This is a genomic window from Roseovarius sp. CAU 1744 (genome assembly GCF_039839345.1).
GTDB lineage: Bacteria > Pseudomonadota > Alphaproteobacteria > Rhodobacterales > Rhodobacteraceae > Roseovarius.
Genome location: NZ_JBDOQV010000007.1, coordinates 1 through 56,076, shown reverse-complemented (window position 1 = coordinate 56,076; position 56,076 = coordinate 1). Strand labels below are relative to the sequence as shown.

Sequence of the window (56,076 nt, the reverse complement as noted above, 5' to 3'; positions counted from 1 at the left end):
CCCGCCCAACGGGCGGCGACAAACCCTCATGCGCGATCGGTCGGTCCAGTACCTGTCACGCGCAAGCGCCCAGTTGCCACAGTCGCCGCCTCCAAACCCCGCGCCAATGCTGCCATCCCGCTAAGCTTCACAAGTCTTGAGGCTCCGCGCGACAACACGCCCGTCTCGGACATCTATGCGCGCTACCGTCCGCAGCGGATCGAGATCCCGGGTGCGCAGGAGCATCCAACGCCGCTTGTCGAAAGTATCGCCATGGCCTCTGTCGCGCCGCCCATGCCCTCTGGCGCGGCCAGTTCAGAATTGCGCCTGCCTGCCAGGCTGATCGAGGATGGGCATCTCTCCGAGGCACAGCTTGAGACCATCATCATGGCACATGATGCCCATGGGCGCGACCTGCCAGGACGATTCACCATCGACGACGACCAGACCAAGCTGACGCGCGCCGATGATAACCCGGATGCACGGGCCTATCGCCTCGGCTATTTCCTCGGCGACGGCACCGGGTGCGGCAAGGGGCGCGAATGTGCGGGGCTGATCCTCGCGGGATGGCTCGCCGGACGCCGTAAGGCCGTCTGGGTCTCCAAATCCGCCACGCTTATCGAGGACGCGATCCGCGACTGGACTGATCTCGGTGGCTCGCCCGCCGACATCCAGCCGCTCTCGAAATGGAAACCGGATCAGCCCATCCCCATGGGCGACGGCATCCTATTCGTCACCTACGCCACGCTGCGTTCGGCGGGCAAATGCGGCACCTCGCGGCTGAGCCAGGTCCTCGACTGGATGGGCGCGGGGTTCGATGGTGTTCTGGCTTTCGACGAAGCCCATGCCATGCAGAACGCGGCCGGGTCCGAGCAGGGCAGGGGGGGCAAACCCTCCCAGCAGGGCCTTGCTGGCCTGCGGCTGCAACTGGCGGCACCCCGGGCTCGCGTCTTTTACATCTCGGCCACGGGTGCCACGAGCGTGCACAACCTCGCCTATGCCGCGCGGCTGGGGCTCTGGGGGCAGGGTCCCGAATACCCCTTCCCAAGCCGCGAGAGCTTCGTTTCTGCGATGGAAGCCGGCGGTGTCGCCGCCATGGAGGTGGTCGCGCGCGATCTCAAGACGCTCGGCCTCTACACGGCCCGTGCCCTCAGCTTCGATGGGGTGGAATATGATGTTCTAGAACACGCGCTGACCCCGGCGCAGATCGAGATCTACGACGCCTATGCGGGCGCATTTCGGACGATTCACCACAATCTCGAGGCGGCACTGACGGCAACCGGTGTCAACGATGCCTCGGGGGAGACCAATGCCTCGGCCGCACGCGCCTCGGCCAAGTCCCGGTTTGAAAGCACCAAGCAGCGCTTCTTCAACCATCTCCTGATGGGCATGAAAGCCCCGACCATCATCGGCGCCATCGAGGATGACCTCGCGGCGGGCAACGCCTGCATCATCCAGGTGGTCTCGACGGGTGAGAGCCTGTTGAAGCGTCGGCTTGAAGCGATGGAGCCCGAGGACGAGCTGGTAGAGGGTGCGCTGACGCCGCGCGACTATGTTCTGGGCTACCTCGAACAGGCCTTCCCGACCCATGCGCAAAAGCTCGTGGAAATCGACGGCAACATGGTGGCCGAGCCGCTCAGGGACGAGACCGGTGCGCTGGTGGTCTCGCGGGAGGCGCTCGCCCTGCGCGATGCGGCCATGATGGAGTTGATGACGCTCGCTCCGATCCCCTCGGCGCTCGATCAGATCCTCTGGGCCTTTGGCGACGAGGCTGTCGCCGAGGTCACGGGGCGGTCCATCCGGCCCCTCAAGGCCGCGGATGGTCATCTCTTCATCGAAAAGCGCAGCCCCAGCAGCAATTCCTCCGAGACCCAAGCCTTCATGGATGGTGAGAAGAATATCCTGATCTTCTCCGATGCAGGCGGCACGGGCCGATCCTACCATGCGGCGCAAACCGCGAAGAACCAGAAACGGCGGCGGCACTACCTGCTGGAGCCCGGTTGGCGCGCCGATGCGGCCATCCAGGGGCTGGGCCGCACGCATCGCTCGGCCCAGGTCAGCGCACCGTTCTTTCGGGTCTGCACTTCGGACGTGCATGGCGAGAAGCGCTTCACCTCGACGATTGCCAAGCGCCTCGACCAGCTGGGGGCCCTGACCAAGGGCCAGCGCGAAACCGGCTCGCAGGGCATGTTCCGGGAGGAGGACAATCTCGAAAGCCCGATCGCGCGGGCGGCGCTGCGCGGGTATTTCGCCGATCTTGCCGCCGGGCGCGCCGAGGCGATGAGCTACGAGAGTTTCACCGACTGGACAGCCCTGCGGCTGATCGACAAGGACGGGGTGCTTCTCGAGGAGCTTCCCCCGATCCAGCGGTTTCTGAATCGGGTGCTTGCCCTTCCCATCCACATGCAGAACGCGCTCTTTGGCGAGTTCATGCGCCGGATCGCTGATCAGACCGAACGCGCGCGGGCGGCGGGCACGCTCGATCTCGGCGTCGAAACCCTGCGCGGCGAAAAGATCGAGCAGGTCTCCACCGAGGATCTCTGGACCTGCCCGAAATCCGGCGCCGTGACGCGGATCATCGGGCTGGAGGTCACCGACCCGGTCCACGTTCTTGGGGCCGAAGAGGCCATATCGCGCAATCCGGATAAGCTGCCGATGGTTAATCGCGCCTCCGGCCGCGCGGCGCTCATCTCGGCGCGCCCCATGCAGATGTATGACGAGGACATTGTCACGCTGATGCGCAAGGCGGTGCGGCCCAATGGCTCCAGCTACCTCGAAGAGACGCGCTTCGAGTCCTCGGCCTGGGAAGACATCGGAAGGCCCGAGTTTGCAGGAATTTGGGATGCCGAGGCTGCGTCCCTGCCAAAAACCACCACGACCAAGCTCTACCTGCTGACCGGGCTGCTGCTGCCGATCTGGAAGGATATTCCGACCACGAATGAACGCATCTACAGGGTCACGCCCGATGGGGCGACCGCCATGATCGGGCGCACGCTGAGCGAAGAAGGGGCGGCCGCGCTGCGCGCCCGCTTCCTCGTCTCCAATCCGCAAACACCGCAGGAGATTTTGAACGTTGCCCTTGGCACCACGGCGCCGGTCGATCTGGGCCGGGGTCTGACCCTGACCCGTCGCCGGGTCGCAGGCGAGATGCGCCTTGAGTTGGGCGGCGCCGACAAGGGCATGATCGACGGCCTCAAGGCCCTCGGCTGCTTCACCGAGATCATCGCCTTCCAGTTGCGGGTGTTCCTGCCGCATGGGGACGGGATCGACGCGGGAAGCATTCTGGCCCGGATCGTTGGGCAGGGAGCCGCTAGAGCTGCAGAACAAGCCGCCTGAAAAGTGAAAGAGGGCTTTGGGTCGGGCGGCGTGGATCGGGATTTGACCGGTCTGCGCTTTCCGGGCGCTGGCAGACCAATGCCAAGCCCGGCCCCCCAACTCCAGACAAGAGGACAGGCCCATGACCAATCCCCAGATCGATTATGCCGCACTGGCGGCTCAGTGGCGTGCAGAGCGCGAAACCACCTTGAAGGCATCCCGAGCGGAGCTGATCGCGCAATTGCGCGCGCTTGGCATCAGCGAGGTCACTGCCGAATACGAAGGTTATGGCGACTCCGGCAATGTTGAGAATGTGACTGTGCAGCCTGCGGAGGTCAAACTGCCGGAGGCGCTTGTCACAGAAGTTGGCGATTTTGCCTGGTCGCTCGCCTATCACCATCACCCGGGGTTCGAGAACAATGAGGGCGGCTATGGCACGCTGACCTGGGACATCGCAGCCGACAGCATCACGCTAGATCACGCGGACCGCTATGTCGAATGCGCGCACAGCTATGACGAGGGGCTTTGATATGGCGCATCCGCTTCATCATGCCGAAAGCTCTGCCCGGAAATTCGGCGGGGTGCCATCTGACTATCAGTCTGTGCACGATTGGTTTGACGCCTCGAAAGAGCATCTCGCGCTCTTCACGCACCGAGCCATGCGCCACCACGCTCAAGGCCTTTTTGAGGCCGAACGTGTCTTCGGCTTGACCCTGACCAATAGCGCAGGTCGGGACATTCCCGTGCGCTGGATCGGCGAGCAGCATGTCCGCGAAGACTGTCAGGGCCGCATCCCGAGCATGGCGGACTGGCTGCGACGGATTCAACCCGAGCCATGGATGGCCAATGGCCATATCAACCGGCATGTCGGCTCCGAGCCCTCCGGCGACCCAAGGGTTGCCTGGGCCTCCGAGGTCGCCGCCGGAAGAACGGTTCTTGGCCTGAAGGATTGGATGGCGGCGCACGCGACGCAAGCCACGCAAGGTGCCTGACAGCACTCGGCCGTTTGCCGAACAAATGCTGCATGGAAGCCCGGTTGGACGACCGGGTTTCTTGCGTCGTTTCCCCACCATTCTTCGTAAGGAGGTTCGCATGACACTCGATGAAATCAAGGCCGCCGTCGATGCCGGCCAGACCGTGCATTGGGCCAATACCGGCTACGTTGTCCACAAGGACCGGCTTGGTCAGTACCTCATCACCTATGTGCCGAACGGTAGCTGCATCGGTCTGACCGACCGGGGCGGGCACGGGTTGAACGGAAAAGAGGCGGAGTTCTTCATCGCGCGATCGGAGGACTGCGCGGAAAATCCGGGCAGCCAATCAAGACCAGACGGGCAGGGGAGGTGCGTGGCACCCGGAGGCGCGGGGGCATTCCCACTCGGACGGCAGCTCTGACCCGTGGGCAGGGCTGAAAGGAAAGCGAGCTTTCTGATTTGTGATCCCAAGAGGGGTCGAGAAAGCAATCCCGGATGCGTTGGCAAGAACGTCAGGCACCGGCTAATCCAAAAGGAACCATCCCATGTTCGCAGGAACCCTCACCCGCAATGTCGAGACCGCAGCCGCTCAGTACACCGGCATGATCCACTCGACGCGCTTTGACATCGCCATCCAGTTGGAGGCGCGGGCCAAGATGTCCGAACGCAGCCCGGATTTTGACGTGACGGCAGTCAACAAATCAGGCCGCAAGGTGCGCATCGGCACGGCCTGGAACGAGACCGGCAATACCAGCGGCAACCCCTACATCTCGATGCAGATCGATGTCGGCTTGGGCCCCTTCCGGGTCAACGCGGTGCAGACGAAAGAAGCGCGCGCGACCCAAAGCGGCGAATTCGAGATCATCCCGCTGGTCTCGAACGGCCTGATGAAATCCGGCTCGATCTCGGGTGAGCTGACCGCCATGGACGCTGACAACGCCTTCACCGGTTATATCGCCAACATGATGTTCGATCTGGAGTTCATGTTGATCGAGAACAGCTACAAATCCGAGGAGACCCACCCGGATTACCGGATCGAGGTCAGCTCGCCCCGGGGCACGCCGATCCGCGTCGGTTCGGCGTGGATGGCGAAAAGCAGCCGCACGGGCAATGACTACCTGTCGCTGCTGATCAACACGCCCGATGGCGACCTGCGCGTCAACGCCGTGCAGAACGAAGAACAGCGCGGCGGGCAGACCTTCTCGATCATCCCGTTCATCGACAGCGGTGATCAGCCGCAGGACGCCGGCGCGGGGCTCTCGCTGGTCGCCTAATTGGCGCGCGAGGGGAGGACGATCTGAACACAAAGGGGAACCGTGGGATCACGGTTCCCCTTTTGGCGTGTTTGTTTGGGTATATGATTGCTCTACCCGTTAGGCAGGGTTTTTGTGGCGTTGGAAGGCATGCCAAAATAAATATTAACTCTACGGCTACTATTTGGTCAGCCAATCTCCATAGGCATCGATATCAATCATTGGTACGGTGCCGCTGAACTGGAGGCGTGAGATCAGCGCAAACAAGAAGGCTGTTGCCGGTTTCGACCCCTCGACAAGGTCATATTCGCCCTCTTGGTCGAAAAGGAAATGCCCGTGGGACGCTACACACCCGATGTCCAACCGTCTATCGCCAGCGCCTTCGTTGAGTACCTTCTCGAAAGATGCTCCCAAAGGAGGCTTCCACTCGCTCTCGAAGGTCAGAAGACCACCAATAATAGGAATGAGTTGTTTTGGTGGATAGACCCCACCAGCGTGTGGGATCGGTAGACTGGTCCGATGCAAGCTTCTGACTGATGCGACCTTGTCTTGAGCATATTTGACAAGATTTGCGTCTGCCGTCTGCTTGGCCTCGAAAACGGCATAAACACTCTCAGCCGGGACAATGAGTTGCTTCTCGTACGTGAAAATAAAAGGCGAGTACTGGCGGTCAAAAACGACAGCATCAATCTGGTCGCTGAAATTCCCAGTGCTATCGACGACGTGCGCGCTCGCAACCTGATATCTTTCGGGCAGGTACTGGGCGAGCAAATCAATCCAAATGGCTTCGCTTGCATCGCCTTTTGTACCCGGATGCTTGAAGGACTTCCGCGCTGTCGACAGCCGATGCTGAATATCCTCGTGCAACGACGATAGAAGCAGTGATAGAGACCACTCAGCCATTGGTTTTTCCTTCTAAGACAGCGGGAATTTTGGCCCGAAGAAAGAGCGCCACGCTTTCAGAGCGTCCCCGTTCTTGCCCTGGCGCGCCAAGTGGATTGCGGCAGCGATGTCGCGGTTCGCTTGATCCAGAATTGTCTGGGCGCGTGTTACCATCGCCGCGTCCATTCGATCGCTGACAGAAGACCCGAGCCCGGCCGGATCTGGCCAATCCTCGTGAATTCGGTCGCGCAACGTAGCGAAGAATGCTTGGATTTCGCGATCGTGTGAGCCGCCCCACCCGCCATGTAGACACTCCATCGCCATGACCTCGATCAGAAAGGATGGCTTGATAGGTTTTTCTCCATGGCGGACGTTTTGGTTCCAGTACTTCACCATGCGCACTAGGCCTTTCCACTCATTGCCATAGGCTTGGTGGGCCGCAACAGCCTTCTGTGCATGGATTTCGGGATTTGTTCCCATCCACTTCCCGGTTGTGTTGTTGGGGATCTCGTAGTCGTCTCCGTTTGCGAATGCGGGCACGGCATCCACGCTTACAACCCGGTAGTCTGTGTTGTCGTCTGAATCGACAACAACACCGAAATCTACACCTACGGAGCGTCCCTGTTTCTTGACGGCGCTGCTTCCATAAACGTCAACCAACTTATCGTAGAACGCGGTCAGTATCTTGTCAGGGTGTTTGTCTCGATAGTGGTCCTCGTCCTTTCCAAGAACGAAGAAGATATCGACATCCTTGAGTGGTTTGGACTTGGTCCAGCGGGCATAGCTTCCAGTCAAAAAGCTACGGTCGATCTGAAAGGCTTTATCCAGGTGCTCGCGAACTTCCTTCTGCCGCTTGGATGCGTTCTGCCGCTCACTCTCGTTCAACTCCAGTCGGCTTTTGAACTTCTTGAATGCGTCCGGGAGTGAAATCATGATGCCTGCCTCCAATACGATGCAGTCGCTCCCAGACCATTGTGTTCGATGGTGGAGCCAAGGCTTTGACGAACCATACCGTCCGTAGAGCGAGCAGTGGTTCGGTACCAACCAGGGACATCAGGTCGTCCAGGCTTTGTACGTAGAAGGAGGTCATACTTGGCGCTTGCCGGTGCCACGCCCGCTTTGCGAATTGCCCAACGGAGTTGATCGGTGTCCGTCCAGAAGTTTCCATCTCCAGCAGACCAACTGTAGGCCACGTCAATGTCCCAACGCAGGATCAAATTATTGGATGCCGGATCGTATATCTCCAGTGTGATCTTCTCGAGGTCTTCGCTCTCCAACCATACCTTAATGCCGCGCATGTTGATTTCCGTGTCATTCACGAAATTCGTCGGGTCCATGCCACTCAGACGGATAATGTCTTTGAGGCTCTTGAGGATGTTATCAGCCACATAGGTGACAGACTGGGTGCGGGAATATGTGATGACCGATGTCATGGTTTCAACAACCCCTCAAGATCAATTTCGAGCGTAGCACCCTGCGAATTGTTGGCGGTATCTTGCTTTTTGGTTTCGTTTTTGTCGCGGGCTGTGATGCGCTCACTTTTCTGTTTCAAACTCGATTGAACCCAACCGAGGTCATCGGGCTCACAGGGCAGCGAAATCGACCAATCACCTTTTAACGGGTCAAACCCGAGAACGTCTTCGTTCACGTCCGACCCATCGATCGCATCGTCATCGTATAGACAGTAAATGCGCGTCTGCGGTCCCTCACAGCTGACAATGATTGGCGAGTTTTCGCAGGCTTTGTCCGCAATTATGCTGCTTGCAATACCAGCGACACTGCCGAGTTCTTGCTGCGCTCCGGTATTTGTCCGGGTGAGCAAGGCGCTGATGGCGGCCCATGTCGCGAAGGCGTCGCGATGCGGAGAGCTCCGGAATGTTCGGCGGGTTACGGTCGGCATCACTTCCCCCGATTTGCTTTTTTGTTGGTTTGGGCTGATTTCGCGGCTGCTGCCAACTGCGACAGTGTTAACGAACCAGGATTCAGGGCCACCTGAGTGTTCGAGGCGAGCGCGTTTGCAACGGTTTTTCGGATCGCCCTTCCGTCAAGGCCGACGAATTCGCCGGCACAGGTATCGAAGCTACGGTCTCTGGTAAGCTCTTCTACCTCAGGATACGTGCTGCCTAGCCCCAACAGACATTCCCGCAAAATGGTCTTGCAGGCTTCCTTTGCAGGAAGGGGGACTTCAAGAACCAGATCGCATCGGGAAACGAAGGCATCGTCCACCGCTTCCGGGTAGTTACTGGTCGCCACAAACAGCAGGTTTTTGTGGGATTCTGCCAGCAGGTCAAGCTGAACCAGAACGGCGTCCGTGGCTCGATGAATGTCGACTGGGTTGGCATCGAGACTGAGCCTGGACCGGTCGACCGCAAGTGTTTCCACCTCATCTAGCAGCACAATCGTTGGGCCTGCATTGGCAAGCTCTGAAAGGGTCTGCGCGAAGAGGTCGGAAACCGCCCGCTGCGTTTTCCCCATTGCGGAACTCGTCAGGCCATGCGCTTCAACCTCGACCAGTTGGAAGTTGCCTCCCTTGAAAGCCGCTGCTGTCCGGTTGGCCAAGCCTCTTGCAAGTGACGTTTTGCCTGTCCCTGGCGCGCCAACTAAGAGGATAACGCCATGGAGCGGCAACACGGCTCGGCTCATCTTTGGTCGCATAGTGAAATTCAGAACCGCCTGAGAGAGCAGGTGCTCCTTCATCTCGGCTTCGACGATGATTGAGTCCCAAAGTTCTGCCAGGCCGGGGTCCGGCAGCGCCGTGATCTTCTGAATTCCTTTTGGCAAGTCGCCCGCAAATGGCGCGTTCATGACTGCTTCCTCGCTTCTTTGCCTCTCTAGCGCCTCTTGGGGCGATTGGGCGGTTTACAAATTTGCCTTCCGTTTGGCCTCGTGTTACAGAATAGGGACAAAAAGCCGCGCTTTCAAGCGTTGTAGTTTACAAAATATCAATCATATGGGTGAAATGTAAACCACCCACTGGGAGGACGCTATGATTGGCAAGAGACTCAAAGGAGCCCGGGCGGCATCTGGCCTTTCGCTCCGTGCACTTTCCGATGCCATGGATAACAAGGTGTCCGCTCAAGCCATAGGCAAGTACGAGCGCAATGAAGACATGCCCGGATCGGGCGTGCTGCTGAGTCTTGCCCGAGCACTCGAGGTCTCTGTGGATTTCCTACTGAGCGATGACGAGCTTGAGTTGGAGGGCGTAGAGTTTCGCAAGTCAGCCAGCTCGTCGGCCAAGGAGATCGCGACGATCGAAGCCAAGACGCTCAATATGGTTGAAAAGTACCTGGCTGTCGAAAGCTTGCTGAATCTTTCGAGCCAGGAGTGGGATGCCCCGCACGAAGCGCCCTACTGGGTGACCGATGTTCGTGATGCAGAGGACGCGGCTCGAAACATGCGTGCCTCTTGGCAGCTTGGTCATGACCCGATTCCAATGCTTGCCGAACTCCTCGAGGAGCACGGGATCAAGGTGTTGTCTCTGGACGTTGATCGTATCGATGGCCTTGCGGCCAAAGTCCGTCGAAAAGAGCATCACTCCGCGCGGGTGATCATGATCAAGAAGAAGACCTGGTCTGAACGGAAGCGCTTCAGTTTAGCTCACGAACTGGGCCACATGGTTCTTAAGGTCGCCGAAGGGTGCGATTCAGAACGCGCCGCAAATCGATTTGCTGGTGCGTTCCTCGTTCCGGCAGAAGTGCTACGGCAGGAGATTGGTGCCCGCAGAACGGACATAAGCATTGGTGAGCTCATTAGTCTGAAGGATCGGTTTGGCGTCAGCATTCAAGCGCTGACGTATCGATGCAAGGATTTGGAGATCATCAACCAGGCAACATTTGCGCGCCTTTTCAAGGTCTATAAGCAACGAGGTTGGCGGGATGAGCCGTTCGAGGAGCCGAATTCCATTCCTTGGGACCGAGAAGAACCGGACCGCTTTCAAAGGTTGTGTTTTCGTGCCCTCTCCGAGGGGTTGATTGGGTTGTCTCGTGCGGCTGAGCTTCTCGAAATACGAGTAAAAGAACTGGAAGAACGTTTGGACCACATGGCATAGTCGCTGTGTGCAAGTTCTTGTTTCTGATACCTCCGTCCTGATCGACATCGAGAGAGCCTCGCTGACAGCGAGGCTCTTTGACCTCCCCTATGATTTTGTTGTTCCAGATATTCTTTATGAAGCGGAACTTCTCGACTGGATGGGCCCTGATCTGATCGATCTGGGACTAAGAGTGGAAGAGCTCACGCCGGAAGAAACTGCACGCGCGACTGAGCTTAAGCGGGCGAAAGCTATGCTATCGACGCCAGATGTCTTTGCATTTTGCCTCGCGGCTGAGAGGGGTTGGGTTCTCCTTACCGGAGACGGAGCACTCAGGGTTGAGGCGGAGCGCCAAGAAATCGCGATGCACGGCGTCCTGTGGGTCTTCGATGAAATGGAACGTCACGAGGTTTGTTCGACCGTCCTCCTCAAGTCGGGCCTCGAGGCGGTTCGTGATCACCCGAGATGCAGACTTCCCATTAGGGAAATCAATAGGCGCCTTGCGAGATACTAGCTTGTTTATTCAGCTTGCTGGAAGGAAAATGTTGCGAAGCTCTTCTTCGCTTTAGCCTTGCGGCCTCCCCTGCTCGGCTTCGCGTGTCGCAGGGGAGAACGGCCCTTCGGTCCGTCGCGCATTCGGCCATGCGGCCTCACCGCGGCGTTGCGCTTGGCGTCCCGGTTTGCCCGCCTCGCGAGCACGTCCCTCCCCGGCCGCTCCGCCGGATTGCGCTCTGGTCTGTTTTGGCCCGAGGCCAAAACGATCCCGCCGCTTCATCCGTCTCCCGCGTCCGGTCTGGCCGTTTGCCTGCTCGGGTCGGGCAAACCTACCGTCAAAACACACACACATGAGCGCGGAAGCATATCCTCCGGATGGCCCCCAAATCAGCCCGCGTCAAGGATCGCAAAACTTTTTGGCGAGGGCAGAGTTTGTGGCATTGGGCAGTCCCGTCCGTGAGGGTGCGCGTGTCTCGGGTGTTGTGCACGGAAAACTTTTGCGCCCGGCAAGCCGGCGGCTGCGCCGTCCCTGACCCGGGCAGATTCGGAAACCAGGCATTCGGCCATGCCCCCACACTCACGTGGTGGCCTTGCAACCGAACACTGGAGAACAGACATGGCTTACGACACCGCAAACACCTACGAGACCATCGAGCTTTTCGGACTGACCGAGAAGGACGCGCAGCTGCCGATCCCGGAAGATCACGTCCTGACCGACCGCATCATCCGCGAAAGCTTCGAGGCTTTGCTCGGGCAGCTGCGCGGGACCGGGCTCGAAGCCGAAATCGAACCGCTGGCCCATGGGCTCGCCACGATCCTGCAGCGGCGCAAGGTGGCACTCGGCAAGGAGGTCGACCGCACCGCCGACAAGATCGGCGCGCTGGCAAAATCCCACGACGGATCGGAGATCGCCGAGACCGCGCTCGAAGAGGCGCAGGCGCGCTTTGTGCAGCTGCGCGAGATCGTCGGCGCCATCGAGGTGATGAGCGAGGCGGCGGCGGAATGCTACGAGATCGAGGCGGGCCACGCCTTCATCCCGGCAGCCGGGTCGCGCGCAAGCGTCCGGGCGCAAGAGACCGGGGCGGTCTTCGAGGCGCGGCAACTGCTGGAGCAGCACGACCGTGAAACCGCCGAGAAGTCGAAAGTCGAGGGGGTGCCCTTGATCGTCTCAGGCGCCACCGACTGGACCGATGTCGATGTGATCTTCAACACGCTCGACAAGGTTCGCGACCGCATCAAGCAGAACCGCAATCAGGACATCTTCATCTGCCACAAAGGCGGCAAGCATGGAGCCGAGATGATCGCAGCTCGCTGGGCCCGAGCACGCGGGATAGCACAGGCGCGCTTCGATCCGCGCTGGTCCGCGCACGGGCGGGCGGCACCGTTCAAGTGCAACGACGAAATGCTGGACGACAAGTTCGCGGCGACTGGGGTTGTGCTCTTCGGTGGCAACGGGGTCGCATTGAACCTCGGGCAAAAGGCGGAAGCGAAAGGTCTGACGGTCATGCGGGTTGCGGACCCGGCGAAGAAGACTGCCGAGACGTGAATTGAGAGGGTCGCCTTCGGGCGGCCCTTTCGTCATGTCTCATGGTGCGTGCGATCGGTCACGCGTGATCGGCAGTCTGCGGCGTCCAGTACCGTTATCCCTCTACCCGGTCCGTCAGAGTGCGGTCCATCCGCATCGGTATGGGCTCGGGATGGTGCGCACCTCACGCACATCCTTAGCAACACAAGACGCGAGAGATCGAGATGTCGCACTTGAGGCTGAAGACCTGCACGTCCCTCGGGGCGTCTTTCGGAACATCGCACCCACGCGGGCGGGCTTCGTCAGCACCCCGGCCAGGCTTGGCGGGACGAAGACGCGGATGGTGGCGTCGACGTGATGGCAAGGGTCATCCGGATCACTCCTTTTTGCTCATAGATGTGGATCGCACGGGGTCGGCCCAATCGTGCCCTGCGCTTGCGCTCCGGCAAGCACAAATACGGCTTCCACGGCGGAGCCGCGGACCCTCCGCATTTGCGCTTGCGACCGGGCCTCTTGCCCCCGTGCCGGGTGATCCCCATCGCAACAAGGAGTAACCCAAATGACCAACCACTACGTCGCCACCGTCCCCGTCAAGTTCACCGATACCGATGGCCAGGAGCGCACCCGCTTCCAACGTGTCGGCGCGATGTTCCGCAACACCCGCAACGGGGACGGCTCGGAGTTCTTCAGCCTCAAGCTCGACTTCCCGGTCGCGGTCTCGGAGTTGGTGATGTTCCCACCGAGCGCGAAAGATCCCCAGGACTAAATCCTCTGACGAGGATGGGCCGCCCCAGGACGATCTTGGGGCGGCCCGATCCCTGTTCCAGGGATGCCGGTCCCTGCGCGTTCAACGGACGCACTCCGCCCGAAATGATCAGGCCGCGACAGACCGGCCAGTCAGCCTCAAGGGGGCCATCCACAAAAACCGGCAGGCCAGGGCCTCTCGGTTTTTGCGGCAGAGATTTGGCAAGCCAAATCTGGCCCTCCTTGACCCTGCCTGTCCGCCCTGTCGGTGGGGTTTGCGCCCGCCCGCGGTTCCGTCCGAACACATGCGTGTTCGGCCAGACCCTCGGGCGGGGCTGGTGGACGGGACCCCTAGGACAGGTGGGTCGCCCGGTGGTGAAGGCGGCAGAGCCGCGTCCCTGCGGGCCGCGGCGTGAAGCGGACACCAAGGCTGCCTGAGATTGAAGGCGACGTAAGTATATAATTGACAGCTAGGTATATTATCGTAAGGTAGGGGCAGCCTTGGTGGAAGGTGGCAGGAAATAGGGGGTCTTTCTTCCGCATGTCCCGAACAAAACGCCTGACAGAGATCGAGAAGATGCAGATCGTCCGCGAGGCCGCGGAGGGTGTGTCGACGGCCGAGCTGGCCGAGCGTTTCGAGGTCACATCGCGGGCCGTGCGCTACGTCTTGAAAGCCGATGCCGAGCGCCAGACCGATGCTGCGATCCCGGTTTCCGCCGTCAGTGTGAAGGTGACGGCCGCGGAGCTTGAAGCCCTCGACGCGGTGTTGGCGAAGGTGGGGATCGAGAGCCGGGCCGAGGGGCTGCGGCGGCTCATTCAGGCGGCAGGCGGGGTGTTCGTTCCGGACGCGCAGATGGCGGCAGAGATGGCGCGCTACCGCGCTTCACTGCACGAGGTCGGCAATGGGGTCGCGCAGATCGCCAAGCAGATGACGCGGGCCAACCGGATGGGGAAGGGGGCCGCGGGGGGCACGCGTGCCGAGTTCACCGAATTGCGCCTTGCCCAGATGCGCGGGTTGGCGCGGTTCATCCTGGATTCTGCGGACGAGATCGATCTGCTTCTGCGCCGCCGTCGGGACGCGATACAACTGCAGGCCACGGCCGCGCTGAGGGAGTTTGCCCATGCGGCTGAATGATGCCGTCCACGCCGTCACGGGCGAGGTCTTCCGGGACGGCTGGAGCCGCGTCCGGGGCTCGATGCAAGGGCTGCACGTGGCCAAGCAGAGCCAGCTTGTGCGCGCGGCGGCCGGGCACCGTCCGGCGGTCTTCAAGGCGATCCGGGGCGGGGGTACGCATACCAAATCGCAGCTCTCAAACCAGCTCGATTACCTCACCACGAAGTCGACCCATATCGTGGACAGCAGTGGGTTTCTGGATGGCAAGACGAAGCTCGAGGCGGGTGACATCAAGGACCTGACCGAGCGCTTTGCCAAACGGTGGGATGCGGGCTTCAAGCCCAAGCTGGGCCAGACCACACACATGCTCATGTCCTTCCCCATCGGCACGCGCGGGGAGGATGTGCGCGACATCGCGACGGACGTGGCCGAGCGGTTCTTCCAGACCGATGAGGGGCATTTCGACTACATCATCGCGGTGCATGAGGACCGCGATCACCCGCATGCGCATCTGGTGCTGAACCGCCGCTCGCAGGAAGGCGAGTTCTTTTTTCTGGGGCGCAACCATCGCTTCAACTATGACGACTTCCGCCTCGCCATGGTCGAGGAGGCCGAGAAGTACGGTGTGCGCCTGGAAGCCACGCGGCGGGTGGATCGCGGGGTTGTGCATTACCCGGCCCGCACAAGCGAGGTCTACGCTGCGAAAGAAGAGGGCCGCGCGCCTGTTGAGCGGGAGCGTGTGGGGCAGGACCTGACGCGGACGCTGGCGGAGATCGCCAACACCAGAACTGTCTATCACTCGCTTGCCGCGGAGGCTTCGCGTGAAGCCCGCGAGGATATTGCCGCAGCCCTCTTCCGCGCGGGCGAAGTGCTGGCGCGCGGCGGGCAGGTGGACCGAACAGGAGATGTGTATATGGCCGAGGATCAAAGTTTCGAGGATCTGAGAAGCCTCTATGCCGAGAAGCTCGCGCGGGTGCAGGGCATGATCGCTGAGAAGTCTGACGCGGAACGTCCCGTGCTGGAAAAACGCCTCATCGAGATCCAGACGCAGGTCCAGCACATGCAGCCACTTGGTTTGCGATCATCCACGCTGTCAGAGGCCCCCTCGGAGGGCGGGATCTATTCCGAGGCGAACATCGACACCAGCCGGCTGGACCGTCTGGCCGAGCCGGACTTGCGGTCGCGCATAGACACCGCACTACGGGGCACCGGGATCAGCACATCGGAAGTGGTGGCCCGGATCGAGACCGGGGCCTCGAGCGCCGCGCTCGAGCATCAATGGATCGCCAATGATCTCTCCAAGGTGGCCGAGGCGCGCGATCTGAACCTCGAACGCCGCGCCGATCTGGAACAGGCGCGCGACATACTCAATGATGTGCATGTGGAACTTGGCACGCTCTTGGAGCGCGAGAACGTGCTGCGCCGGGATGGCGTCATGGAAGCGGAACCGGTCAGCGAGCGGTTCCATTATCATGAGGGCGCGGTGCGGGAGATGGAAGGGACAATCCGTCAGGAGATGCGCGCAGGTGGCCTGACAGCGCAGCAGATCGAGGACCGGGATTGGGAGGTTGTCTCGCGGGCGGAGCGTCGGATCGAGACGGAGCAGCGTGCCTATCTCGAGGCACATCCGGAGCTGCTCGCACGTCCTGGCGATGTGATCGACCGGTCTGAGCCCTACAGGGAGACCATCACCGATGCGGCCCGCGCCAGCGAAATCACCCGCGAGGTCGACCGGATCATGGAGGGTCGCGATGTCCGCACCCCAGTTGCGGATGCTGTCACCAAGGACTTAAGGGAGCGCTATCCGGACATTCCGTCCCACCTCGCCCGTGGGCTCGGCGCGACCTATGCGGCCGTTGTGGAGATACGCGACACTGACGCCATCAATCAGGTTCGCCGCGACAACGAGTTGCGCGAGGGGCTTGGGGTTGGCACGCGCGAGGAGACCCTCGCTACATGGGATGAAACGACGGCGCAGTTTGACCGGTCCGACCGTCTTGCAGACGAGATCGCGCGCGTCCTGGACCACGAGCGGGCGGGGGAGTTGTCCGCGCCCTTCGAGACCGAGGCGGAGCGGGACGCCTTCCGCGAGGAGATCGCGCGGGTGCTGGATGACCGCCAATTGGGCCGCCTCACATCCGGGGATGCCGATGCGCTGGAGAAGGTTCTCGAGGACCGCCTCGACCGGCTCTATGTCGCAAAGGTCTACCTGCAATCGGATGCCGCGACGGCCAACACGGAGGCCTTGCGCCAGGTGGTCGATGATCTTGCCGACACCGAATATGAAAAACACCGCACCGCTGACGTGGATGGCGAGACCGAGCGGGGTCAGGTCCATTGAGCGCGCCCATGGGAAAAGCGCGGATCGCCACGGGGGTCTTTTTGGTAACGCTGGTGACCGGGGCCATGGGCTATACCATCGCCTCGGCGGTGCTGACCTACCAGGATCTTGGGTTTGGGGCCGGGATCGACTTTGCCTATATCGCGCAGAACTATCTCGCGATCCTCGATCGCCGCCCGGAGGATGCCCAACTCATCCACCTGATCATCGGCAGCTTTGCCGCCGCTGGCCTGATGCTGAGCCTCGCCCTGTCGGGATCCGCTCTGACACGCTTTGGCCAGACCCATTGGCAGACCGCGCGCGAGATGAAGGCCAATGGCTTCTTCGGGGCGCCCGGGACCGGGTTCGTCCTCGGCAAGTTGGGGCCGCCGGGCTCCCGCGCCAATTACATTTGCTCCAAGGTCTTCCCGCATGCGCTGATCGTGGCGCCGACGGGCCGCGGCAAGACCACGGGCTTTGTCATTCCGAACCTGCTGACCTGGCAAGGCTCCGCCGTGACGCTCGATGTGAAGGGCGAGTGTTTCGAGGCCACGGCCCGTCACCGCGCAGCCCAAGGCGACAATGTCTATCGTTTTGCCCCCACCGATTGGGAGGGCAAGCGCACGCATCGCTACAACCCGCTCTTGCGCATCTATCAACTGAAAGATCCCGCGCGCCAGCAGATGGAACTGCAGCTCCTGGCGACGCTGTTCCTGCAGAGCGATAATGACCGGGTGCAGGGCCTCCTCAAGGGCGGGATCGATCTCTTCGTGGCGGCAGGGCTGCTGGCCTTCCAGCGCAAGCGCCCGACCTTGGGCGAGATCTATCGCATCGCGGCCTCGGGCGGGAACAAGCAGAAGGAGTATTTCGCGCGGGGCCACGAAGTCGACAACCGGGCGGCCAAACTGATCTTCACGCGGCTGGCCTCGACCAACAACGATACGCTGACTTCCTATGTCTCGCTCCTGATGACCTCGGGACTGGATCAATGGCAGAACCCGGCCATCGATGAAGCGACGGCGGTCTCGGATTTTGATTTCCGGACGATCCGCAAGAAGCCCTTTTCGGTCTATCTCGTGGTCCAGCCGCTGATGGTCAAACCCCTCGCGCCGCTGATCCGGCTCTTCTTCTCCGATCTTCTCTCGGCCATGCAGGAAAAGGATCCCGGGCCAGATGAGCCGTGGCCCGTGATGATCATGCTCGACGAGTTCAACCGTCTCGGCAAGATGCCCATCGTGGTCGAAAGCATCGAGACCCTGCGCACCTATCGTGGTCACCTCGCCGTGGTCACCCAAACCATCCCCGCCCTCGATGAAATCTACGGCGAGAACACCCGCCGCGCCCTGCAAGGCAATGCCGGTGTGAAGCTCTATTTGACGCCCTCGGATGAAAAAACCGTCGAAGAGCTGAGCAAGGCGGTGGGCAAGACCACGAAGACCGTCATCACGCGGTCCCAGTCCATCGGCAAGAACCCCTTTGAAGGGCGCAGCCAATCCACGCGGACCGAAGAAAGTTCCTTGCTGCCCGAAGATGAGGCGCGCCGCCTACCGCTCGACGAGATCGTCATGGTGATCGATGCGCAAATGCCGGTCCGCGCGAAGCGGATCCAGTATTTTGACGACCGGCTCTTCAAGGCGATCCACGCGGCGCAATCAGGCGAGTTGCCGTTTCCGAAGCCGGGGGGAGGGGGATCGCAAGGCACGCTGCCGCTGAGTGTGCGCGCCATGCCGATGACGCCGCCTGCGGACGGTTCAGGCGGATCCGAGGCCGACGTTGAGGCCGCGCGCCAGGCTGCTGATGGCCAATCGTCAGAGCAAACCCATCTCGCCCCAAAGAAGACCGCGCCCGTCGTTCAAGCCGTCATCGCCGAGGAACAGCGCCAGATGGAGATGGATTTTGCGGTGCTGGTGCCTTCTGATGATCTGGCGAACGAGGAGGGAGACGAGCAGTTAAGGACCGCTTTGGCTGGCTTGGGCGAACTGGAGTCAGCCATGAATGAGAGGCATTAAGAAGTTCTGGTACCTTTCAGATTCGAGGATTTCTGGAGGTAGCGCGGAGACTTTGACATCGTTGAGGACGAGATTGGCAGCACGTTAAACTTGCCACATTGGGAAAAAAGTTCACTCTACCTTCAATCGATTTTGAAGTTCTGTCACAAAAGGCGACGGGCGTAAGTTAGAATGCATGATATGTACTTCTGATTTTGCCCGCGTAAATCCCACGTAGAAGAGACGCCGAGCTTCCGACTTCTGTGACGCAGTGGAGTTGTTTCTTGGAATGCTCCCCTGATCCATGCCAAACATGATGACGATCGGAAACTCTCGACCTTTGGCACTGTGAAGTGTCGAAAGATGTAGGCTTTCGTTCCCCTCGCTTTGGCCGGCGAACTGGGCGACAGTCATATCTGCACAATCCTTGCCTGCTTGGGTGCGCGCGATGAATGTGTCCAGAGTTTCTCCCTCGTCTTTCATCGTGCGGCACTTGACCATCAGGTCTGTGATGATTGCCGCGCGAACATCTGACAACCATTGTCTCAGTGCCAAGGTGCCATCGCGCCGCGACCAAAGGCAGTCCATTAGCGCTCGCTGGAAGGCGAGGCGCGACTCTGATGTGTTGATCTCTTCAGCGAACAGGCGTGCGCCCTCATTGACCAGCTGGTTGAAACGCGGTGTTCCTGTTTGCCATCCGCCCGAACACCATTTCGCGCAGCTTTCCAGCCAGCGCATCAAGCGGCTCGCACGAGGATAGATTGCGTTCGTGTCAGTTCTGATAACTGACAAGCCGATCTGCTGGGCTACTTCAGCAACCTTGTCACCCAGCCAAGCAGCGGGGTAGAGGAAAGCGATGTCTCCGGGTTCCAAATCCGGATGTCGTTTCGCGATGTCAACGATGACTGTCCTGAATGCCTCTGCAGCCTGGTGTTCGTAGCTGCCTTGCTGAGGGTGAAAGTAGACCGTGCCTTCCTCCGCACCTTCAGCCGCCTCGTAGTCTCGCGCTTCGCCAAGCGCAAAATTTGATGCCTCGACAATCTTCGATCCGGACCGGTAGTTCAGCCGCAACCGTACGCACTCGACATCTTTTCGAGCCGCCAGCTCGCGGAGAAGTTGAGGGTTCGCGCCGTTGAATTCATAGATCGACTGGTCGGCATCTCCGACCGCGAACAGCCGCATGCCGGTGCTGAAGCAGAGGCCCATGACCATACGATGGAGCGCCCGTCCGAGGTCTTGGTATTCATCGACGATGAGGACAGGGTACTTGGCGAGGATCGCACGTTGCAGCCATTCATGCTCGCGTAGGGCCCTTACAGCGAGAAGTGGCATATCGTCAAAGTCAATTCGCCCCATCGCTCTGAGCTCGGCTTCAAAGGCCTCCACCAATGTGGCCATCGAGGGATCGGTTTCACGCCATTCTGTGCTGTTTCTATTGAGAATGGATCGGCGGTAAGTTCCCATTGTGAAATCAAGCAGTTGCGGATTTTCGCGGACGCCGATCACCTTCTTGTACGCTGTCTCCAATGCCTGACGTCGTTCCGCGCGGGTTGCTATGCAAAATTCATCGGGAAGGCCCATATCGGCCGCTTTGGCATATGGAAGGACAATCTGCGTCAGGGAGAAGGAATGGACCGTACCGACAAAAGCTCTTCGTCCGGGCTCTATGCCGAGCGCGGCGAGCCTAGTTTCCAGCTCCCGTGCGCATTCATTATTGTACGTGATGCACGCGAGGCCTCGTGGTTCCTGAATGTCTTCGGACAATAGGCGTGCCAGCTTGACGGTTAGCGTTTTTGTCTTCCCGCTACCTGGCCCTGCAAGGACAACACAGTGTCCCTTGGATTCGTAGGCTGCCCATTGTGCAGGGTTGGCCCGTAGAGCTTCGGCGGCTTTCAGATAGATGGACGCGTCAGACACGTTTCACCACATACTGGATAGCATCTTCGAGGTAGCGCGGTGGCTTGCGTCCCTTGATCTTCGAGGCAAGACGTTGAGCGAAACGCCCCTTGCCGACCCCATCGATCAGATTGAGCAACTCGTCTTGGTCGATGCTGTCGTGATCGGCAAGCCAGCCATCAATCTGCGCCTGCCGCGCCTTGCTCCATTTTTCTTCATTGAGGGTTGCTAGAATGTCGTCAGCGAACCCTCCTTCGTACAGATCGGTTTCAAGGGTCCGGATGTTGGTATAGATGCCAAAGTCCTCGAAGCGATCAGCGAGGTCGTCTTCATTCTTGTTTTCGGCAATATCTTTCAGTTCTTCGGCGAGCGCTGTTGAAATTTTTTTCGTTCTCACGCGCTCGATCGCCACAGCGAGTTTGATGCCCCGATTCACGGCTAATGGCTTGCTCTTCGGCATCGGGTCCCAATCTGTGATGACCGAGAAGGGGATGTCCAGCGCGGTCAGGAACTTTGCGTATGGCATAAAATTTGTCCCCGCGACCGAGCAAATGGTTATTCCGAGCATATCGAGCGAATAGCCAAGTGCCTCAGCGAAGAGTGGCACAAGAAACTTTTCGGCATCGCCTTCTACCAAGATGATGCCGCGCGCGAAAAGCATCTCGGCGCGCGTTACATCCAGATACCGCGCCAGATCTTCAGCCTCGCCTTCTGTCAATTTTATCGATGCAGTAGAGCAGCCGACCGTGCCCTCGTCAGCTTTCTCTTTGAGCAGAAGAATTGAACGTAGCGGAGCCACGCTGGCGATATGCGGGGAATGAGAAGTCAGTAGCACTGACATCTGTTTTTGCTGGTCAGGGTTGTCGACCGACTGGAAAAGGTGACGGTAGACTGATCGCTGCAGATGTGGATGAAGGTGGGCTTCAGGTTCTTCGATGGCCAATAGTGTGTGATCTCGATGGTTCTCGGAAATCAGTCTGCTCAGTTCCAGCGCTTTGAGGCTCAGGAACATTATGTTGGCCGAGCCAAGGCTTGCGTCGTTGATTGTCCGTCGGCCGTCATCGATCAACAGTCTTATGTTGCGATACAGGCGTGTGACATCGGTTGCACCAAAACCCAGACGCGGTGTCACATCCTGCTTTGGGCCACTCATGGCGGCAAAGAGTTGGCCGAGGTTTTTCTCAAGCTCACCGACGCTCTTGAACGCCGTCAGCTTTTCAGTTGCCTCTTCGATAGCTTCGCCGATCTCATCAAGGTCTGCCTGGTTGATGCCGGCAAAAGCTTCTTCAATGAGCGGGCGCAGCGGCGACCGTCGCCAAGCTGCCAGATCACCTTCTGCGTCACGAAGAGCTGGTAACAGGTCCATTGTCAGGCGGCGGCGGAGGTCATGTCCGAACCGTTTCGTCTCGCTTTCACCGCCGAAGCAAATGAATTCCAAATCGTCGTCCGATGCCGGCGCATGGCCCAGTCCCGGTCGGGCGCGACATTCGTAGGTCAGGCGGACCGTATCCGGGTCATCGTCGAGGCGGAAGTCCGTGAGTAAGGCCAGGATATCGAGGTCGGTGTCAAATTCTTCGATTTCGACACTAATGACTATTTTGTCATCCACTTCAGGGCCACCAAGGCCGTCCCAGAAATCAACGAGGCCAAGTTGCCGCGCGCTGTCAGGTAGAGAGGGATCGAAAAGCAACCTGAGGGCGTGCATCAGGTTGCTTTTGCCAACCTTGTTTTCACCAACCACAACGATATTCCCATCGAGGGCCACGTCCAGCTTCGAAAAGTTCCGGAAATTCTCAATCAATATTCGTGAAAGATGCATTTTTGCTCACTCAACATAAAAAAAGACGGGACGCCTGCAGCGAGAGCCAGAAGCAGTTTGCAAATTTGGAGGACGATCCGCGACTAGGTAAACTCGAAGGAAAAACTCTAGAACAAGCTTTCCTGCTCCGAGTACTCAGCGACAGCATCTTCCTCGAACTCGATGCCAGACATGGCGCCCAAGTCCGTGACGATCCTCACCAGGTGGTGCGCGGTGTTCAGCTCCCGCCAGCCAGTCGCGTCGCCGCAGGTATCAGTCAGTCCCTTCGCGTTTCGCCAGATACGGTCGTCCGCGGGGGAGAAACTCCTGCCGCTGTACTCCTTGCTCTCGATGATCTGCTTGCAGACGTCGCGCATCGTCGGCGTGAAGGTTCCCGAGTCGCTGCCCCTTATCACCAAGGTGTGGGACTTGCCGGTGTAGCGCAGATGCGGCCTTGGCCTTCCGCCGCCCTTCCCCTTAGGAAACATCATTCGCCCGCAATCCGCGCCAAAGTCACCGTAGGCCAGTCGGTCCGGTTGGACGCCTGTCTCCTTGAGTGCCGCCTGGAAGGTGGTCCACTCTGCCCTGGCGATTAACGTGCGTTCGTTGGCACCGACCGGCAGCTTGTCCGGGTACGCTGACGCTTGATAGACGATCTTGCTCCACCGCGCCGCGCCGTCCAATTGATCGAAAATTTCGCCGATAGCAGGCGCGAAGTCGGCACCGAGGGGGGCTCCGGTGAAATCCACGAAGAGGACGCAGTGTTCCGGCCGGAGGCCCGCCTTCTTCACCGCCTCGACCAAGGCAGCCGGATCAACCTCCTCGAAGTCCATGTAGATACCCGTCCTGACGTCGCCGTCCCGAATGAGCGCCTGGCGGGCCGGGTTGGTCAGATCGGCGATCGTCAGGACTGGAAGCAGGCGGAAGTTTACCGCCCTGGCGATGCGGAAGAGCGTAGCCACTCCTTCGTCGCCGAGGGCCGCCGCCGCCAGTTGCGGGTCGAGGAACGCACGCCGGTGGGGCCAGCTCTTTCCGAGGCGCTCCCCCATTATGTGGGCGATTTCGTCCAGCGTGGGTACGCGCCCCTTTTCGGGGTCGGACTCAGTGGGAGGCGGCACCACGAAGCGCGGGCAAACGTACCCCTGATAACGGGGGGCCAGCCTGCCGCAGGCCGCGAACTCGCCGGGCTTAGCCCTTAGGGCCGGGTAGTATGGGAGCATCACTCTTTCCTTTCTGGGCTTCGCCCACAAACAGTTTCTTCACGGTGTTCCTCCCGATCTTATTTGTGAACAGGGACCACTCGCCCCGCTCCTTGCGTATCCGCCCGAACACAATCGCCGGATGGATACCTAGCTCGTTAGCGAAACGCTCGATGACCGCAGCCGACTTCGCAATTCGGGCGGTAGAGCGCCGCCAACGTTCTTCCGGGATGAGCAAGTTGGAAGCGAAGCGGTTGGCTTCCTCCTCCTGTTCATCGACCGATGTCTCTTGGTCCGTCTGATCGTAGAAGCCTACGGCCAGCCCAGTGGAGAAGTGAAGCGTAACATGGGCAAGTTCGTGCATCAGCGTGAACCAAAAGTTGTCCACAGTGTCGGTCCGCAAAGTCATTCCGATGACCGGCCTTCCGTCCACGATGAACGCAGCGCCGTCGATCTTTAGGCCGGGCACCTGCGGCTCCACGATCAACACAATACCTTGGCTGGCAAGCACTTCTACTGCCAGAAGTGGCCCATGGGGCTCTTTGCTCAGCCGGACCAGGTCGGGCATCCACTTGAGTTCAAGCGGCTCGTGAACGTCCTCGACCCCCGCGAATGCCTCGCGCGCCCTTGCTGTGACCCTGGCGCGCCAAGCGTGGAGCATGACGTCTTCGGTGTGATCCACAACGTTCAGGCCAGTTCTCAGAAGTCCAGGACTTCCAAAGTCGATCCGGTTCTCGGCGATGTAGCGACGAAGTTCGGCCTCGGTGAAGTCCTCGGCGAACCAGCTGTTTTCGCGTCCATGCTTGAGGATTTTCTTGATTTCGGCTTTCGACACCCCGTCGATGACCTTGTCCAGCCCGCGGAGTTCCGGTTGGTCGGACATGTCTGCCCACGGACGCACACCGAGCAGCGCCGCCACGCGATGGTAATTCTTGAGGCTGATCTGCCCATATCGCTCAGCTTCCCACCGCTGGACCTGTTGCTCCTTCACGCCGAGGCGCCATGCCAGGTCCTTCTGAGAGAAGCCGTTGGCGATCCTCGCCACAATAAGCATCAGCCCAAGGTCACGATTTACGAGTGCCTTTAGAGCGGTGGGGCGTTGGGTGTCCTTGGCCTCTTCGTATGCCTCAACCGCGTGGGTCAAGCGCTCGCGCTCGGCCTTCATCATGCGCGAGACTTGAGAAACCACCTCAGGCGGCAAGCCGGCAACAACCGGCTTCATTGCGTGCTCCGAGTTCAGTGCCTCGGTTAGACGAGAGATACGGGCGCGTGTTTCCCGCGCCTCCTTCTCGTTAAGGGTGATTCCATTCATCGCCATGCCTCTTTTTACACAACTTTTCTGTTGTGCTCAAGTACACAACCGATAAGTTGGGTTCAACGCCTTTTTTGAGCGCTGAATGCGAGTTACGATCGTCATTAAGCGACCTGCCCTGCAGCAATCCGTGGTGGCAATAAAGGCTGGTAATCGAAACTCATCGTCGCCCCAGCCTTCCCAAGCGTGCCAGTTGCGCCAGCATTTGAGACCCGGCTCCCGATGACACTGAGCCACTTGCTTGACCCGTCTGCCCCATCCCTTGCCTGACAGGCATCTGCTGCACCCCGAAGAACTGCCGCGCCCTGAGTGCTGCGTATTCTGCGCCGCTTGCGCCTCCGATTAGGTAGCGGTTGTAGGCCTGCTGGCTGCCCATGGCGGCGCGGGCAAAGCTATATCCGCCACCGAGGCCGCCGGAGAGCGCTGGCATCATGATGTTGCCGGAGATTGCGCGGACGATGAATGGCGTGGCGACAATGAAGCCCTTGGCCATGAGGACCATCATGAAGAAGGGGATGAGCGCGCCTATATTTGAGGCCCCTTCCGGGTCGCCGAGTTCACCAATGAGGGCGGATGATACACCTGTGATTGTTGCGAATACGCCTGCCACGACGATTGGGTAGAGCGCAAAGGAGACCAACGCCGACAGCCAGCGTGCGAAGTAATCTTTGGTCACCTCGAAGAGGGTCAGGAATATCATGACCGGCGCGATCCCGATCAGAAGTGCGATCATCAGGCGGGATGCCACGAGGATGAAGGCGGCCAGCCCGCCGAGGATCGAGAGCAAAAGGACCCCGACAATGTCTAGCATGGCGCCGGCCATCCAGTTCAACTCTGAACCAGCGGCGTTCAAGTAGTCCCCCAACTCGGCGATCAAACGGTCGAATTCTTCGGCGAAAGTTCCAGAAGGCCCCGGACTGCCGCCGCCGACGGAGGCCACGAGCGCGCCCGCGATACTGTCGATCCCGTAGAGAATGGCAGACGAGAAGGCGTTGAACTGCATCCAGTTGGTCGCGAATATGCCGATGAGCCCGATCTTGACCGCGAGCCAGAAGGCTGTGTGCCCATCCATGGCCCGGTATTGATAGATCATGTTGATTCCGACGAGGATCACCACCAGCGTTGTCCCCAAAACCAGGAGCGTGCCGACCGTTGCCGCAACCGCACCAAACTGGGTCTCAGCGGCGGTGTCGAGATAGGCTTGGGAGGTTTCAACGAAGTAGGTGACGACGCTCATCGCGGGACTGCCTTACCAATTGCCTGCGGCGTTGCAGATGGCCTTAGCGGCAGGGCGCGCGGCGTTGGCGCGGCGGTTGTAGGCGTCCGAAGCTTGCAGCATCTCCCATCGTTCGTCGCTCGCGTAGCTCTCCCGAAACATCGCCTCGGCAGCGTCCCAGGACGGGAACCGGATTTCGCAGTCGCAGCTGCCGGTCTGGACGATGCGTTCGAGATTCTGGGCGCGGTAGATGTCCTGGACCAGCACGCGCTGATAGGCTTGGCGCAGGGAGATCTCCTGCATCCAAACGGGTTCAGCGGGCCGGTCTGGACAGACGTCGAAACTGCGCTCGAGGGTCGGCACGAGATTGCGCTCAGCGAAGCCGGGTGCCGACGTCAGGCCCAGGACCAGCGCAGTCAGTACGAGGGTGCAGCCCGCCTGCCTCATGCCGTGGCTCCAGCGGGTGTGGTTTCGCGCTTCAGGAAAACGGTGTGCCCGATATTGGCGAATTCCGAGGAGCTGATCGACACCACCTCCCAGCCTTCTGCACCTTTGGCATTCAGGCTGACCTGCATGTCGGAGAGGCTGGTCTTACGAGTCATGGGAAAGGACAGGATATCGTATTCAAATGTCTTCATGGAGAAGTTCCAATCTCGGTTGCGCCGGGGAGGTAGAATTCTGTGATGCCGCGTTTGCCGTCATGGCGGCCGGCCTGGATGATCACGTCGATGGAGTTCTCGATGTACTGGATCATGTCGGCATAGGTCATCGGGATTTCGGTCTTGAGTGCTGCGATCGCAAGCCGCTGCACGGCCAGTTGCGGGGTTTCGGCATGAAGCGTGGTCATGGAGCCGCCATGGCCGGTGTTGATGGCTTCCAGAAAGGTCATGGCCTCCTTGCCACGCACCTCGCCCAGGATGATCCGGTCGGGGCGCATGCGCAGCGTGGCGGTGAGAAGCACATCGGCGGACTGGAATTCTGCGTCGCGATTGGCGATGAGGGTCACGGCATTGGGCTGGGTCGGCAGAAGCTCGGCCGCTTCCTCGATGGTGACGATGCGTTCCTCGGCCGGCACATGGGCGAGGATCTTGCGCGCGGCCACGGTCTTGCCGGTGGAGGTGCCGCCCGAGACGATCATGTTGAGCTTGTTCTCGACGCAAAATGCCAGCGCATCATCGATCACGCCCGCGGCCACGACGGCGCGCAAGGCGCGCTTCTTTTCCACGCGCAGGTCTTCGAGCTTTCGCTCCTTTCCGTAGAGGAAGTCGAGCGCAATGCCCGCGAGCGGCAGGCTTGAGAAGAACCGAAGGCTGATCGACATGGCCGAGAGCACGGCAGGCGGGGTGATGACCTGTGCGCGGATCGGTCGCCCCTTGTAGGTGATCGAGACCGAGACGATCGGGCGGTCCTTGCTCAACGTTGTGTTGGCGGAGGAGGCGATCTGGTTGCCGAGGTCCTTCACGTCCGTCGCGGTCAGTGCCTGGTCCAGCTTTCGCATGAAATGATCGCCCTGGAATTCGCCCCAGCAGGAGCCGTCGGGGTTGATGCAGATCTCGATGACATCGTCGCGGGCGGCGGCTTCGATCCGATCAAGCGAAGTTTGGAGATAGCTCAGCGACATGGGCTCAGAATATCTCCAGATCGCGGTCGACCATCACCGTGACGCGCGCGCCCTGGTCGACATAGATGACGGGGCCGATGGAGAGATAGTCGCCAATCACGCTGTCCGTGGCATCCGCTAGATCATCGCCCACGTCTTCCAGCACATCCGCGGCGGTTTCGTCTTGCACGTTTGCTGCAGCGGCGCTTGGGGCGGCGGAGATCAGTGAAATCAGCGCTGCCGAGCCAAAGCGCTCATCAAACCGGGTGTCGACAAAGCCGGTCACGCCGGAACGGCCAAGTTCATCACCCCCAAAAGAACTGATCTGGATGGTCTGGTGGTCGGGCAGGATGATCCGGTCCCAAGCGATCGTGACCCGGCGCTGCGCGATATCGACGCCAGAGCGATAGCGCCCAATGAGACGGGATCCGCGCGGGATCAGGAGGCGCGATCCGTCGACGCTGTAGACATCTTCGGAAACGACGGCCCGGGTTTGGCCGGGCAGGGAACTGTCGAGGGCTGTTTCCATCACGGCCTGGATCATCGTGCCCTGGATAATGGTGTTGGAGGGATTGGCGATGACCTCGGCTTGCGTCACCGAAGTGGGCAACGCGCCGTTCAGCACGAAATCCGTCACCTCGCCAAAAGTGCGTTCAGTCAGAGCCGTTTCATTCGCTCCGGAGGCACCGCCAAAAGCGATGGTGGGCGAGGTGATGCGCCGCTCCTGGAAGGCGCGTTCCTCCGCGGCGCGGCGCTCCAGCTCGGCCATGCGCCGGGCTTCTTCCTCGCGGCGCAGTCGCTCTTGCTCGCGTGCGCGCAGCTCATCTTCTGTGGGGCCCACTGGCGCGGGTTGCGGTCGGCTGGCCTCGAGTTGGGCCAGTTCCAGATCCATGCGGAGTTGCTCAAGGCTGCGATCCCGCGCCGTCAGTTCGTCCTGGAATCGTTGCTGTGCTGCTTCCGAGGCGGCTTGTAGCGCCGCGATCTGAGCAGTCAGCGCGTCAATTGCCTCTGCGGCGGCGGTGTCTTCCTCGACAACTGGTTCAGGGGCGTTGCGCAACTCCTCGATCTGGGCCTGCAGGGCGGTGATCTGCGCCAGAAGCTCCGCGTTGGGCTCGACGGGGTCTGGTCCGACGAAGACAACCTCGGGCTCGGGCGGGGGCAAGGTCTCGATAGCGCCAAAGCCATCCCCTTCGTTTTGGAAGACGTCCGGAGTGGCCGTCGGCAAGGCTTCCTCTTCTTCGGGCTGTGAGAGGAGATAAAGCAGGGCACCACCCGCGCCGATGACGAGGACCACGACCAGCGCGAGAAGGGGCGACCGGCGCTGCGCCGCTATGGGCGCGCGGGCACTGCCTTTCTCAAGGGCGGCGAGGCGCTTTTCCAGCTCGGTGTTCTCGATATCGCTCATGAGGTGGCCTCCGCGGGCGGGATCGCCTCGATGCAGACCACCTCTTCGCCAAGTCGCAGGACCCATTGGTGGTTCACGCCGCTGACGCGGATCACGCCGTCTTCAGGAGTTTGCGTGTTGACCGTGCGCTCGCGGCCGCCCGCGTAGCGGAAGATCGCGGGCACAGGCGCGTTTCTTGGAAACGCGAAATACGTGAACGTCCCGTCATCCCAGATGCGCGTTGGCGTGAACTCGGTCCGCGCGCTGGCGCCGTAATTGTAGTTCGGCGCTTGGGCGGCGATGGCCCGGGTCGGGCGCGCAGCGTCGTCCGGATAGCGGAACTGCACCACGTAGAAGGTTGGGCTGCGGACCTCCTGGACGTTGAAGTAGTAGCTCCGGCGGTTCGTATAGACTGTCACATTGGTATGCACCCCGCGCGCCACAGGCTTGATCGCGAAGGCCTGACCGCCCGGGACGCCGTCGATCTCAAACCCTTCCGTGTCACCCGCGATGATCGAGCGGATGCTCTCGCCCTCGCCAAACTCGATGGTGGTCACATGGGTGAGGGAGACATTGAGGCGGTAGACCTGGCCGTTCTGGTAGGTGGCCAGCCGCACCCGGCTGTCATTGGGCCCGCCGCGCGGGATTGCTTCGGCGAAGGCGAGCCCGGGCAGCAGGGCAAAAAGGCCGACAACAATCAACTTACTGATCAAATCAATTCTCCAATCTGTCGGAGCGGATGGAATATTCCAGCACGGTGAAGCCGAAGGGATTGGTCCAGACCTCATCGATGGAGCGGCGGGTCTCCGGGCGGAACTCGAAAAGAAGCGTCGCAGTGAAGAGGCCGGTCTGGGTGCCGTTAATGGACGTCAGGCGCTTGCGCAGGCGGACCGTCGCGCGGTTGGTTCCGATCCGGTTGATGCTGAGGATTTCCACGTCGAGCCGAGCATTGGGGCCATAGACCGTCGGCGGGTAATTCTCGTTGGCGCTGTTCCAGATCTGGCGCAGCCCGCTCTCGGCAGCTCCGTCCGAGCGGCGCAGGACGCTGCGGATGCGCAGATCGTTGTCCAGCTGGTTATAGACCTCCCGGTCGGTCACATAGCGGAACACCTCCGCCTCGATGATCGCCTGGTTGGCGGTCACCGAGGAGGCGCCCACCGAGGCTTCGGGGAGTGCAAAGCCGGTGGCGGGATCATAGGGGACAACGACGGGGGGCGGGTCGACATCGAGGATCGAGACAGCCGCGGCACTCAGACAGCCGATGATACCGAAGACAAGGCCCATCAGGCCAAGGCGTTGCCAGAGCCGTTCGCGGCGCAGGGCACCGTAGACCAGTTCTTCCTCGATGATTTCTTGTTCAGTCACCACCCGTCAGGCCCCCACGATCAGTCTGCCCGCAGGTCCGGCAAGGTGAAATCCATGAAGCGCTGCTCTTCGGCGATGGTGGCGGCATCGATCACGCCTCCCGTGCCATCGCCCACGGTCTGGATGGCTTCGAGCTGCCACATGGCGACCAGCGCAATGGCGAGCTCCGCGGTCACGCGCGTGTTGAGATCGATGCTTTCCTTGAGTTCGTCCATGTCATCGATCAGCCCGACCAGGCGGTCGACCCGTTCCAGCGATTGGCCGGCATCCTCATAGCTGTTCTGGGCCGCGGCCGAGACCAGGGCGCCGGTGGTGGCCTGCGTCGCCACGCGGTTCGCGCCCGGATTGCCGCTGGTGGCCATTTCCGAGAGCGTGTCATCGTCAAATCCGAGATCGGCCAGTACCCGGTCCATCTGGGTTTCGATCTCGCCCGCGCCGGAGCCCGAGAGGCCCGAGAAATCCCCAGTCTTGATAGCCTCAATCGTGGCGAGGATGTCGCCGAATTCTTGGTCGAGCAGACCGTTCAATTCATCTTCCATTTCCGTGCGGATGATCTCCGGCAGTTCGGCAAGGCGGGTAAGCGCTTCATAGGTTCTTTGCAGCTCCGCGAGTTGGTCCGTGAGCGTGGCAAGCTGTTCGCGGAGCTGCGTCAGCTGCTCGTTTTGCAGAATCTCATCCTCGATCATCTGCCGGAGCTGCTGGATATTTTGCGCGATGTTCTGGGTGTCGACGACCGGTACACCTTGTGCTGCGGCAGGGGGTAGGGCGCTGAACTGCAAGCCAACGCCAAGTGTCGTGGCCAAAGCTGTCCTCAAGAGCAGATGTCCCATCATTCAATCTCCCTGATCGTAAAATCCATGAACGCGCCTTCGGCCATGCGAGCGCTGGCCTGGGCTAGCTCTTCGGCGGAGAGAACGCGGGTACGGGCTGCTTGAAGCCGGATGCGCGCGGCCACGAGGCGCACGAGTTCGGCGCGGGCATAGGTGTTGAGCGCGACGCTCTCCTGCACGTCCTCGGTCTCGGAAATCCGTTCGACGATATCCGCAATACGCAGGGCGGCTTGCCTGATCGCCGCGGGTGAGTTGTTGCCATAGAAGGCAGCGCCATGCCCGGTGATTGAGAGGTTGGCATTGGCCAGAAGCGCGGGGTCGATCGTGCCAAGCGCTTCGATCCCGCCGATGCGGCTTAGGTAGAGATTGTAGCGTTCTGGAATAACCTGGACGTAATGCTGGGTTTCGGCAAAGGGCGGCACCCCACCATATTCGAACACGCGACCGGGTCCGGCGTTATAGGCCGCGAGCGCGTTGATGATGTTGCCGTCGAAGGTGTTCAGTTGCGTTGCGAGATAGCGCGCGCCGCCATGCACCTGCAGGTAGGGGCTGTCGTAATATTCCGGGTTAATGCCCAGATCGCTCGCTGTGCCCGGCATGATCTGGGTGAGACCATAGGCGCCGACGGGAGACCGTGCCCCAATGGTGAAACGGCTTTCCTGCCAGATAAGCGCTTGCAGCAGAGCCCGCCATTGAACCGGAGAAAGGCCCGCGCGGCCCACGCCGGCAAAGCCGCCGGTCTCCTGGGCGACGCGGATGATGAGCTGCTCGATATTTTCTGCCGCATCCCCGAACATCTGTGCGCCGCCGGGGTTGGGATCGATTTCGGCATTGCCATAGACGGCCTCGACGGAACGGTCCGGGTCGCCGCTGCCACTTTCCAGCCCGGAGACCATTGCCGGCAGGCCCTGACCGCCAAAGCTGGTTTGGGCATCGAGGATGCGCTGCAGGGTGGCGAGCTGTTCCCGCTCGATTTCGGCGATGAGTTCACGCGCGGCAAGCTTGTCCGCCTGAACGGCCAAGTCAGCCTCGCGATCGCCGGTCTCGACGATGTCACGCGCGGTCAGCCCGCTGTCATTGGTCGGCACACCTTGGGACAGGGCGAGACCGGGCAGCAGGCAAAGGGCCAGGATATGGGGCAGGCTAGACTTCAATGTCGCGCTCCGGCGCGCCAAGGGGCGTGAAAGTGCAATCCGGTGCTGTGGGTGCAGTCGAGGCGAGGAAGGTAAAACAATTCGCCTGCGGTTCCTGGTACTGGGCGCAGGAGGCCAGCACGCCGAGCGTGGCAAGCAAAAACAAGATACGGGTCATGAAAGTCTCCAGAAGTCCGGGCGGTTGCGGTAATCGGCGCCGACGAGCGCCTCGCCTTTCTCCATGCCGCCGAGGATGGTGAGATTGGGCCCAAGGGCGCTGAGATCGGCATCGACGACGATCGAGCCCTGGTCATCGCGGATCAGCGCAAGGCGGCTGTCGCTGCCGGTGTTGAGAAGCACATCGAGTTCCTTCTCATATAGGTTCAGCATCGCGTAATCGGCGGCATGGGCGCGGATATTGGGCAGCAGGATCTGCGTCGGCACCGCCTCGACGATGGTCTTGCCGGTCCGGGTGCGTTCCAATTGGCTGGCGTATTGCGTCATCATCACCGCGACGGTGTTCTGCTTGCGCGCGGTCACGAGCCAGTTCGACAGCCGCTCCGCGAAATACGCGTTGTCGAGCGCCTTCCAGGCCTCGTCGATCACGATGATAGTGGGGCGGCGGTCCTCGATCTCACGCTCGACCCGGCGGAAGAGATAGGAGAGCACGGCCATGCGTTCCTTCTCGGCCTCGCTGTCGAGAATGCCGGTCAGATCGAAGCCCACCACATCGCCTTCCAGCGAGAAGGTATCTTCCAGCGTCTGTCCGAATATCCAGCCGAAGCGGCCCTCTTCGGTCCACTCGAGCAGGCGCTGGTGCAAATCGCCGCCATCGTCGGTGGAGACAAAAAGTGATGCAAAATCCCGCCAGTTTCGCAGGGCGGGGTTTGTGGCCTGCGCGTTCTGGCGGACGACTTCCTGGATGCGGTTGGTCTGCGCAGGCGTCAGCGGCTTGTCGGCACGGTAGAGCAGGGTGGCGAGCCAATCCGAGAGCCAGGCGGTGCCGCGCGCATCGGTCTCGGTCCAGAGCGGGTTAAGGCCCGTGGGTTGGCCGGCTTTGAGCGATGCATAACGCCCGCCATTGGCGCGGACCGCCATCTCCATACCGAGGCGGTAATCGAAGACGAAGATCCGCGCCCCTGCTCGACGGGCTTGCGTCATGAGGAAGGCCGAGAGGACCGATTTGCCTGACCCGGGTCGTCCCATGATCAGCGTATGCCCGCTGGTGGGTTCTTTGTCGGGGCTGCCTTGCTCGTGATAGGAAAACCGGTACGCGCTCTGCTCGGGCGTGGGCAGATAGGTGATGACCTTGCCCCAGGGTGTTTTCTCAGCAGGCTTGCCAAGCTGAGTCCGGTGGAACGCCGCAAAATCCGCGAAGTTGCGATTGGTGATGGCACTGGCGCGCACGCGCTTGGGCTGGTTGCCAGGATGCTGGCTGAGGTAATGCGCTTTGGCCGCGACGCGCTCGCCGATCATCTTCACGCCTTCGGCGGCGGCGGCGTTGACAATTTCGGCGCTGAGCGTCTGCAGCTCATCGATCGTATCGCAGAAGATCGTCACGACCATGTGGTGCTCGCCAAAGCTCTGGCGCTTGGCCTCGAGATCATCTGCGGCGATGTCGAGTGCTTCCATCAGCGAGAGCGCTGCATCTTGGCTGGCCTGCATCTGACGCTTTTGCCGCTTGATGCGGCCCGCCATGAGGTTCGAATTGATCGGCGTGAAGGAATGGGTGACGATCATGTCGACCGGCAGGTTCAGCATGTCGAACATGGTGCAGGAGGTGCCTTCCGAGTATTCCCCGATGGTGAAACTCTTGCCGTAGCGATGCCCCACGACTCCTTCGGAGAGCTCGAAGTGATCCCCCTGAAACGTCACTCGCGTGTTGGCCACGTTGAAGGACAGGAAGCCATAGGTGTTCGCCGGATAGAGCGGCAGTTCCTGGCCAGTGTTGAGGGCCCCCAGAAAGCCGATTAACTCGCCGCTTTTGGCCGTGAGTACATGCGGGTTCAGCTCCGTCAGGCCAGACAGGAACACGTTCACGGCCTCGCCCAATCGTCGAAGGCGCTTCTCGGTCGCTTCCTTGAGGCGATCCGGCGCGCTGCGGTTCAGGAATGGTAGGACGCTTTTTGGAGGCGGGCGATGGATGATCGTAAGGGTGAGCGTCTTGTCGCGCAGCCCGCTGGTCTCGAGTTTCGCGCGCCACAGGCGGTCGACGTCTTCGGCAAAACTGTCATCGCGCACAGGCTCAAGGTCCGGCGTGATCGCCTTGGAGACCTTGTGGACGTAGTAGCTGAACTCCGGCCCCAACTGCGCGATGATCCGGGCGAAGAGTGCGGTCACCTTATCGAGATAGGCATCATCCGTCGTGTAGCTGTTGACCCCGTCGAGACGGATGCACTGGAAAAGTTCGTTCACCCGCGTTCGCACGGTCCGGTCATCTACCAAGCTGACATAGGGCAGCATATGCGCAAGGCGTGTTTCGCGGGCATACCAGTCCGGCGTCATTGTGCGGAGATCGAGGGTTTCGTCCAAGGCTGTACTAGGGCGCATAGCTGTCCCCGCCATGGATGGACCGGTTCCGCGTCGGCGGCGTCTCCTGCAGTGCCGTCATCATCACATCGATGAAGCGCGGATCCCAGTCCGCGGCCTTCCAAAGCACCGGGTAGAGCAGGGCGGCCACGCCCAGCACTGCAATGTGCTGGACCCAGACGAAGAGCAGCACCGAGCCGAAGAGCCAGACCATTGCGTACATGATTGGCAAGCCCAAAAGCTTCGGCGGGCGCACGAGGCCCAGAAAGAGAGGCGAGCGCTCAGCCACCGGCGAAGACCGCGGCAACGATGGTGGGAGCGGCGGCAACACCGGCGATGCCGACAAGCACCCAGAGTGCCTGGCGCAGATCGATGATGTTGAAGAACCAGCTGAGGAAGACGCCCAGCACGGCGAGCGTCGCGATGACGACGCCAAGCGGGCCGGTCAGCGCATCGACGATCCCTTGCAATAGGCTCTGGATCGGCGAGAGATCGATACTTTGAGCAAGGGCCGGCTCTGCGAGGAGGAGGAAGAGCGCGAGCGATGCAATAAATAGGTGAGATATGTGCTTCATGAATTTGATCCTTCCAATCGGGCCACGACGGCCATGACACGGGCCACATGGTTTTGAGTTTCTCGGTAGGGGGGAATGCCGCCATACTGGCGGACTGCATCTGGTCCAGCGTTGTAGGCTGCGAGCGCGAGCCGCGGATCACCAAACGTCTCCAGCATCATCGCAAGGTAGCGGGCGGAGCCGTCAAGGTTCTGAAGCGGATCACGCGGGTCGACACCGAGGTCGCGCGCCGTCGCTGGCATCAACTGCCCGAGGCCAATGGCGCCTGCACTCGAGACCGCATCCTGCCGGTAGGCGCTCTCGACCTCGATATTGGCGCGGTAGAGGGTCAGCCAATCACGAACCGAGAGCTCCGTACGGCGCAGCCCGGGATGCCCGGCGTAGCGAAGCGCAGTGGTCTCGATGGCCGCCAGAACGTCCACGCGGGCCAGGGGCGCAGGCCGCGAGAGGGCTGCAAAACGCAACGTGTCAGGTTCAATAGCTAGGTCTTCTTCACCGAGGATTGCCAGCTCATCAGCCGCCGAACCCTGGCCAATGCCGTCATTGTAATTGCGGGCAAAGCTGTCCTGGGAGCGAGACGGGGTCAGAGAGCCATCGCTCTCCATGACCAGTACCATCTGCGCAGTGGCGGGACCCGCGAGATACCAGAAAAGGAAAAGGCTACTTGCTGCCGCCCTTGTCGGTCGCAGCCAATTTGTGTGTCGTTCGCTGGCCTTCTTCGAGCGGCACATCGGCGTGGGAGAAGCCGATGCCGATGAGGAAGGAGACCACGCCCGTGATGGTTTTGAATTCGCGGATCTTGATGTCGTTATAGGTCGTCCGGGTGCGGGCTGTGACCAGCAGCTTTTCCACGCCTTCGTCAGAGACGACACGCATGATCCAGACCCCGTAATAGCTGGGGCCCTTCTTGTGTGCCGACTCCTGACACAGGATTTCAGCGCTATAGCCACTTTCCACGAGTTCGCGGAAACGTGCTTCCGTAACCACATTTGGTGCTTCGATGTCCCAGTTCATGGCCCGGCTCACGCTTTCTTCAAACGCGCAACGTCCGGGCATTCCTACTTGAAGCCCAGAGTTACGATAGTATACTATTAACTGCAAGGATATATTGCAGCGATACGGCTGTATCTCGGTTACTCAAACTCTAGGCACGGCCATTGGCGTCTATCAAGCAAATAAACGGCTCCAGAAACCTAGGGTTGAGGCGCTACCTTGCAGTGCAAGTTTGGATACTCATTTTGCTCGTTTCGGAGGCAAACAGCGCGGAATCCTGTCTCGCCCCGGTCCGGCCTTTCGTTCCAAGCGATTCGCGGACTGCTCGGGACTATGCCGATATCATCCGGCGGGATTTTGAGGTCTACATCGCGGACATTCAGGACTACTTTCGATGCCTCGAGCAGGAGCGTGCGCGCGCCTTCGAAGAAGCCCGCGAAGTCAGTCAGGACTACGGTCGGTTTCTGGAACTGGTGGGGGATTGATGGGCCACTGGGCGTGTACCAGACTTGCATCCCTTGGAAACCAGACGCCGATAACACCCTCAAATATCTACTTTTTAGATAACAGATTTCATCCGCTAGCGACGTCACAAAAGGTATGTGACGCGTGGCGAAAACAATCAGAACAAATGGCCAGTTGGCGCTCGTCCGTGCGTTGGTTGATGCACGTCAGAATGCGGGTCTTAGCCAGCAGCAGTTGGCGGCGAAGCTCAAACGCCACCAGTCATTTGTGGCACGGCTCGAAAGCGGTGAGCGTCGTATCGACGTCGTGGAGTTTACAGTTTTGGCCAGAGTCATTGGCTTTGACAAAAATGAAGTCCTGTCGATTGTCGAAGCCGCCACGGAGCCCGACCACAAGATTTGAAAGCAATGCAATTTTGGGACGCTCCGCATTGTGCGTCCCCATGTGAAGTGAGCTCCTCAACAAAGAGCAGTTAGCCAACATCCCCCAAGCGCGGCATGCGGTGCAAGCAAGCACCAAAGCACGTCACGCCGCAAAAGAAGAGCCAAAGTGCAGGAAGTCAGTAAACAGTGAACGATGATGAAGGTGAGGGCGTCGCGATCGCCAATCTGATCGGGGCAGATGGGTGCAGCATTGTTGGTTGGGTGTATAGCTGGACTACAGGCGCGCATGCGGTGATGTGGGGAGTTCATGGGCCCAAGCCGGTATCGGAAATTCGGCCGGATCTCACTGCGGAACAGAAGCAGGAAATCGACTTCGACGGATTGACGCGGATCGGAAGAGACAAGGGCGGATAGGCTCCTTAGCTAGCCGCCAGTTCAGATTTGATGGATAGGGCCCGCCGGCATACCGGACATTGGGGCCGCACGCGGCGAATACGGACTCTGAGCCCAGACTCACCGATGCTGCGGGGCGCGCGAATGTCGGCTTTCGTCCGGCGCGTCGCACCATGATGGAGTTAGTCAGCTTCCACCAAGTCACTCCGGGCATCGCGGATGATCATCCACGACGAATGCAGGAAAAGCCCCGCGATCGCGAACGCGACGATCAGGTCGGGCCATGCACTGCCAAGCCACGCGACCAGCCCGGCGGCGATGACCACGGCGAGGTTGCCGATGGCGTCGTTGCGAGAGAACAGCCAGACGGCTCGCATATTGGCATCACCCTTGCGGTGCTTTAGCAGCGGCAGCACCGCGAGGATGTTTACGATCAGCGCACCTACCGCGAAGGCTCCCATCAACCCGGCTTCTGGCGTGGTCTGGTTGAGGACACGCCAGAGCGTGCTGCCGACAACGCCAAGGCCCAGAAGGCCCAGAAACACGCCTTGGATCATCGCCGACCGCGCCCGCCATGTCAGGCTCCAGCCGATGGCGAGCAGGCCCAGAAACGTGATCGCACCATCGCCCAGAAAATCGAGCGCGTCTGCCTTCAGCGCCTGCGAACCGGACAGGAACCCGCCGAACATTTCGACCACGCCGTATCCGAGATTGAGCGCGACCACGATCCAGAGCGCGCGGCGATAGCTCGGGTCCTTGTAGGCCGGATCGGACGATGTATCGCCGTCCTCGATCTTCTCGAAACCGTAGCCGGTCGCGTCGAGCGCGGGCCGCACTTTCGGCAGATCGCCGTCCGCGATCCGCAATGTCATGATGTGGGTGGCGGCGGACACTTTCACGTCGCCTTCGGCCACGCCCGCAGACCGGGCCGCGCGCTCGATCTCGGCGGCATCTTTCGCGCAGTCCATGCCTTGCACCCGCATTCGGATCGGGGAGGAGGCTGTCGCCAACTTGCTGTTATCGGGCTGGCTCATGTGCGATCCTTTTTGTGGTGGCGGGCGAAAAGGTACGCTGCTAACGTATCAGTGGATAATGATATGACAGCGCAAAACATTCAAGACGATCTTTCGGCACCCGATACACTGGAACTGCGGGCAAAGCTCTTCCGGGGCCTAAGCGATCCCAGCCGTCTGACGATCCTCGATGCGCTGGTGTCGGACGAACGCAACGTGCAGGAAATCGTCGGGCATACGGGTTTGGGTCAGCCCAACGTCTCGAACCATCTGCGCTGTCTGCTGGAATGCGGGCTGGTCAGTCGCCGCAGCAAAGGCCGCTTCGTTCGGTATCGTCTGGCGGACAGGCGGGTCGCCGATCTCATCCGTGATGCAGATCAGCTACTTGCCTCGACAGCCAACGGAGTTGATGCCTGCCAAAGCTATACGGACTAACCGGCGCGACCTGCTGCAATGTCCTATCGGTGCGCCAAACCTGAAGCAGCCATCTGCGCATCCGCAGCGAATGCACCCTTTGTCCGCTGAGCGGTCATTACAAATGCAAGCGACAGTTCCAAGACCAAAAACTAATTTATGAGGTTCGCCCGCAGAGCATTGGCGACCAGCCAGGTATTCGTCTTTACACCATAGCGATCCCTAGCTGTTTTCAGCCGCGCCTTTGCTGCGGAAGCGCTGATATTAAGATGATCTGCCGCCTCATCGACAGTCATGTCATTGGACAAGCATTGCAAAACATCCAATTCCTTGATTGAGAATGCCTGCTGGCGATTGCACGCTGACACGTATCGGTCGAACCAATCCGCGAGCCATGCCATCTCGTCGTCAGTGAGTTCGCGATCATCCCGAGCCACGCTGAACACCGATTTCTTGGTCAAAAACCCTTTGCTGAATATCGCCCCGTAGCTGAGTCCAAACCGACGCGCCTTTTTCATGACACCCGTTGGGTCAGGCAGTTTGATCTCCGACCAACGACGAGATCCGTTTTTCGCAAGACTCCAGAGAAAAGCCGGATCTTTCAGATGGTAGGAGTTTTCATCATATTGGGTTTGCCATTCTTGCGGATAGTTGCTGTGAATGAACTCAGGCCCTTTCCGCGAATGATTGACCATCACGAAATAGCCTTCTGTGCCAATCGAGGAAATGGTTTCAAGCGACTCCTCGAAAAGCTCAGCAGCCGAAAGCGCCTTAACTTCATGCATCTTCATGAATGCCCTCCTGCACGGCCGCGGTCGATTGGAAATTCATACGATAAAATTCTACCTAAACGCGATCCACAAGATGAAGGCCGGATTAACCTTCTGCTCAGAATACGCTTTTTCTTTAAGAATATAGGCTGGTTTTTGCCAAACACCTAACCTGAGGTTAGGTTTGAAATTCAACTCTAACCAGAGGTTTGATTTTCACGGAATCTCCGGCATTTTCGTCGACTTTGCAGCACCACTCCATCAGGTTGCGCAAAAATTGGAGAGCAACATAGCTGCGTGGTTCGATGGGATTTCCAAAGAAAAGAAGAGACAAAGAACTTACGACCGCCAATGCAACAGTACGGCGGCGGCTGCCTTACACGGAGGTGAAGGTTGTCCATCCCAACGACGATCCTAAAGCGCTAATCCCAGAATTTCACCGGCTGAGAAAACGGGTGTTTGTCGAAGACATGGGGTGGCAGGTTCCTTTCGACGAAGATCTCGAGATCGAACAATATGACTGTGCCGAAACCGTTTATCTTATCGCTCACGACACGAAGTTCGGAGGTGTCTTGGGCGGCGCACGTCTTCTGAAAACAACACATGTGTCGGCAGATGAAACCACAAGCTACATGATCCGAGATGCCTATTTCGGCCGCCTACCCGGTATCCCCGCCACCATCTGCCGAGAAACGCCGCCACTCGACGATGATGTCTGGGAGCTGACGAGGATCATCTCGTTCGGTCAGACCAATTTGGGACCAAAAATCCTGCAGGCGGCCAACGATTTTCTAGCCCGTGAAGGGGCACGGACCTGCCTGTTCCTTGGATCACCCGCCTTCATGCGCATGGCGCGATCCATGGGGTTTCAGGCGCGCGCCCTTGGTCCCATTCACAGCAACGAGGACGGGCGGTATCTCGCGTTTTCCTGCGACGTATTCAAACCGCACCCGGGTCCAGTTCACTAAGGAGATATCATATGAACTATTCGCAAATTCATAAACCAATAACCATCAAGGATGTCTATCTGTCCTCGCTCGGCTTTGACACGCATCACTCTGAGAACTTCATCGGGAACGAGACTCTCCTACCACTCGCCATCGAGGGCGAGTTTGCCAAGGTTCTGGAAAATTGGTCCGGGTTTTGTACTGAGATGGCAGATTGGTATCTCGACACATTCTCAGAGGAGCCGATAGTTCTGATCAGCGCACCGACAATCGAGATGTGCGTAAGATATCAAGTCCCTGCTCGCCGAGGTTTCATCCTAAGAACGCTTGGTCGGATCATTGAAGAGATGGGGCCAGAAAGTTTTGTTGGCATCGTCGATTGCAAACACGATCCGCTTGCTGATGACGCACTTGCGGCCCTGGCAAATCACTGGATACATGAATTCGCCCGGGTCGGTCGGATCCCCTACCCTCTAAACGATCAAATCGAAGATTTCTGTTATTCGGTTCCAGAATTGAGCCAAGCACGGCTCGTTAAAGAAACGGGAACTCACCCGAGAACCGACTGACTTCACACCCAGCAACAAGTGGCACAAACGCGAAGAACATCATTCTTCGCGACTGTGAAGAGGTGCCGTCAAAATGGGACAGAAACGATTGCTTGCATATCCCATACGCGAGGGCCTCGTTGCGACGCCAAAGGGTAGCGAGGTGATCTGGCGCGACTACCAGTGGAATTCCGGCGAGATAGAGCGAGCTTGGCTCGTGGATCCGAACTCGATCACCGAGGCGAACGTGACGATCAGACCGTCACCACTCACGACGGGTAACTCGCCCCCTAATAGGCCGACCAGCCCGAATGGTTCATGACGCCCTCGTAGTCGCTGAATTCCATCATGACGGAACGGCTGGAGTGAAACCGCGCTGCACCCGCTGACGGTGACTTTATGGTTTGCCCGTTTTCGGTCTTGAACGTGTCTGGCCAGGGGTCCTTCGAGCGATACCCATTCGAAACAATCCTGCAAAACAGGTTCGTGTGATGGCACGAGCTGACGGACCAGTTCCACCTAAGTTCACCGTCACGGTTTTCATACTGCCGACCATGCCACCAGATCACCCGCGTGCGGCGCAGCCAGGCATAGTCAGGATTGGAAATATCCAATGCCTCAGTCCGACCGGTCCCGCCAAGTGCCGCCGGAGCTGCCGGATATGTACAGGGACCAAACGGCGGCAAAACGGGTTTCGGCGTGATCCGGCGGATCATTTCTGCATATGCAGCCGAACAGACCGCACTCGCTGGAAATCCTCCGGCCATGCAGAGAATGATGGCACAGTCGATATCGTAAGCCTTGGCAGGTTTTGCGGCGGATATTGTCCCTATCAACAACGCAGCCGCTGAAATGGTTCGAATACGCATTTCTGGCACTCCTCAAACAATCTTAGATAGGCGCATTCTCGCTTAAATGTTGTATTGTGCAATATAACATATTGCCAAGCTGTGTCTTTGCGCGCTTTCCTGCCAACTATAGAAGGACTCCCATAGGGGGAGTTCAGTGCCGATCGCAAGAGACCAGATATTGATTACGATTGATGGGGTAAAAGACCTCATCGCATCTGGAATCGCCTTCCGCTGCCGGTACGAGCTTGTCGGGTTCACGGACGATGGCAAACCCCGCTATCAGTGTATCTATCTTCGGGACGCAGAGCCGGAAGCAATTCTCGTCTCGACGCGGATCACGCCCTACGGGCCGGAACCACGCTACTTCAACATCTGGCCGGGACTCTTCAAACATCACCTCGAATTTGGCGATGGTCGGCCTCTCTGTATTGATGGTGACTATAACATTGCCTTCGACGAGCCCGGCGGAAGCGATGCTGTTCGGCCGGGACGGAAGCGTTAGCACCACGCCCGGCTGGGTCTTTCACGACAAGAAATACAATAAGCCGAACATCCATTCTCGCGGCTCGCACGGAACGGTGGAAATACTCAACGCCATTCGCAAGACGTCCGAGCGCCACGCGAACAGCAATACCGTGCGACAAGCCCGACTCTCTGCAGATGGCTGGCACATTCTGTTCAGAGCCCTCATCGAAGCAGAAAGCGCCTACCGCCCAACAGCCACGAGCCCGAAAGGCGCTTACGGCCTGGGCCAGCTCATGCCTGCCACCGCCCGTCAGTTGGGCGTGGACCGCACTGACATGGCGCAGAACCTTGACGGTGCCGCGCGCTATCTTCTGACGCAGCTTGCTGATTTCCAGGACATCGATCTTGCCTTGGCAGCCTACAACGCAGGACCACATCGCGTCAGAGAATACGGCGGTGTTCCACCCTATCGGGAAACCCGTGACTACATCGCGCGCATTCATCGCATCCGCGCACGACTTACTGATGCACTCATTCAGAAAACCGTTCGTGTTTCGACACGAGGCTCAGCCCGACCATCGGTCGTGCTCGGCCTCAAGAGATAGAGCAATCGAGGGATCACTATGAGAAGATCAAACACCAGATATCTACCACCACTCACGGGATGTCTGCTTCTCTGGGCAGCCCCTGCCCACGCCCAGGATCTCTCACCTATTCAATCGATGCTGGAAACGGTCGAGGCCGCGCTAACGGGTCCCATCGGGATCGCTGTCGCTACCCTGGCGGTGATCGGCACGGGTTTCATGTGCATGATGGGCCGTCTGAACTGGGGATGGTTCGCATCGGTCATTATCGGCATTGTATTAATCTTCTCCGCCGGTACCATTGTCGATGGGTTTACCTAGCCCATGGCAGAACGATCCCCCCTCTTCCTGGGACTTGCCAGGCCACCCAAATACCTCGGACTCCCGGTCGGGTATTTGGTGGTTTTGGCCATTGGGGTCGTTCTGCCGTTCATCTGGACCAAATCCCTTGTTTTCTTCCTGATCGGTGGCTTCGCCTACCCCATCCTCTGGGTCATTGCCGACAAGGAACCGCATTTCTTCGAAGTGCTGCGTGTCTCCTATGGAACGGTTCGGGCAACCCGGAACCGGAGCCTGCACGGCGGTGACAGTTATGGCGCTTGATGCGGTCCGATATGCCAAAGCGGGCGCCGCTCTGCGTGCCGCGGATGGTGGCGCGCTGACGCGCGAAAGTCACCTCGCGGAACATCTGCCATTTGTCTCTTTCGCCAGCTCAGACATCATGGTGCTGCGCGAGGGCGATCTGATGGCAACACTCCGCCTCGATGGCCTCAATCCCCTGACCACATCGGATGCCGATCTTGATGCGCTCAAGCGCGCCGTCGCAGCCGTTATCGCACAGACCGGCAATGCTTTTGGTATCTACGTGCATCGCATTGCCGTACCACAAGCTCTGGAGCTGCCACCCATCTCCGGCGCTGGCTTCGCCGCCGAGATTGATCGCCTTTGGCAGGGCCACATCGCCGATCTCGCACCCAAGAAAAAGCAACTCTATCTGAGCATCATCCGCCGGCCCGACCTGGTGGCGCGCCTTCCCCTTCTGAACCTGCTTGGCAAGGGCGGCTGGATCAAGGACCGTTCAGCGCGCGCTCGGGAACTCAACGAGGTCGCCGGGTTTTTCCAAACCGCCCTGAAAGCGGCGCATCCGGTTCGCCTCACGCGTACAGGCGGCGAATGGCTCGGCACCCTCAGCACTTTATTCTCCGGGCAGTTTGCACCGATTGCGCCCCCCGTCTCTCCCCTGCCCCTCTCCTATTGCCTTGGCACCATTCGCACGACATTCGATGGCGACACAGTGGATCTCTCCTGCGCAACAACCGGAGAAACCCGCTTTGGGGCGCTCTTTAGCGTCAAGTCCTACCCCGCCCTGACCGATGTCGCTTTGCTGGACGGGCTTGATCTGCCGCTCGATGTCGTCCTGACCAATTCTTTCACGCCGGTCCCCACAAACATCATGGCCGAGCGCATCCAGCGGATTGTCCGGCAAATGCGCGCCGCCGACGATGCGGCCGTGTCGCTTCGCGATCAGCTCATGGAGGCGGCGGACGATCAGGAAGCCGGGCGCATCGCCTTCGGGGATCATCATCTGTCGATCGCAGTCTACGCGCCGGACCGCGCCACGCTGGAACAGGCGGCGGCCGAGATTAAACGGTTGGGTCAGGAGGTCATGGCCGTGATTGTGCGCGAAAACATGGCCCTGAAGGCCACGTATTTTGCACAAGCCCCTGGCAATTTTGGCTACCGGGCCCGCAAGACACCGATTTCCACGCTCAATTTTGCAGATTTCTCGGCCCTGCACGGCGGCGCCGAAGGGCGTCCAGGCGAACAAAGCCCCTGGGGTGCGCCCATCACCGTGTTTCCTTCCGTCGGATCAAGCGGATACCGGTTCAATTTCCATGAACGCGGGTCTAGCGACTTTGAACCCACTGTCGGGCACACCCTCGTACTCGGGCGAACCGGCAGTGGTAAAACACTCACCACCGCCTTTCTCGCGGCCCAGGCACAGCGTCTTGGGGCGCGGCTCTTCTTTTTCGACAAGGATCGCGGCCTTGAAATGGTCGTGCGTGCCCTGGGCGGGCGCTACAACCAAATTCTCGCCGGCATCCCGACCGGGCTCAATCCACTGCAGACCGAGACCGACGAACGGGGCCGGGCCTGGCTGGTGGACTGGCTGGCCACGTTGCTGTCGCGCGCCGGAGATCTGTCCGGACAACAATCGCGACACATCCAGAACGCGGTTACACAGAACGCCGATGCCGGTGCGTCGCTGCAGAATTTTGCTTCGTTCGAGACGCTGTTTCACTCGCTCGACGACGACGGAGAGTTGCAGGCGCGGGTTGCGGAGTGGGCGCCGGGCGGACGCTTCGGTTGGGTTTATGACGAGCCGCAACACGGTGGAGCGCTCGACGTCTCCGGTGATATCGTCGGCTTTGACATGACCGAGGTCCTCGACATGTCCACCGAGCGCATGGCGGTTCTGTCCTACATCTTCCGGCGCATCGAACGGCTGGTCGAAGACCGTCGTCCGACGCTCATCGTCCTCGATGAAGCCTGGAAGCTACTCGACGATGCCTATTTCGCAACCCGGCTTGAAAATTGGCTGGTCACTTTACGCAAAATGAACTGCGTGGTGGTCATGATGACCCAGTATCCAAGCCAGTTGCGCGACGCACGGGTCGGCAAGACCATCGTGGAAACAGTTCCAACCCAGATCCTCTTTCCCAACGACCGCGCAACCCCCGCCGACTATGAGTTTCTGCGCGTAAATGAAAAAGAAGCCACGCTCCTGACCCAGCCGACTGCCGGTCAGCGCGTCGCTCTGGTCCGATCTGCGGGCGACAGCGTCTTCGTTGATGCGGATCTCACTGCGCTTGGACCTCTGCTGCCTATTCTGGGCGGCGGTCGGTCCGGTGAGGCCCATGTCGCCGCGGATTGGAAAACCAACCCCGAGTTCTGGAGGATCGCATGCGAACACGCCACATCATGACCACGGCAATTCTGTGTCTCGCCGCGTGCGAGAAATACACTGATGCCACCTCGCCCTGTTTTGGCAAGAACGGCGAACCGGTTGTGTCGCGTGCAGCAACGTCCCTTCTGGCTTTTGATGAAGAGCCGCCCGGCAAGGACTGTATCTTTGAACCCATCGGATCAGGGTCATGAAGAAAATGGCAGCACTGTCCTCCCTCCTGATCAGCCTCGCCCAGCCCCCATCGGCACAGGGTGTGCCGACACAGGACACTGCCGGGATCAGCCAGCTCCTGGCACGGCTTACGCGCCTCGGGGAAGACATGAATGTGCAGCGCAACCTTGCAGCACGAGGGGAAACATTGGCATCTCTGCAGTCCGACCAGCTGCGCGCGCTCGACGCGATATCATCTGCCATGACCGGACCCGGTCTCAACATTCGTGCGCTGGAGGGAAATGCGGATTTCCCGGCGGACGAGATTTACCCATCGGACAGCGCGCATCCAATGGACAGTCGGCTCTTCGGTGAAGGTCGCGAGACCGTCGAGATGATGATCGTGCGGGTTGCCGGCGAATATGCAGGTAACCCTGGCGTGCGCCGCGCAGGTCTTTCCGCCACGCAGTGGCGGTGCCTCTTCCAGGCGCTCGTCAAGCAGGAAAGCCGCTTCAGCGTCACCGCGCAAAGTCCGGTGGGCGCCTATGGTTTGACACAGCTGATGCCTGGAACCGCCGCAGACATGGGCGTCGATCGATATGATGTCATGGACAATTTGCGCGGCGGCGCACGTTACATCACGACCCAGCTCAACGCCTTCGGTAACATACCGCATGCGCTGGCGGCCTATAATGCCGGACCCGGCCGGGTCCAGGAATATGGCGGTGTCCCGCCTTTCCCTGAAACCCAGGGCTATGTGCGTAACATTTCCCGGTTCTACAATGAATATCTCGCGGTCGTTGGCGGCGCTGACGCCCTTGGAACGCTGTCGCCATCGGACATGGCGCTCGCCGAATACAGCAATATCTCGGACGCATCGGTCTACTATGCGGCGGACAGCCATGCCACGGCGGAACAGGTCATAAGCCGCCTCGCTGCCATTATCCGGCAGATTGACGAGACCAGGGACGTGAAACGCGCCTTTGAGCTCAACACTTACGCCAAGGCCGAGATCGGGCGCATCCTGACCCTACGCGTCCGGTTGATGGCCGCGAACCGGCAACGCGAAGCAGCCCACGGCCAGCATCTTGCGGCCGACCGTCTCGCGGAACGCGATTTCATGCACATGGGAGTGATCCGATGAAGAAAAAACTCTATGGAACAGCACTCGCCACACTTCTCGCCAGCTCAAACGCCACGGCGCAGGGTGTGCCAACCTTCGACAATTCCCAACTGCGTCAGCTTGTCCTGCAACTCGAGCACATGGCCGAGGATATGAATGTCCAGCTGCAGCAGTTGGCGACAATGCGGAAGGAGCTCGAGACCCAGCTGAACCAGCTTCTCAATCTTGAGGCACAGCTTGATGCCCTGGTCGATGGCAATGAGCTTGGCCAGCTCTTCGCCACTGTCGAGGAGTTCGAGCGGGTGCGCGGCAAGCTCACCGCACCGCTTGCAACAGCTGAGGCGCTGGCAAACGGCGATTTCCTGAGCGGGTTCAAGCCCGGCGCGGAACTTGATGTGGCCGTCAAACGGGTCCTGTCGGGTACGGGGTTCACACAGGAGCGATTGACGTCGCTGTCTGACAGCGGAGAGCCCGCCGACAACCGTATTGCCACCCGAGCCGGGTCAAGTGCGATGCTGTCGGTTGCCGCCCAGGAAAGTCACGAAGAGGCGGGCCAAAGTCTTGAGCGCCTTGAAACGATGGTCGGCATGATCGACGACCAGGAGGGTCTGAAGGCGGCCGTTGATCTCAATACACGAGTGACATCGGAGCTTGGGATCATCCTGACACAGATCTGGCGGCTCGAAGCCGCTGCCGGTGTGAATGGCGGTCAGCTTGGCGTCGTCGACGCAGCTACCCTCGCCGAAGAACGCAAGTTTCGCTCAATGGAGGTGCCGGAATGACCAGGATCAGCAAGTTATTCATCGCCACGGTTTTGACAGCTCTGGGTGCATCAACCGGCATCGCAATGGCGCAAACCGATCACAAGAGTTTCGAAAGCATGGCGCTGCCTGACGAAGATCAAATCGCATGCAAGGTACCCAGGCCGCCACGTGATCTCGCGGAAACCGCCTATGTTCGGAATGGCTATCGCGCGATCCTGAGGATCATGGCGGCTGAAAAATGGCAGGAGACCGGTTCTTGCAAATGCTTTCTCACCGAGATCACTTGGGAAGAAGTGATCGATTCTGGTCAAAAATATATAACTTCAAGCGATCCCAAACGTCCCTTCAACACATCTGAGCTTCGTCTTTTAGCGGATGCAAAACTGGCCGAGCGAGACAAGGCCTGTGCCAACTGATGGGCATCATTCGAGATATCCTGGCGCAGGTAGATAATGCCATCGACTCCGTTGCGGAATCCGGTTTTGCCGACGGAGCAGCAGTCGTAGGTGACGTCCTAACCGCTGGTGGCATCTTGTTGCTGATCATTCTTGGCATTGCTGTTGTAATGCAGTTGAGACCGATGACCTTCGGAAGCGCGTTCGCGTTTGGGCTCAAGTTTAGTCTGATTTCGATCTTTGCTCAGAGTTGGGACAGCTTTGGTGTAATCTACCGGATTGCCGTCGACGTACCCGATAGTATCGGAGCAGCAATTCTTGATCTCACAGACACAGGTGACGAAGCCGGCATCTATGAAAGCCTCGACCGCATGGTGCATCGGATCACCGCCTATGGAGATGCAATTGGTGATCGCGCCGGGTGGGTCTTTGGCGCTGTATTGGGCGCAACTTTCTTTGTGCTCTCCGCTGTTTTTGCGGCCGTGACCGCGGGCATCATCGCCTATGCTCGGATCGTATTCACGCTGATGATCGTGATCGCGCCGTTCATGATCCTGACCTCGCTTTTCAAGCCCACGCAATCACTCTTTGAAGCCTGGACACGCGCCACGATCGGCTACGCTCTGATGCCGGTCGCCGCGGCAGGAGCCGCCGGGATCATCGTCTCGATTGCCTCGGCTATCGGTGACGCCTCAGCAGATCCAGACAGCGTCGAGACCGTAAGCCTCATCCTGCCCTTTCTGGTTATCCTCATTCTCTCGGCCGGGATCATGGCCGCCGTTCCCTTCATCGCCTCCAACCTGACCGGTGTCATGGGGATCGCCTCCAACGCCATCGGCCTCACCGGGCTTGCACGCCAGGGCTTTGTCAATGTCGGGCAATACGGGACTGGCGGTGCCGGACGGCTCATGACCGGTCGCACACCTTTTGAGCTGCGCCGCGACATCAGCGGAGCGGCCACGAAGGGCAATGAGTTGATCCGGCGGTCTCCGGGCGCGCTTCTTGCTGTCACCAAATCCTTCAGACGATCATGACCCGGCCCGTGTTCGATCAGGATGCTTTTGAAGCAGATTTCATCTTCGGGCCGAAAAGACGGGAACGATGGGCCTATGCCGTGGCTGCCGCCGGTGTTGTGATCGGCCTGACAGGTTTCGTGGGTGCGGTCTCGCTCTTTCCATTGAAAACCGTCGAGACCTTCGTGGTCGTTGTCGACAAGCAAACCGGCGAGATGGACCGGGTTGCGGCGGTCGAAGCCCTCTCCCTGGGTGAGAGCGATGCGATCATCCAGGCCAATCTTGTCGCCTATGTCGACGATCGCGAAACCTATGATCTCACCGATGGTGAAGAACGGATCAACTCGGTGCTGCAGCGCTCGGACGCAGATGCCGCAAGAACCCTTCGCGATCTCTGGTCGTCAACGAACGACGACTATCCCATCTCAGTCTATGGTAGAGATGCCAAGATCGACATCGTCATCCGGTCCGTGAACCAGATCGAACCTGGCGTAGCCCAGGTCCGCTTCACCAAAACCCTGCGCAAACCGCGCGATAACCGCACTGTGACACGGCCCTACGTGGCCACCGTTGGCTACGAGTTTCGACCGGAAACCCGACAACGCCTGCAGCAAGTCTGGGCCAACCCACTGGGCTTTGTCGTGACATCTTATCGCGTCGATGCCGAAACGCTGGAGGACTGAACCATGCTGCTCCGCCCTGCCCTGCTCATCTGTTGCGCGCTTGCCTTCCCGGATACCGCTCGCGCAGAAGCTACGCCACAAGGTGGCCCGAAAGACATTCGCATTCGTTACGCCGCATATGATGTCGAGCAAGTCTTCCGGATCGAAACCGACCTGCGCCACGCCACCACCATTCAGTTTGGCCCCGGCGAACGTTTTGACGCGGTCATCGTCGGCGATACTGAGAGTTTCCAGGTCGATCCGATCCCGGAACTGGGCAACGTTCTGACCATCAAGCCACATGTTCAGAGCGCGTCGACCAACATGACGGTTATTACCAATCGGCGCAGCTACAATTTTCATCTGCGTGAAGGGTCTATCCCGGGGCGCAGAGGCACGTTTTTCGAAGTACGCTTTCGCTATCCCGAAGATGAACGCCGCAAACGTCAAGCTGGCGCCAAGCCCAAGGGATTCAACGCACCGCAAAACCACAATTACAAGATCTCGGGAAAAAGCGATTTCCGACCCGTATCAGTCCATGATGATGGCCGCTTCACCTATTTCACCTTCCCCACAAGCGGCCGCCAGCCCGCGATCTTCAAGGCCGACGACCAGGGGCGCGAACGCACGGTCAACTGGACCCAGCAAGGCAACACGGTTCGTGTTTCCGGCGTGAATACCTTCTGGACATTGCGCCTCGGCGAAGATGCTCTCTGCATCTATCGCGACACCGCGGCCATCTATGTGAGCAACTGAGCCATGAGCGAGGATCCTGATCTCCAGAAACGCCTCGACACATTCAGCGGGTCGCGCCACTCTACTGCACGCTCCAGATTTGGCGTCACGGCTCTGGCACTAGCCCTTGGGCTCGGCGGTGCCAGCGTCGCCTACTTTCTGGCAAGCGACTGGCGGGGTGATCAGGACGGTCTTCAAACTTCTGATGTCGAGCCGTTTCAGAATGACCGCCTGCGCTCCGGTGGACGTCTGGAATTCCCCGAACACGAAACCAATCAACGCGTGACCGACGCCCTGATCGCCGTGGACAATGCCCTGGATGTTCCTGCCCCTGCCCCTCCAATACCGGAAACAGGTTCAGATGTTCTGAATGAGATCCAACGCTTGCGAGAGGCCCTTTCGGCCAGCCAGTCGGAGCGCAATGCCGAGATTGAGAACGCGGTCGCGGAACTGCGTAATGCTTTCAAAGACCAGACCAACGCGCTTGAGGCGACCATAACCGAGCGGGAACAGCAAATTGCACGCGCAAAGCGCGATGCCGAGACCCGCCTGAACTCAATACAGAGCCTTCTCGATGCCGAGCGCGCACAACGCGAGGCCCTGGAATCCGAGCGCACAAATGATGCCCTGATCCGGGACCAGAGACTGCTGGAAGAACGACGCCGCCAGGAAGAGGAACAGAAAAGACGCGAAGCTGAACAAAAAGCCGCCGATCTAATGACGGCTCAGATCAAATCACCGGCCGTGGTCTTTGCCGCCGGCGCAAAGTCGCACGCCACTAACAGCGCTCCTAGACATTCCAATCCTGCAACAGATCCCAATGTCCCGTTAGATGAAAACGAAACTTACCTGCGCACTGCCGCCCGACCGCTCGAGATCGATGAGGCCGCTCGCATGGACCAACCGGAACGCACCCTGGCACAAGGATCCGTCATCCAGGCCGCACTTCAGACGGCCATCAATAGCGATCTTCCTGGGAACGTCGTTGCGGTCGTCACGGAGCCCGTACATGCGTTTTCCGGTGACGCCGTATTGATCCCAAGGGGATCGCGGCTCTTCGGCCAATACAGATCAGGTATTGAAACCAATCAGAAACGTATTCTCGTCCTTTGGACACGCATTCTGACACCGGACGGTACGTCGATGCAGATCGCCTCTGTCGGTGGCGACCAACTGGGTCGGTCCGGACTGACTGGGTTGGTCGACACCAAGTTCGATGAACGGTTTGGTGGAGCTGCGCTGATTTCCATCATCGGCGCCGCACCCGCTGTGGCCGCGAGTTCAGTTCAGGACGACGTGACACGAGACGTGCTGGAGGAAATCGGATCCGATCTCGAAAACGCAACGAGCTCGGTCATTGCCGAACAGGTATCGATCTCACCCACGATCTATGTAGACCAGGGCGCGATGGTGACCGTGCTCGTGGACCGGGACATCGTGATCTATGGCGATCCTGGTTAGCAATGAACCGGTTTGCGCTGTCTCTCGCCTGTGGCTCGAACGCAAAACCCGGCACTTAGATGTTTCAGAAAACCAGGATCACCTCATTGAACAAACCAATTCTCCCAGCAACGTATCTCGAACAGTATCTCAATCCGTTTCGTGACCTCATCACGCGTGACGATATTGTTGAGTTGGCTATCAACGCCGACGGGCACGTCTGGATTGAGCGGCAAGGTGCAGCGTGGATGGAGCCAACTGGTGCTGCGATTCAGCCCGGGGCAGCTGCGAACCTCGCCGCCACGCTTGTGGGAGATGCCAAAGCTAAGTTATCTGAGAAGACACCGCTCGTTTCCGGCAAGATCGAATACCGCGGCAGACCGCTGCGCGTACAGGTCGTAGCCCCCCCTGCGGTCGAATGTGGGGCGGCGATTTCTGTTCGACTGTTTGGTTCGACATCGCTGGAACAATACCGCCCCGATTATCTGTTCGGTGAGCCCGTTTCCCTCGACCAGATACGTGTCAGGAAACTGGAGCAGGTGTCAAAGCTGGCTAAAACTGATCTTCACGCCGCTTTGACGCTGCTGGTCGACGATCGACTGAACCTTTTGATCAGCGGTGGCACATCGACGGGGAAGACGACATTCGCCAGATACCTTCTCGGCCATGTGAACCAGGCTGAGCGTGTTGTCACAATTGAAGATGCCTTTGAGCTGTTTCCATCCCAGCCAAATGCCGTTTGTCTGCTCGCTGAGCGATCACCATCGTCCCATCGTTCGACAAACGCATTGCTTCAGGCGTCGCTTCGCATGCGACCAGACCGGATAGTTGTCGGAGAGTTGCGTGGGCCGGAAGCATTGACTTATCTCGAGGCCATCAACACCGGTCACGGTGGGTCCGTGACGACAATTCATGCAGAAACAGCGGAGCTGGCGATCGACCGCCTCGCGATCATGGTCCTTCAGGCAGGCACACCACTCACATTTGAGGAGGTCCAAGCCTATATCCGCAAGTCCATCGATGTCATCGTACAGCTTGGGCGTTCAGAAGGACGGCGAGGGGTCTCCGAAGTCTTGGTTGTAGCGGGTGATTGAAGACGTCTGAGTTGAATTGTAGCTGCTGAAGAACAGAAGCCGAATTTGTGGCCTGTCTGTAACGCGTACATCAATCTACTCGATTAACTAGATGTCCGCTATGCGGACGAAGCAGACATTCATCATTCAAGTTGGGGAAACCTGAGCTACCCAAATTCATTTTCTAAATAGACGTGCAAGAAGCCCTCTTCTTTGAGGCTCGTAATGTTTTTCAATTACCGTATCCAGATAATTTTGGAATTTTTGCCTGCCCTCATCAGGGTCGGCTGATTGATTAAGCCATTTTGTCGTCGAAACGTCCAATACCTTCCAGTCGGTTTCAGCTATCAATTGCATAACCGCTGGCGTTGCATCACCTCTGGAATGGATTGAAAAGGTATTAACCTGCTCCTTAGCCCCAAGCGAAAATTCAAATGAGAAGGTCGCTCCGACTAAGACTCCCCATCTCGGGTCAGACCAATCCGTATCGGGAAAAGCTCTCGAAATAGCTTGCCGCACATCAGGCTGGGCTCCGATATCTGCTGCTTCCCAGCCATCTTCGAAACTGGCGATGCCGCTTTGGTCAGAATTGATCGGTGTGTCAGCAGAAAAGACGATTAAATCCCAGCTCACTTGGCTCCCCCCCAAAAAACTCCAACAACTTTATGATCTACATATGAATTAAAGATTGAGCAAAATGAATGTCAAATTTGGGCTCATACCGGACATCTGAAGAAGATAGGTGGTTAGTTTTGCATCAGAAGCAGTTAGTTTCCGCTTCAATGGCAAGCTGTGACGTGGATCACACCAAACTTCTGACAAGCAGGATAAAACTCCGAACAAGTACTGCGACTAGAGTAACGCCTAAGCATAGTGCCTGCTTTTGAGAGCGGACGGTACGGGGTGAAAAACGGAAGGATTAGTCTGCTGTACGCAAGCAAAGAAACTATGCTATTGAAATTTATTTTAATTTTAGAGGTATGACTAATGAGATTTCTAAAAATCGATGCACCCCGGAGAATCGGTCAACTACTTACAACATTTGTCATCCTGTCTTTCAGTTGTCTCGCCGGAGCTGCTGTAGCTGCAACAGTCAGCTTAGACTTTGAAGGTCAGGGGCGTTTGCTCCCATTGGGCAATGCCGAGCAGACATTTACTCGAAAACTTGGAAGCGACGTTGACTTTATCCAATTTCGCGACAGTACAACCGTCAACACTGGAACTGTCAGTTCGAACGTCACAACTGATATCGCGTTCGATTTTAAATCCTCAATCGCTCTGCGCGATGCAGACAAAACCCAGATAAAATTCAAACTGAGTAATATGGACGCCAGCTATCAGACAATTATGTCTTACCGCGAAAAGAAGGACGTTGTGTTTCGCTGGAATCCAATCAACATACCTATTGGTCCCAATATCCGGGGCGGCAGCCAGAGAGAGACCATCTTGGATGAAGGGGGCTCCCTGCGAACTCAGGCTACCGGTACAAATCTTTCGTTCCTGTCGCCAGGCCCTGTCGTTCCAACTCTTTCCGACACTGACGACATCACATTTAATACTCCGCTGGTCCCGGTCCCCAACAATATTCAATTCCTGTCGTTTGCGACAAGCGCGACCGTAACTGGTATTCATGAGTCGAACCTATTTCTTGGCCAACTTTCCGGGAAGTTGGTCGCTACTCACCGCGTCACTGGCCTTATGCGCGAGCAGAATTTTGCGCTTAGAAACGGCGAGGTGTTAGTCGATTTTGATTTGGCTGAAACTGGGACTTGGGACCTTGTTTTTGAAAGCCTTGATATCGAGAACGTGCTGTTTTCAGACCTTAAATCGCGTGCAATCCAACGTGCCGCTGTCTATTCAGAGATACCAGGAGTCGGCCTTTTCGGCGGCGGCTGCCGCGACCCGTTCAATAAGAACGACAATCCCACGTTCGGATGCTTTTTTGAAGCTGGTGCGGAATTCCTGAATGTGGAATTGGAGTACTTCGACAATGCACCCAGTCGTATCAATTATGCGCTGACACAAGGTGGTAGTATTGGATCCATCACTGTCGGAAAACCTGCTATTGCGCCAGTACCACTGCCTGCGGGCTTCCCACTGTATCTCGTCGGTCTTGGAGCCCTGGCTCTGCTCCGTCGGGGAAAGCGCATCGAATGAAGTACGCAAATGTGGATTTTCGCCGCATGTGGTATCATTCTCCGGTTTTTCCCGCCTCATAACGGTCGCGGATTCAAAATCACAAGGGTATCGAAGCGATTGATGGCAAGTCGCCTCTGCAGGTGCTTGCATCTGAACAACAGGGGCGAGACATCGTCCGAAGCATGTTGATGAGAACGTTCTGGGTTATGTCAGCTTTGGGCTGATTTTGTTGAAAAACTCTTCCTTGATTGGTGCATGAACTGCTGATTCAATTCTCTCAACGAGCGGGAGAATGAGCCATGATGGGACCGAAGCAGGAAGCGCAGGCGGCGCTG

At 59.2% G+C, this 56,076-nt stretch carries 60 protein-coding genes (1 of these 60 only partly in view); 32 read left to right on the top strand and 28 right to left on the bottom strand.

All coding sequences use genetic code 11. The features are described 5' to 3' along the window. The 5 genes from AAFO92_RS14940 to AAFO92_RS14920 form a co-directional block, all read left to right on the top strand. Nucleotides 1-3,315 carry the 3' portion of a strawberry notch-like NTP hydrolase domain-containing protein gene (locus AAFO92_RS14940; RefSeq protein WP_347536465.1) on the top strand. Its footprint begins 948 nt before the window's first position, so 3,315 of the gene's 4,263 nt are visible here — the last part of the coding sequence; its start codon lies beyond the left edge, outside the window; its stop codon occupies nt 3,313-3,315. Between the two features lie 121 nt (nt 3,316-3,436). Beyond that, entirely contained in the window at nt 3,437-3,823 is a 387-nt protein-coding gene (locus AAFO92_RS14935; protein WP_106207807.1) for a DUF6878 family protein, read from the top strand. A 1-nt stretch (nt 3,824) separates the two neighbouring features. After that, nucleotides 3,825-4,286 (top strand): hypothetical protein, encoded by a 462-nt coding sequence (locus tag AAFO92_RS14930; protein WP_106207806.1) that lies wholly within the window; start codon nt 3,825-3,827, stop codon nt 4,284-4,286. Nucleotides 4,287-4,386: 100 nt separating this feature from the next. Beyond that, nucleotides 4,387-4,689, top strand: a complete 303-nt coding sequence (locus tag AAFO92_RS14925) for a hypothetical protein (RefSeq protein ID WP_106207804.1) — start codon at nt 4,387-4,389, stop codon at nt 4,687-4,689. 124 nt (nt 4,690-4,813) lie between these two features. Further along, a complete protein-coding gene (locus tag AAFO92_RS14920; protein WP_106207802.1) occupies nt 4,814-5,542 on the top strand; it encodes a DUF736 family protein in 729 nt (242 codons plus the stop codon). Nucleotides 5,543-5,701: 159 nt separating this feature from the next. Here AAFO92_RS14920 and AAFO92_RS14915 read toward each other — a convergent pair whose 3' ends face one another. The 5 genes from AAFO92_RS14915 to AAFO92_RS14895 are packed head-to-tail and all read right to left on the bottom strand — an operon-like array spanning nt 5,702 to nt 9,208. Continuing rightward, complete coding sequence (locus AAFO92_RS14915; protein ID WP_074839947.1) at nt 5,702-6,424, bottom strand: DUF6602 domain-containing protein; 723 nt, start codon at nt 6,422-6,424, stop codon at nt 5,702-5,704. A 12-nt stretch (nt 6,425-6,436) separates the two neighbouring features. Then, complete coding sequence (locus tag AAFO92_RS14910) at nt 6,437-7,336, bottom strand: CBASS oligonucleotide cyclase (protein ID WP_074839948.1); 900 nt, start codon at nt 7,334-7,336, stop codon at nt 6,437-6,439. After that, nucleotides 7,333-7,836: an HORMA domain containing protein gene (locus AAFO92_RS14905; RefSeq protein WP_074839950.1), complete on the bottom strand. Its 504-nt coding sequence runs from the start codon at nt 7,834-7,836 to the stop codon at nt 7,333-7,335. The genes AAFO92_RS14910 and AAFO92_RS14905 overlap by 4 nt, the downstream gene beginning before the upstream one ends. After that, complete coding sequence (locus AAFO92_RS14900; protein ID WP_106207796.1) at nt 7,833-8,303, bottom strand: hypothetical protein; 471 nt, start codon at nt 8,301-8,303, stop codon at nt 7,833-7,835. The genes AAFO92_RS14905 and AAFO92_RS14900 overlap by 4 nt, the downstream gene beginning before the upstream one ends. After that, the gene (locus AAFO92_RS14895) at nt 8,303-9,208 is read right to left on the bottom strand and encodes an AAA family ATPase (protein ID WP_074839955.1); all 906 of its coding nucleotides are present in this window, start codon (nt 9,206-9,208) and stop codon (nt 8,303-8,305) included. The genes AAFO92_RS14900 and AAFO92_RS14895 overlap by 1 nt, the downstream gene beginning before the upstream one ends. A gap of 181 nt (nt 9,209-9,389) precedes the next feature. Here AAFO92_RS14895 and AAFO92_RS14890 point away from each other — a divergent pair, with 181 nt between their 5' ends. The 7 genes from AAFO92_RS14890 (at nt 9,390) to AAFO92_RS14860 (ending at nt 18,637) form a co-directional block, all read left to right on the top strand. Beyond that, nucleotides 9,390-10,451, top strand: a complete 1,062-nt coding sequence (locus tag AAFO92_RS14890) for an XRE family transcriptional regulator (RefSeq protein WP_074839957.1) — start codon at nt 9,390-9,392, stop codon at nt 10,449-10,451. Nucleotides 10,452-10,458: 7 nt separating this feature from the next. Continuing rightward, nucleotides 10,459-10,944 (top strand): hypothetical protein, encoded by a 486-nt coding sequence (locus tag AAFO92_RS14885; protein ID WP_074839959.1) that lies wholly within the window; start codon nt 10,459-10,461, stop codon nt 10,942-10,944. A gap of 597 nt (nt 10,945-11,541) precedes the next feature. Continuing rightward, nucleotides 11,542-12,471 (top strand): DUF2493 domain-containing protein, encoded by a 930-nt coding sequence (locus AAFO92_RS14880; RefSeq protein ID WP_347536459.1) that lies wholly within the window; start codon nt 11,542-11,544, stop codon nt 12,469-12,471. A gap of 538 nt (nt 12,472-13,009) precedes the next feature. Continuing rightward, nucleotides 13,010-13,216 (top strand): hypothetical protein, encoded by a 207-nt coding sequence (locus tag AAFO92_RS14875; RefSeq protein ID WP_007120662.1) that lies wholly within the window; start codon nt 13,010-13,012, stop codon nt 13,214-13,216. A 519-nt stretch (nt 13,217-13,735) separates the two neighbouring features. Continuing rightward, a complete protein-coding gene (locus AAFO92_RS14870; protein ID WP_093363074.1) occupies nt 13,736-14,329 on the top strand; it encodes a transposase in 594 nt (197 codons plus the stop codon). Then, entirely contained in the window at nt 14,316-16,649 is a 2,334-nt protein-coding gene (locus AAFO92_RS14865) for a relaxase/mobilization nuclease domain-containing protein (protein ID WP_347536456.1), read from the top strand. Before AAFO92_RS14870 ends, AAFO92_RS14865 begins: the two co-directional genes overlap by 14 nt. Before the next feature lie 8 nt (nt 16,650-16,657). Beyond that, a complete protein-coding gene (locus tag AAFO92_RS14860; RefSeq protein ID WP_347536454.1) occupies nt 16,658-18,637 on the top strand; it encodes a type IV secretory system conjugative DNA transfer family protein in 1,980 nt (659 codons plus the stop codon). A gap of 111 nt (nt 18,638-18,748) precedes the next feature. Here AAFO92_RS14860 and AAFO92_RS14855 read toward each other — a convergent pair whose 3' ends face one another. From AAFO92_RS14855 to AAFO92_RS14765, 19 genes are all read right to left on the bottom strand, one after another. Further along, a complete protein-coding gene (locus AAFO92_RS14855) occupies nt 18,749-20,533 on the bottom strand; it encodes an ATP-dependent helicase (protein WP_347536452.1) in 1,785 nt (594 codons plus the stop codon). Beyond that, nucleotides 20,526-22,331 (bottom strand): AAA family ATPase, encoded by a 1,806-nt coding sequence (locus AAFO92_RS14850; RefSeq protein ID WP_347536451.1) that lies wholly within the window; start codon nt 22,329-22,331, stop codon nt 20,526-20,528. The genes AAFO92_RS14855 and AAFO92_RS14850 overlap by 8 nt, the downstream gene beginning before the upstream one ends. Nucleotides 22,332-22,438: 107 nt before the next feature. Beyond that, nucleotides 22,439-23,530: a beta family protein gene (locus AAFO92_RS14845; protein ID WP_347536449.1), complete on the bottom strand. Its 1,092-nt coding sequence runs from the start codon at nt 23,528-23,530 to the stop codon at nt 22,439-22,441. Further along, nucleotides 23,499-24,821: an XRE family transcriptional regulator gene (locus tag AAFO92_RS14840; protein WP_347536447.1), complete on the bottom strand. Its 1,323-nt coding sequence runs from the start codon at nt 24,819-24,821 to the stop codon at nt 23,499-23,501. The genes AAFO92_RS14845 and AAFO92_RS14840 overlap by 32 nt, the downstream gene beginning before the upstream one ends. A 160-nt stretch (nt 24,822-24,981) precedes the next feature. Continuing rightward, nucleotides 24,982-26,058 (bottom strand): type IV secretion system protein, encoded by a 1,077-nt coding sequence (locus AAFO92_RS14835; RefSeq protein WP_347536445.1) that lies wholly within the window; start codon nt 26,056-26,058, stop codon nt 24,982-24,984. A gap of 12 nt (nt 26,059-26,070) precedes the next feature. Next, on the bottom strand, nt 26,071-26,484 hold the full coding sequence (locus AAFO92_RS14830; RefSeq protein ID WP_347536443.1) for a hypothetical protein: 414 nt from the start codon (nt 26,482-26,484) through the stop codon (nt 26,071-26,073). Beyond that, a complete protein-coding gene (locus AAFO92_RS14825; RefSeq protein ID WP_347536441.1) occupies nt 26,481-26,675 on the bottom strand; it encodes a hypothetical protein in 195 nt (64 codons plus the stop codon). The genes AAFO92_RS14830 and AAFO92_RS14825 overlap by 4 nt, the downstream gene beginning before the upstream one ends. After that, a complete protein-coding gene (locus AAFO92_RS14820; protein ID WP_347536439.1) occupies nt 26,672-27,658 on the bottom strand; it encodes an ATPase, T2SS/T4P/T4SS family in 987 nt (328 codons plus the stop codon). Before AAFO92_RS14820 ends, AAFO92_RS14825 begins: the two co-directional genes overlap by 4 nt. A gap of 4 nt (nt 27,659-27,662) precedes the next feature. After that, complete coding sequence (locus tag AAFO92_RS14815; RefSeq protein ID WP_347536437.1) at nt 27,663-29,042, bottom strand: TrbI/VirB10 family protein; 1,380 nt, start codon at nt 29,040-29,042, stop codon at nt 27,663-27,665. Then, a complete protein-coding gene (locus AAFO92_RS14810) occupies nt 29,039-29,734 on the bottom strand; it encodes a TrbG/VirB9 family P-type conjugative transfer protein (RefSeq protein WP_076981281.1) in 696 nt (231 codons plus the stop codon). Before AAFO92_RS14810 ends, AAFO92_RS14815 begins: the two co-directional genes overlap by 4 nt. A 1-nt stretch (nt 29,735) precedes the next feature. Continuing rightward, nucleotides 29,736-30,389, bottom strand: coding sequence for a type IV secretion system protein (locus AAFO92_RS14805; RefSeq protein WP_347536434.1), 654 nt, complete (start codon nt 30,387-30,389; stop codon nt 29,736-29,738). A gap of 17 nt (nt 30,390-30,406) precedes the next feature. Further along, the gene (locus AAFO92_RS14800) at nt 30,407-31,216 is read right to left on the bottom strand and encodes a type IV secretion system protein (RefSeq protein WP_347536852.1); all 810 of its coding nucleotides are present in this window, start codon (nt 31,214-31,216) and stop codon (nt 30,407-30,409) included. Beyond that, complete coding sequence (locus tag AAFO92_RS14795; protein ID WP_347536432.1) at nt 31,216-32,370, bottom strand: lytic transglycosylase domain-containing protein; 1,155 nt, start codon at nt 32,368-32,370, stop codon at nt 31,216-31,218. Before AAFO92_RS14795 ends, AAFO92_RS14800 begins: the two co-directional genes overlap by 1 nt. Then, nucleotides 32,360-32,527 carry a hypothetical protein gene (locus AAFO92_RS14790; RefSeq protein WP_292068504.1) on the bottom strand — a complete coding sequence of 56 codons (168 nt, stop codon included), beginning with the start codon at nt 32,525-32,527 and terminating at the stop codon, nt 32,360-32,362. Before AAFO92_RS14790 ends, AAFO92_RS14795 begins: the two co-directional genes overlap by 11 nt. After that, nucleotides 32,524-34,854: a type IV secretion system protein B4 gene (locus tag AAFO92_RS14785; protein WP_347536850.1), complete on the bottom strand. Its 2,331-nt coding sequence runs from the start codon at nt 34,852-34,854 to the stop codon at nt 32,524-32,526. Before AAFO92_RS14785 ends, AAFO92_RS14790 begins: the two co-directional genes overlap by 4 nt. A gap of 34 nt (nt 34,855-34,888) precedes the next feature. After that, nucleotides 34,889-35,167 carry a VirB3 family type IV secretion system protein gene (locus AAFO92_RS14780; protein WP_008327373.1) on the bottom strand — a complete coding sequence of 93 codons (279 nt, stop codon included), beginning with the start codon at nt 35,165-35,167 and terminating at the stop codon, nt 34,889-34,891. Further along, on the bottom strand, nt 35,160-35,453 hold the full coding sequence (locus tag AAFO92_RS14775) for a TrbC/VirB2 family protein (RefSeq protein WP_347536430.1): 294 nt from the start codon (nt 35,451-35,453) through the stop codon (nt 35,160-35,162). Before AAFO92_RS14775 ends, AAFO92_RS14780 begins: the two co-directional genes overlap by 8 nt. Beyond that, nucleotides 35,450-36,070 (bottom strand): lytic transglycosylase domain-containing protein, encoded by a 621-nt coding sequence (locus AAFO92_RS14770; protein ID WP_347536428.1) that lies wholly within the window; start codon nt 36,068-36,070, stop codon nt 35,450-35,452. The genes AAFO92_RS14775 and AAFO92_RS14770 overlap by 4 nt, the downstream gene beginning before the upstream one ends. A gap of 43 nt (nt 36,071-36,113) precedes the next feature. Next, nucleotides 36,114-36,467, bottom strand: coding sequence for a hypothetical protein (locus AAFO92_RS14765; protein WP_012187165.1), 354 nt, complete (start codon nt 36,465-36,467; stop codon nt 36,114-36,116). Nucleotides 36,468-36,670: 203 nt separating this feature from the next. On the opposite strand from AAFO92_RS14765, the gene AAFO92_RS14760 reads away from it, so the two are divergent. The 3 genes from AAFO92_RS14760 (at nt 36,671) to AAFO92_RS14750 (ending at nt 37,708) form a co-directional block, all read left to right on the top strand. Next, nucleotides 36,671-36,931 carry a hypothetical protein gene (locus AAFO92_RS14760; RefSeq protein ID WP_347536848.1) on the top strand — a complete coding sequence of 87 codons (261 nt, stop codon included), beginning with the start codon at nt 36,671-36,673 and terminating at the stop codon, nt 36,929-36,931. A gap of 124 nt (nt 36,932-37,055) precedes the next feature. Then, nucleotides 37,056-37,313, top strand: a complete 258-nt coding sequence (locus AAFO92_RS14755) for a helix-turn-helix domain-containing protein (protein ID WP_068241761.1) — start codon at nt 37,056-37,058, stop codon at nt 37,311-37,313. 167 nt (nt 37,314-37,480) lie between these two features. After that, a complete protein-coding gene (locus tag AAFO92_RS14750) occupies nt 37,481-37,708 on the top strand; it encodes a hypothetical protein (RefSeq protein WP_347536426.1) in 228 nt (75 codons plus the stop codon). A gap of 161 nt (nt 37,709-37,869) precedes the next feature. Here the strand turns inward: AAFO92_RS14750 and AAFO92_RS14745 are convergent, their stop codons facing one another. Next, nucleotides 37,870-38,721, bottom strand: coding sequence for a cation diffusion facilitator family transporter (locus AAFO92_RS14745; RefSeq protein WP_007803328.1), 852 nt, complete (start codon nt 38,719-38,721; stop codon nt 37,870-37,872). Nucleotides 38,722-38,784: 63 nt separating this feature from the next. Between AAFO92_RS14745 and AAFO92_RS14740 the strand changes: the two genes are divergently transcribed. Further along, nucleotides 38,785-39,135: a metalloregulator ArsR/SmtB family transcription factor gene (locus AAFO92_RS14740; protein WP_007803330.1), complete on the top strand. Its 351-nt coding sequence runs from the start codon at nt 38,785-38,787 to the stop codon at nt 39,133-39,135. Between the two features lie 131 nt (nt 39,136-39,266). On the opposite strand, the gene AAFO92_RS14735 is transcribed toward AAFO92_RS14740, so the two are convergent. Continuing rightward, nucleotides 39,267-39,905: an autoinducer binding domain-containing protein gene (locus tag AAFO92_RS14735; protein WP_347536422.1), complete on the bottom strand. Its 639-nt coding sequence runs from the start codon at nt 39,903-39,905 to the stop codon at nt 39,267-39,269. Nucleotides 39,906-40,189: 284 nt separating this feature from the next. Between AAFO92_RS14735 and AAFO92_RS14730 the strand changes: the two genes are divergently transcribed. After that, nucleotides 40,190-40,852: an acyl-homoserine-lactone synthase gene (locus AAFO92_RS14730; protein WP_347536420.1), complete on the top strand. Its 663-nt coding sequence runs from the start codon at nt 40,190-40,192 to the stop codon at nt 40,850-40,852. Between the two features lie 11 nt (nt 40,853-40,863). Further along, entirely contained in the window at nt 40,864-41,400 is a 537-nt protein-coding gene (locus AAFO92_RS14725) for a hypothetical protein (protein WP_347536418.1), read from the top strand. Nucleotides 41,401-41,669: 269 nt separating this feature from the next. Here AAFO92_RS14725 and AAFO92_RS14720 read toward each other — a convergent pair whose 3' ends face one another. Further along, the gene (locus AAFO92_RS14720) at nt 41,670-42,248 is read right to left on the bottom strand and encodes a hypothetical protein (protein ID WP_347536416.1); all 579 of its coding nucleotides are present in this window, start codon (nt 42,246-42,248) and stop codon (nt 41,670-41,672) included. A gap of 136 nt (nt 42,249-42,384) precedes the next feature. Between AAFO92_RS14720 and AAFO92_RS14715 the strand changes: the two genes are divergently transcribed. From AAFO92_RS14715 to AAFO92_RS14655, 13 genes are all read left to right on the top strand, one after another. Further along, nucleotides 42,385-42,732 (top strand): hypothetical protein, encoded by a 348-nt coding sequence (locus AAFO92_RS14715; RefSeq protein ID WP_347536414.1) that lies wholly within the window; start codon nt 42,385-42,387, stop codon nt 42,730-42,732. Further along, nucleotides 42,704-43,300: a lytic transglycosylase domain-containing protein gene (locus AAFO92_RS14710; RefSeq protein ID WP_347536412.1), complete on the top strand. Its 597-nt coding sequence runs from the start codon at nt 42,704-42,706 to the stop codon at nt 43,298-43,300. Before AAFO92_RS14715 ends, AAFO92_RS14710 begins: the two co-directional genes overlap by 29 nt. An 18-nt stretch (nt 43,301-43,318) precedes the next feature. Beyond that, entirely contained in the window at nt 43,319-43,600 is a 282-nt protein-coding gene (locus tag AAFO92_RS14705; RefSeq protein ID WP_347536410.1) for a TrbC/VirB2 family protein, read from the top strand. A gap of 3 nt (nt 43,601-43,603) precedes the next feature. Further along, a complete protein-coding gene (locus AAFO92_RS14700) occupies nt 43,604-43,882 on the top strand; it encodes a VirB3 family type IV secretion system protein (RefSeq protein WP_347536408.1) in 279 nt (92 codons plus the stop codon). 118 nt (nt 43,883-44,000) lie between these two features. Continuing rightward, on the top strand, nt 44,001-46,265 hold the full coding sequence (locus AAFO92_RS14695; protein ID WP_347536846.1) for a type IV secretion system protein B4: 2,265 nt from the start codon (nt 44,001-44,003) through the stop codon (nt 46,263-46,265). A 169-nt stretch (nt 46,266-46,434) separates the two neighbouring features. Next, the gene (locus AAFO92_RS14690; protein ID WP_347536407.1) at nt 46,435-47,541 is read left to right on the top strand and encodes a lytic transglycosylase domain-containing protein; all 1,107 of its coding nucleotides are present in this window, start codon (nt 46,435-46,437) and stop codon (nt 47,539-47,541) included. Continuing rightward, on the top strand, nt 47,538-48,302 hold the full coding sequence (locus AAFO92_RS14685; RefSeq protein ID WP_347536405.1) for a type IV secretion system protein: 765 nt from the start codon (nt 47,538-47,540) through the stop codon (nt 48,300-48,302). The genes AAFO92_RS14690 and AAFO92_RS14685 overlap by 4 nt, the downstream gene beginning before the upstream one ends. Further along, nucleotides 48,299-48,700, top strand: coding sequence for a hypothetical protein (locus AAFO92_RS14680; protein ID WP_347536403.1), 402 nt, complete (start codon nt 48,299-48,301; stop codon nt 48,698-48,700). Before AAFO92_RS14685 ends, AAFO92_RS14680 begins: the two co-directional genes overlap by 4 nt. Further along, on the top strand, nt 48,700-49,713 hold the full coding sequence (locus AAFO92_RS14675; protein WP_347536401.1) for a type IV secretion system protein: 1,014 nt from the start codon (nt 48,700-48,702) through the stop codon (nt 49,711-49,713). Before AAFO92_RS14680 ends, AAFO92_RS14675 begins: the two co-directional genes overlap by 1 nt. After that, nucleotides 49,710-50,375 (top strand): type IV secretion system protein, encoded by a 666-nt coding sequence (locus AAFO92_RS14670; RefSeq protein ID WP_347536399.1) that lies wholly within the window; start codon nt 49,710-49,712, stop codon nt 50,373-50,375. The genes AAFO92_RS14675 and AAFO92_RS14670 overlap by 4 nt, the downstream gene beginning before the upstream one ends. Before the next feature lie 3 nt (nt 50,376-50,378). Then, on the top strand, nt 50,379-51,110 hold the full coding sequence (locus AAFO92_RS14665; protein WP_347536397.1) for a TrbG/VirB9 family P-type conjugative transfer protein: 732 nt from the start codon (nt 50,379-50,381) through the stop codon (nt 51,108-51,110). Between the two features lie 3 nt (nt 51,111-51,113). After that, nucleotides 51,114-52,550: a TrbI/VirB10 family protein gene (locus AAFO92_RS14660; protein ID WP_347536395.1), complete on the top strand. Its 1,437-nt coding sequence runs from the start codon at nt 51,114-51,116 to the stop codon at nt 52,548-52,550. 86 nt (nt 52,551-52,636) lie between these two features. Beyond that, nucleotides 52,637-53,623, top strand: coding sequence for an ATPase, T2SS/T4P/T4SS family (locus tag AAFO92_RS14655; protein WP_347536393.1), 987 nt, complete (start codon nt 52,637-52,639; stop codon nt 53,621-53,623). 156 nt (nt 53,624-53,779) lie between these two features. On the opposite strand, the gene AAFO92_RS14650 is transcribed toward AAFO92_RS14655, so the two are convergent. After that, on the bottom strand, nt 53,780-54,235 hold the full coding sequence (locus tag AAFO92_RS14650; protein WP_347536391.1) for a hypothetical protein: 456 nt from the start codon (nt 54,233-54,235) through the stop codon (nt 53,780-53,782). Between the two features lie 354 nt (nt 54,236-54,589). Between AAFO92_RS14650 and AAFO92_RS14645 the strand changes: the two genes are divergently transcribed. Then, entirely contained in the window at nt 54,590-55,759 is a 1,170-nt protein-coding gene (locus AAFO92_RS14645; RefSeq protein WP_347536389.1) for a hypothetical protein, read from the top strand. The last annotated feature ends 317 nt before the right edge of the window (nt 55,760-56,076 follow it).

Bases quoted from the DNA above. Each gene is read 5' to 3' on its own strand.
- AAFO92_RS14935 (WP_106207807.1), top strand. From the start codon at position 3,437: ATGACCAATCCCCAGATCGATTATGCCGCACTGGCGGCTCAGTGGCGT.
- AAFO92_RS14930 (WP_106207806.1), top strand. From the start codon at position 3,825: ATGGCGCATCCGCTTCATCATGCCGAAAGCTCTGCCCGGAAATTCGGC.
- AAFO92_RS14925 (WP_106207804.1), top strand. From the start codon at position 4,387: ATGACACTCGATGAAATCAAGGCCGCCGTCGATGCCGGCCAGACCGTG.
- AAFO92_RS14920 (WP_106207802.1), top strand. From the start codon at position 4,814: ATGTTCGCAGGAACCCTCACCCGCAATGTCGAGACCGCAGCCGCTCAG.
- AAFO92_RS14915 (WP_074839947.1), bottom strand. From the start codon at position 6,424: ATGGCTGAGTGGTCTCTATCACTGCTTCTATCGTCGTTGCACGAGGAT.
- AAFO92_RS14910 (WP_074839948.1), bottom strand. From the start codon at position 7,336: ATGATTTCACTCCCGGACGCATTCAAGAAGTTCAAAAGCCGACTGGAG.
- AAFO92_RS14905 (WP_074839950.1), bottom strand. From the start codon at position 7,836: ATGACATCGGTCATCACATATTCCCGCACCCAGTCTGTCACCTATGTG.
- AAFO92_RS14900 (WP_106207796.1), bottom strand. From the start codon at position 8,303: ATGCCGACCGTAACCCGCCGAACATTCCGGAGCTCTCCGCATCGCGAC.
- AAFO92_RS14895 (WP_074839955.1), bottom strand. From the start codon at position 9,208: ATGAACGCGCCATTTGCGGGCGACTTGCCAAAAGGAATTCAGAAGATC.
- AAFO92_RS14890 (WP_074839957.1), top strand. From the start codon at position 9,390: ATGATTGGCAAGAGACTCAAAGGAGCCCGGGCGGCATCTGGCCTTTCG.
- AAFO92_RS14880 (WP_347536459.1), top strand. From the start codon at position 11,542: ATGGCTTACGACACCGCAAACACCTACGAGACCATCGAGCTTTTCGGA.
- AAFO92_RS14875 (WP_007120662.1), top strand. From the start codon at position 13,010: ATGACCAACCACTACGTCGCCACCGTCCCCGTCAAGTTCACCGATACC.
- AAFO92_RS14870 (WP_093363074.1), top strand. From the start codon at position 13,736: ATGTCCCGAACAAAACGCCTGACAGAGATCGAGAAGATGCAGATCGTC.
- AAFO92_RS14865 (WP_347536456.1), top strand. From the start codon at position 14,316: ATGCGGCTGAATGATGCCGTCCACGCCGTCACGGGCGAGGTCTTCCGG.
- AAFO92_RS14860 (WP_347536454.1), top strand. From the start codon at position 16,658: ATGGGAAAAGCGCGGATCGCCACGGGGGTCTTTTTGGTAACGCTGGTG.
- AAFO92_RS14850 (WP_347536451.1), bottom strand. From the start codon at position 22,331: ATGCATCTTTCACGAATATTGATTGAGAATTTCCGGAACTTTTCGAAG.
- AAFO92_RS14845 (WP_347536449.1), bottom strand. From the start codon at position 23,530: ATGCTCCCATACTACCCGGCCCTAAGGGCTAAGCCCGGCGAGTTCGCG.
- AAFO92_RS14840 (WP_347536447.1), bottom strand. From the start codon at position 24,821: ATGAATGGAATCACCCTTAACGAGAAGGAGGCGCGGGAAACACGCGCC.
- AAFO92_RS14835 (WP_347536445.1), bottom strand. From the start codon at position 26,058: ATGAGCGTCGTCACCTACTTCGTTGAAACCTCCCAAGCCTATCTCGAC.
- AAFO92_RS14830 (WP_347536443.1), bottom strand. From the start codon at position 26,484: ATGAGGCAGGCGGGCTGCACCCTCGTACTGACTGCGCTGGTCCTGGGC.
- AAFO92_RS14825 (WP_347536441.1), bottom strand. From the start codon at position 26,675: ATGAAGACATTTGAATACGATATCCTGTCCTTTCCCATGACTCGTAAG.
- AAFO92_RS14820 (WP_347536439.1), bottom strand. From the start codon at position 27,658: ATGTCGCTGAGCTATCTCCAAACTTCGCTTGATCGGATCGAAGCCGCC.
- AAFO92_RS14815 (WP_347536437.1), bottom strand. From the start codon at position 29,042: ATGAGCGATATCGAGAACACCGAGCTGGAAAAGCGCCTCGCCGCCCTT.
- AAFO92_RS14800 (WP_347536852.1), bottom strand. From the start codon at position 31,216: ATGGGACATCTGCTCTTGAGGACAGCTTTGGCCACGACACTTGGCGTT.
- AAFO92_RS14790 (WP_292068504.1), bottom strand. From the start codon at position 32,527: ATGACCCGTATCTTGTTTTTGCTTGCCACGCTCGGCGTGCTGGCCTCC.
- AAFO92_RS14785 (WP_347536850.1), bottom strand. From the start codon at position 34,854: ATGACGCCGGACTGGTATGCCCGCGAAACACGCCTTGCGCATATGCTG.
- AAFO92_RS14775 (WP_347536430.1), bottom strand. From the start codon at position 35,453: ATGAAGCACATATCTCACCTATTTATTGCATCGCTCGCGCTCTTCCTC.
- AAFO92_RS14770 (WP_347536428.1), bottom strand. From the start codon at position 36,070: ATGGTACTGGTCATGGAGAGCGATGGCTCTCTGACCCCGTCTCGCTCC.
- AAFO92_RS14765 (WP_012187165.1), bottom strand. From the start codon at position 36,467: ATGAACTGGGACATCGAAGCACCAAATGTGGTTACGGAAGCACGTTTC.
- AAFO92_RS14745 (WP_007803328.1), bottom strand. From the start codon at position 38,721: ATGAGCCAGCCCGATAACAGCAAGTTGGCGACAGCCTCCTCCCCGATC.
- AAFO92_RS14740 (WP_007803330.1), top strand. From the start codon at position 38,785: ATGACAGCGCAAAACATTCAAGACGATCTTTCGGCACCCGATACACTG.
- AAFO92_RS14735 (WP_347536422.1), bottom strand. From the start codon at position 39,905: ATGAAGATGCATGAAGTTAAGGCGCTTTCGGCTGCTGAGCTTTTCGAG.
- AAFO92_RS14730 (WP_347536420.1), top strand. From the start codon at position 40,190: ATGGGATTTCCAAAGAAAAGAAGAGACAAAGAACTTACGACCGCCAAT.
- AAFO92_RS14725 (WP_347536418.1), top strand. From the start codon at position 40,864: ATGAACTATTCGCAAATTCATAAACCAATAACCATCAAGGATGTCTAT.
- AAFO92_RS14720 (WP_347536416.1), bottom strand. From the start codon at position 42,248: ATGCGTATTCGAACCATTTCAGCGGCTGCGTTGTTGATAGGGACAATA.
- AAFO92_RS14710 (WP_347536412.1), top strand. From the start codon at position 42,704: ATGCTGTTCGGCCGGGACGGAAGCGTTAGCACCACGCCCGGCTGGGTC.
- AAFO92_RS14705 (WP_347536410.1), top strand. From the start codon at position 43,319: ATGAGAAGATCAAACACCAGATATCTACCACCACTCACGGGATGTCTG.
- AAFO92_RS14700 (WP_347536408.1), top strand. From the start codon at position 43,604: ATGGCAGAACGATCCCCCCTCTTCCTGGGACTTGCCAGGCCACCCAAA.
- AAFO92_RS14695 (WP_347536846.1), top strand. From the start codon at position 44,001: ATGGTGCTGCGCGAGGGCGATCTGATGGCAACACTCCGCCTCGATGGC.
- AAFO92_RS14690 (WP_347536407.1), top strand. From the start codon at position 46,435: ATGAAGAAAATGGCAGCACTGTCCTCCCTCCTGATCAGCCTCGCCCAG.
- AAFO92_RS14685 (WP_347536405.1), top strand. From the start codon at position 47,538: ATGAAGAAAAAACTCTATGGAACAGCACTCGCCACACTTCTCGCCAGC.
- AAFO92_RS14680 (WP_347536403.1), top strand. From the start codon at position 48,299: ATGACCAGGATCAGCAAGTTATTCATCGCCACGGTTTTGACAGCTCTG.
- AAFO92_RS14675 (WP_347536401.1), top strand. From the start codon at position 48,700: ATGGGCATCATTCGAGATATCCTGGCGCAGGTAGATAATGCCATCGAC.
- AAFO92_RS14670 (WP_347536399.1), top strand. From the start codon at position 49,710: ATGACCCGGCCCGTGTTCGATCAGGATGCTTTTGAAGCAGATTTCATC.
- AAFO92_RS14665 (WP_347536397.1), top strand. From the start codon at position 50,379: ATGCTGCTCCGCCCTGCCCTGCTCATCTGTTGCGCGCTTGCCTTCCCG.
- AAFO92_RS14660 (WP_347536395.1), top strand. From the start codon at position 51,114: ATGAGCGAGGATCCTGATCTCCAGAAACGCCTCGACACATTCAGCGGG.
- AAFO92_RS14645 (WP_347536389.1), top strand. From the start codon at position 54,590: ATGAGATTTCTAAAAATCGATGCACCCCGGAGAATCGGTCAACTACTT.